Below are 55,975 nucleotides of genomic sequence, written 5' to 3' on the forward strand. Positions count from 1 at the left end.
CTTCATCATCGGTGGGGAAGCCCTTTTCCACTTTGACCGGCTTCTGCTTGCTCATGATGGCGACCCCATAGTGGGCCTTCTGGCCGTGGAATTCGACGTGATAACCCATGGCTTCCACATCGGCCAGCGGGAAGGCTTCGTCGTGCACCTTGATCTCCTGCAGGCCGATGACATCGGGCTGGTGCTTGTCGATAATGGCTTGCAACTGGTGAAGACGGGCACGCAGGCCGTTGATATTGAAAGAGATGATCTTCATGTCCGGGACGCTCATGTCATTTTTATTAGTCGCTATTGGACTAGGAATCGGCAGTGGATGCAAGCATCGGGGCGCTACCCGGGGCAGCCTCTGAGGCAGGGCTCGGGTGATGGGCAACCGGTTCACGACCTCGCCGTAAGGCCGTGAACCGGTAGTTAGCGGGTCATCTTTTTGACAAACACCACCACGAACAGCGCCAGCGTGAAGCTGCCGGTGAAGGCCTCGAAGGCGGCGAAGATCCTCGACAGACCGACCGGGGTGAAGTCGCCATAACCCAGGGTGGTGAAGGTGACCACGCTGTAATAGAGGCACTCGAGCAGGAAGATGGCGTTCTCATCGAAGCTTGCCTCTGGTCGGTAGATAAGGTGCTCCCCCTGAAAGCTCAGGCCAAAGAAGAAGTAGAAAATGCTGCAGATAAAGATGAGCAACATGGAGAAGAGCACCACCCGCATCGGCGCCTCGCCATAACCACAGAAGAGATCGACCACCCACGAGGTGAAACGCTGGCTCGACCAGAACGGCAGTTGCAGGCGGCGCATGGTGAGCTCCTGCTGGATATAGTTACCTGACATGGTGAAGATCCCCTGCGCCTCGGAGGCTTTACGCAGATCCCGGTAGGTCTCTTCCGCCTCCTTGAACCAGATACGCGCCTGTTTGGGATCCCGTTCACGGCGTCCCTTGCGATCCTGCATCACCCGTTTGCCGGTCTTCATGTTATCGAGCCGGGTGTGGTGCCAGCGAACACCGAGCAGGTTGACGTCATCGAGGGTGGCGCACTGGAGGTTGGCATCACAGAGATCGGCCTTCATCAGGCTACCCCCCTTCATGCGCAGGCCGTAGAGGTGGCCACCGCGCAGGTTGGCGCGATAGAGGTTGCACTGCTCCAGTAAAAATCCTTGATCGGACTCCTTTTTGACCAGATTGAGTCCCGCCAGATTGGCGCGTGACAACTGCAGACCGTGGCAGAGGCCGCCGTCACGGACATACTGTTCGAGCGCCTGCGCGGTGTGGGCCTCCTGATGACTGGCATGGGGATCATGCCAGTGGCAGAGATCGTGTTCGCCCGCCTCTTCACTGCAGTGGCGGCCATCGGCCACCAGATAACGACACATCGCCATCTTCGTTTCCCTCGTATTGCCGAACTGGTTTCAGCATAGGCTGGGAAAAGGCGGCGCGGCGGCGTCTTAGCTGAACTGGTTGAACTCCTGACGCAGCTTGCGAAAACGCTCCTGCTGGGCCGGGTTGAGGGGGATGCCGTCGAGCACCTCCAGGGTGTCTTTGCACTCGGCACCAAATTCCGGGCTCTTGCGGTTTTTCTGCATCAGTTGCAGCAGCACCTGGATCTTGTTGAGGGCGGCACCGGTATTGGCGGGGGCGCGGCGCAGGGCCTCACGAAAGTGGCCGAGTGCCTGCTCCAACTGCCCAGCTTGATAGGCTTTGATCCCCAGGTCATTGAGCTGCTGGTAGCGTTGGCGCCGCTCCAGCACCGTCCTGTCATCCCGGGTTGCCTGAATGCAGGTGGTGAGTAGTCGGTCTTCGTCCTCCGCCAGTAGGCTCTGCAGGCTTTCGGCGTATTCGAACTCGCCGAGCTGATAGAGGGCGAGGATGGTTTCGCCAAGCAGGGCGGGGGGCATGGTGGCCGGTTCATCGAGCCAGTTCTGATTGGCGCGATAGAGCATCTTCTTGCCCTTGAGCAGCTCGCCCAGCGCAATCTGCACCCGGGCCTGACAGATCTGTTCGAACACCGGGTAGTTGAACTCCGACATCATCAGCGAATCACGGATGCGCGACAGGGCCGTATTGACCTGCTTTTGCAGGTTGGCGATGTGGTAGCTGTCGTTGCTGTTGAGGGCGTAGAGGGTCAGGGTCTGGATATAGGCCCCCAGATAATGGGGCGTGCGGTGGATGGAGTTGCGTGACAGGTCGATCAGCGACATCAGCACATCCTTGGCTTGGGCGTAGTCGTGACGCTGCAGGCACACCTCCGCCAGCCGACGGGAGAGTTGCACCGACTGGGGGGAGATATCCACTGCCCGTCTCAGCTCCTGCTGCGCCTGCTCGTCATTGCCAAGGGCTAACAGGGATTCCGCCAGCCAGAGGTGAGCCTCCACCATCAGCGGGGTATTTTTGAGGGTCGCCTGCAGATGGCTGACCGCCTCTTCGTGGAGCCCCAGGGTGTTGCACGCCTTGCCCAGGGTCAGGCGGGCCCAGCTGTTCTCCTGCCCGGCCAGCAGTTGGCGCATCAGGGAGCGTGCCTCTTGCGCCTGACCCACTTTGAGATGGGTATCGGCCTGCAGGCAGCGGCAGTAGTTGGCAAAACGGGGCACCGCATCGGCCCGCTCGGCACAGGCGGTAATGAGGGCTGCCAGATTGTCATCGGCCAGCGCGGTAAAGACGCTGGCCAGCGCGTTGCGCCGTGCGAGGGCACGCTTCAAGCGAAACGAGAACTGCTCCTGGGAGAAAGGTTTCATCAGGTATTCGTCCGGTTCGGCCTCGAGCGCGCTCAGCACCATGGCGCGGGAGCTGTCGCCACTCACCATGATCACCACGCTCCGGGGCGGGATCAGGTGCTGGTCGCGCAGGCTCTCCAGCAACTGGCGGCCATTTTCGCCGACCCCCAGATCGTAATCGATGAGATAGATATCGAAGCTGCCCTTCTGGCAGCGGCGCCGCGCATCCTCGGCGGTATTGGAGTAGGTGATGTTGTTGATGCCCAGATTGATCAGCATCGCCTTCATCATCACCTGAAACGCGCGCTGCTCATTGACCATCAGAATGCGTTGCGGCTTGGCTGGGCTCTTTTTTTCTGGCTCTTGTTCAGGTGTCTGCATCTGTCTGGGTCGAGGCGCTACGGGCTGATGGGAGAAAGTGTGCCACCAAAGCGCCCGAAGAGGCAATTGGCCAAGTTGTCGATTGCGAACCATCTCCGTTTGTCCGCCTCTTGCCCGCGATGAGTGAAAGAAAAAGGCCCTGTTGCCAGGGCCTTGAACTCACCGTTTTTTCTCTGCCAGATAGGGAGCAAATTGCGGCGTGTACTCGGCCTTGAACCCCTGTTCGGTCTTGATGATGAGATAGACCGCCAGCTTGTGCTGTTTGGCAAAGGCCATACCTGCTTCGGGCCCCATCACCATCAGCGCGGTATCGAGGGCATCGGCCTCCAGCGCGGTCGGGGTGATGACGCTGGCGGAGACCAGCTTGTGGGTAACCGGCTGGCCGGTGGCGGGGTCGATGATATGGGAGTAACGCTGGCCATCCATCTCGTAGTAGTTGCGATAGCTGCCCGCGGTGCTGAGCGCCATGCCGTTGGGGATGACGATATCGGAGAAGGCCCCCGGCTGATCGGAGGGTTCGACGATGGCCACTTTCCATGGCGAGCCCTTGCTGTTGTTGCCCTTGCTGCGCACCGCACTGGCCACTTCGATCAGATAGTTGTGTACCCCCTTGCCCTCGAGCAGGGTGGCGATTTCATCCGATGCCGCCCCCTCGCCGAGGGTGGAGAGGTCGAGATAGAGATCCGGGATCGTTTTTTCGAGCAGGAAGTGATCCCCTTGCGGGGTCAGGGTTAGCTTGTCGATCCCCACCTTGTGGCGGGCGGCGGCGATGGCCGCCTCATCGGGCCGCTTGACCGGGTGTTTGTCGGGGCCAAAGCCCCACAGATTAACCAGTGGTCCCACGGTTACATCCAGCTTGCCCCGGGTCAAGTGACCAGCATCAATCCCCTGCTGGACTATGATGGCCATGGCGGGTGGGATGGCAAACGGGGTGTTGGCGGGTCCCTGATTGAAACGGGAGATGAGCGAACCCGGATCGTAGGTGGAGATCTGCTTGTTCATCCGGGCCAGCAGGCTCTCTACGTCGCTTTTGAGGGCGGGCTCCCCACCGGGGTAGCTATCGCTCAGGGTCACCACATAGTAGGTGCCCATGGTCTTGCCCTGAATACGGGTCTGGGCAGGCGGGGTGGGCTGGCAGCCGGCCAGCGCCAGCAGCAGGATCAGCAGCAGGCCGCGCAGGGCCGCCACGGGGGTCATCGCAATCATCCGGTGCTCTCATCTGGAGAAGGTTCATATCGGGGCGCTAGCCTAGCCAAGGGGCGCCCACCGAGCGAGCGATGATGAGGCCAATCGGGGGGAAAAGGGCAGAAAAAATTAAACAGTTTTGAATCAGTGACAGCCGCGCGCCGTACCGTCCATCCGTGAGGGGAGAGAGTGGCGAGTACAGCACCGTCTGGTGACCTGGCCCGCAGCTTTGGCCAAAACCCATCGCCGATTGAAAACAATTGGGTACAATGAAGGTCGATTTAGACGGCATCTTTGCGAAGCGTTCACCGCATCCGCCAAGTCGTTGCCATCCATTGCCAATCAAAGGAGAAGATGATGAAAAAGGCGATTACCCTGCTGTTTCTGAGTACTCTGGCTGCCCCGGCTCTGGCCGATGAGTGCGCATTGATCATCGAAGGCAATGATGCCATGCAGTACAACCTCAAAGAGATGAGCGTGCCGGCCACCTGCAAAGAGGTGACGGTTACCCTGAACCACACCGGCAAGCTGCCTGCTACCGCCATGGGCCATAACTGGGTGCTGACCAGCACCGCCGACTATCAGACTGTGGCGACTGCCGGGATGAGCGCCGGGGCCGAAAACGGCTATCTGCCCAAGGATGATCCCCGGGTGTTGGCCCACACCAAGATGATCGGCGGCGGTGAGAGCAGCAGCGTCACCTTCAAGACCGATGGGCTGGCGGGCAAGGATCTCACCTTCTTCTGCTCCTTCCCCGGCCACTTCGCCATGATGAAGGGCGCCTTCAAGATCAACTAAGGCGATGACCGGCATCGAGCTGGTTACCTGACTAGAGAAAGCCGGGATTGCCCGGCTTTTTCATCTCTGTTGCTTGTGTGTGGTGGCTGCGTGCAGCCGACTTCCGCGCTATTTGGCCTGCAGGGTAAAGAAGGCGATGGCACTCTTCTTCTGACACTCGAAGTGAATGCTCTCTTCCCCGGTCACCACCAGCGTCTCGTTGAGGGCCACCTCTTTGCCCTGCACGGTCAACTGGCCACTCAGCAGGTGGCAGAGGTAGGTCTTCTCTGGCTCAAGGGTCAGGGTCAGGGGGAAGGGGAGGTTTAAAACCCGCACGTTGGCGGCAATCCGATCCGGATGGTAGATAAGCCCCAGATCGGTCACCTCTTTTTTCAGCAACTCGCAGTGGATCTCCTCATCGCCGCTAAAGTGCGCCGCCTCGAAGGTGGCGTAGGGGTGGCCGTTGAGCACAAAGCCTGCCCCGCTCACCGGCAGTAAAATGCGCTGATAACCGGGAAAGGGGGAGAAGGGACCCGCGCTCTTGATGGGGGCCGAGCTTAGTCGGTAGTCAAAGTCGAGGTTGGCAAGGCTCGCCCCCTTGGGGGAGATGAGGAGCTGGCTGGTGGTACCCTGCTGGTTTTTCCAGGGCATCTTCTGGTGGTCAGACTCTTGAATCAGGGAGATCACGGGCACGTCCTCACGATGAAAAAATGCAGGGAGCCGGGGACATCAGCCCCGGCTCCCTGATAGAGATTGGTGATGGTAAAGGCGATCAGCCCTGACCATCCAGCGCAGCCAGCCGCGCTTCCATGGCGGCGAGACGGCTCTTGAGCTCGTTTACCTCCTGCTCCAGCTCGCTCAGACGGTCGACGGCGGGGGAGGCGTAAGCTGCCGCAGGGGCGGCATCTATCATCGCCTGAATATCCACTTCGCCGCTAAAGAGGTGGGCGTAGCGGGATTCGCGCTTGCCCGGCTCGCGCGGCAGTTTGACCACGTAGGGGCCACGCTCGATAAGGGTGCCGAGCACCGCATCGACTTCGGTCACGTCATCAAAACTGCAGAGGCGGTTGGTGCGCGAACGCAGTTCACCCGGGGTTTGCGGGCCGCGCAGCAGCAACTCGCAGATGATACCGAGCTCGCGGGTATCGAATTTCAGCTCGCCAAACTCGGTGTTGCAGAATCTGTGCTGGTAGCGGGGCACCCGGGCGTTGAAACCGGCGGTGTTGACCACCAGCCGCTTGCGGATCAGCTCGTCCACCACGGCGCGGATATCGAGTTCTGAGAGCTCCAGCACCGGCTCGCGGTTACTCTTCTGATTGCAGGCGTTGACCAGTGCATTGAGGGAGAGGGGATATTGATCCGGGGTGCAGATCTCTTTTTCAATCAGACAGCCGATGACACGGGCCTCCAGCGGGCCAAGTATTAACTCCATTTCCTACTCCCTTTCAAATCGCGATATCAAGTGACCCTATCTTAATCATGGTCCATGCCGCGTCTAGCGCGGAGCGCGATTTTTGCGAGCTAATCAGGAGGTTGGCGAAAGGCTCGCCAACCATTGTGCAAGCAGGACTCATGGATGGCTGTGATAAAAACGCGATTTGTCGGCATACATGGCATCGTCCGCTACCCGGCTGAGTTCTGCCAGCGGAGTCTTATCGCTGCTGCTCCAGCCGATGGCAAAGCGCAGCGGGAAGCTGTGTTCCCCATGTTGCACCGTTGCGATCTGTTGGCTGTCCTCCAGCCTGGCGGCCAGTCGCTGGCAGGCGAGGTGATCGGCCTCCGCCAGCAGAACGAACTCGTCGCCGCCGATACGGAAGATCTGTTCATTTTGGCGGCAGAGGGTGCGCAGCTGGCGAGCCATCTGGATCAGCAGGGCGTCGCCCGCCTCGTGCCCATACTGGTCGTTGGTGCGCTTTAGGCCGTTGAGATCGAGCATAAAGAGGGCGAGATGGCGTTCGGGATGGCGCGCAAGAACCGCCTGATAATGATGGAAGGCCTCTTCAAATGCCTGCCGGTTGGGCAGGCCGGTGAGGTTGTCGGTACGGGCAACCCGCGCCAGCTCATCGGTAAAGAGTTGCCCCTCGATGCCCACTGCCAGCTGTTTGGCAAATAGCCGCAAGATGGCCCTGTCTTCTGGCTCCAGCCCTTCGGCGCTGACCATCAGATAGCCAAACAGTACGCCACTCTGGCTACCGGGCAGGGTCATGATCTTCCAGAGTGCGTTATCCCACTGGCATTCGGATTGTTTGACCTCCTCATCCATCAGTTGGGCCAGTTTTTGCTGCAGGGCATCCCGCAAGGGGGCATCCACCCCCTGGGTCAGTGAATAGTAGAGCTGCCCGTCGCGGAGGATCACCAGCCCCCAGCGGTGGCCCGGATAGAGCAGGGAGAGTTGCAGCAGGGCAGAGCTGGCCAGCTCTGCAATATCGATATCCGGCTGTTGGTGTAGACCGAACTGCAGCCAGGATTGCAGGATATGGCGGCTGCGCTCCTCCCGGCTCAAGGCCGAGCGCAGGGCGGTCGTTTGTAAGACAACCTCTTGTTCCAGCTCATCGTTGAAGCCGAGCAGCCGCTGGTTGAAGGCCTCCTTCTCGCCATTGGCCTGCTGCAGCTGTTCATTCTGCTGATAGAGCGCCCGTACCTGGGCCGAGATGGTGTAGGCCATCTCCTGCAGCAGCTGGCGCACCTCGTCGTACTCCACAAAGCGCAGCGGCGCCTGCCGTTGCTGGTAGTTGCCCTTGCCATAGCTGCGCACGAGCGCGGCCAGCGAGCGCAGCGGTCGGGTGAACCAGCGGGTTAGCCAGACGCAGCCGATGGCCACCAGCAGCAACATGACGGCGATGCTGACGGTCAGCAGCTGCTGGGATTTGTTGAGTTCGCTGACCCTGTCATCGCTGTAGCTGTAGAGGGTGATGGTGGGGGACATCGTCTCTTCCAATTGCGGCCAACTGATGGTCAAGCGCTGCGCCATCTGGCTGGGCACCCGGTCGTCCATGTCTCTGGTGCTGTCGTGTGAGCCTTCGTAGAGAGGGGTATCTCCTTGTGAAATAACCAGATACTCGCTTCCCTTCAGATAGGGTTCCAGTAGTTGGGCCATCTGCCGCCAGGGGAGGAGCGCCATCACGAAGCCGGAAGGGGTCTGCATCACGCCTGCGCGCTGGTGGTTGCGATAGATGGGGGCCACCAGCGCCAGTCCGCTGCTGCGGTTCTGCGCCCTATCGCCAAACAGCACGGGATCATCGACGGGCAGCAGCAGATGCTTGCCCTGTTTCGCCTCATGGGTCTTGCTCCAGGCCATCAGTTGCGGCATCAGGTTGCTCGACTCGAGGTGGGAGGCCTGGCCATTGATGTACTCCACTACCCGTCCCTTGCCATCGATGAGGTAGGCCGAGGTCAGCAGGCTGTTGGACTTGATGAAGGTAGCCAGCGCCAGCCGGGCATGACTGGAGAAGAGAAAATTCTCGAGTGCCTGATTGAGCACCCGGTCGTTGCTGAGTTGCTGAAGCTGGGTGCCGATCAGGTTGCTGCGAAAGAGTGCGTCACGGGTCATGCTGGTGAGGGCCCGCTCCAGCTGGGATTGTTCGCTTTGGGCAATGATCTGGTGCTGACGAGCCAGCAATATGCCGCTCACCAGCAGCGCAGGCAGCAGGGCAACGGTGAACAGGATGACGACGAGCGTGGGACCGAGACGAAAGGTACGGTGGCTCATTTTGACTTGACCTGCCGGTATTGCTGATCGGCCAGTTGCTGCATGTAACGGGCCGCATCAGCTGCACTGCTTCCCTCTATGAAACGCTCGAACCCTTTCTCCATCGCTTGCCAGGCGATGGACATGGCGCTGGCGGAGGGCATGGGGGTACTGAGGGTAAACTGTTCCAGCATGACCTTTTCGTGCGGTGCTGGCTGTTGGTTGATGGTGGCAAAAGCCTGCTCATTGATTGGCAACAGCGCACCCTGCCGATACATCAATTGCTGAATATCCTCCCGCTGGATAAAGGCCATCAGGGCTTTGATGACGGGCTGCCGCTCTTCATCTGCCATTGCCCAACGAGAAACACTCAGGACGTAGGCTCCGCTCATTGAGTGCATCTGGCGGTCTTCCCAGTGAGGCAGCAGGGCCACGCCAAGCCGTTCTCCCATGTTTTTAACCAAGTCATTGAAGGCCCAGTCCCCGTTGACGAGATAGGCACTCTTGCCCTCGTTAAAACGGGTGAGGGCGGTATCATAGTCGCAGTCGGGATCGCCCCACAGCTCTCTGGCGACAGTGCGGTAGGCTTCCAGTGCCTGAACCATGGCCGGTGTGTCGAGAGTGATGCGGCCTTCGGTCACCGGCGAGCCACCAAAGGTGAGCAAAAACGCCGCAAAGTAGTACATCTCGTGATAGGGCCAACTGACGGGGGAGATCCCTTGTGCAAGCAGGTGTGGGGTAATGGCGTTCAGCTCTTGCCAGCGGGTGATGGGGGTGGAGACCAGTTCCTTGTTGTAAAACAGCATCAGATGGTTGCCCTGCATCATGGGCATGCCCCAGCGTTGCTGATCCAGGGTGACATATTGCAGAGCACTGCTCATCAGCGCAGATGAGAACCATCTGGTTGGCAGGGGGGCGAGGGACATCTGCCGGTAGAGACCGATAAAGTCGGACGGGATCAGCATCAGGTCAGGTAATCCCCTGGCTTGCGCAGCCAGCAGGATATCCGCCTTGATCTTGCCTGACTCGAACTGGGTGACATGCACCCTGTGATTGCCTTCCTGATTGAAGCGGGTGATCACGTCGTCGATCACATATCCGGCCTGCTGGGAGTGCCACAACTCCAGCGTTGGCTCATGGGCCCGCAGTGGCTGGATGCCAGAGAAGATGCACAGCAGCAAAAGATGATAAAAAAACCGATCTGTGGTCATGTTGCCTTCACATCTCTCCATTTAATCAGAAATGAAAAGAGTAACAAACAACCGCTACCGTCGGTAGTGTGGCGGATCAACTAATTGACTGATGCGACATAAAGCCCGACGCTTGGGTCGGGCTAGGGGATAAATTGCTTATCCGCATATTCTTTGAGGCATTTATTGTGGATGTTGTTTGAGGATGTCGTATATCTCCTCTTTCAGTTTGAGTTTCTGTTTTTTCAGATCTCTCACCTCGGCGCTATAGTCGCTGGCGTGATGCTTTTCCAACTTTCTAATCTCCGCATCCAGGTCGTTGTGCAAGTCAAACTTCTTCTGGAAATGGACATCACTGCTCTTCAGTTTAGAGATGAGTTCTCTGTACTCTGGGAACATGTAATGGAGCCTCCTTGGTTTCGTTTGATTGTGCCTTGGAGACCAAGCTACCCCTTCCCCCCCCAGATAAATGTGATCCGGATCCAATTTGGGAACAAAGGTTTGCTGCATCAGGGATATAGCTTTTAACTCTTTGAATCACAAGAAGATAAGACATTCATGAGTCAGCTGGATGGGGGGCTGGAATTCTGATCACAGTTGTGACGGCTGGATGATGGCCGCAAGCTGGCAAACGGGCAGCAAAAAGGGGCACAGAGCCCCTTGCTGTAACCGGTATAGCGTTTACTCTTTTTTCTTTTTCTTCTCGGGCAGTGGCTTGCCGTCGCGGTGGATCACCTTGCCCGCCTCAAAGCTAATCTGGGCGGCCAGCTCCTCCAGATCCGCCGACTTGGCCTGATCCCCGATGGCGTAGCGATAGTTGGTGATGGTCAGCTTGTCGGCCACCGGCGTGTCCGGGACGATAGGCTCGCGCCAGCCCTGGCCGATGTGGGCCACCAGGGTGCCATCCATCAGCAGCTCGCCGACGATCTCCTGAGTCGGCGTACCCTTGCCGTAGGTCAGGCCCTGAGCATGCTTCTTGCCGACCAGCGGCTCGTTGCTGGCGGGCATCAGCTTGGTGCGGATCAGCCACTTGGGTGACGGGTTTTTGCCCACCGCCTTGCCGGTCTGGTACTCGTTGATCTTGATGGTCTTGATCATCTGAGCCATGAAGTCCTTGGTCAGCGCCTTCTGGGCCTCATTGGTTGCATCGATGGCGATGGGAGCCACATACCAGGTCTGGGTGGCTTGCGTCTTGGGAGCGGCAGGGGCAGTTTGCGCCATGGCCAGGGGGCTGAGCAGGATGGCAGCCAGCAAGAGTCCTATCTTCTTCATTGTGATTCCGCTTTTGTTTCAACAAGAATTTTGTTTTGCCAGCGACGACTGCGCCAGCGCCAGAACATGGCCAGACCGCGCACCCACTCGTCGCAGGCCAGCGCCAGCCAGATACCGACCAGTCCATAACCCTGCATGATACCGAGGAAATAGGAGAGTGGCACGGCAATTCCCCACATGGAGAGCAACGCCATATAGAGGGGGAAGCGGGCATCCCCGGTGGCCCGCAAGGCATTGATCACCACCAGATTGAAGGTGCGGCCGGGTTCGAGGATGAGGCTGATAAGAAACAGTTGCGCCACCTGGGTGATGATGTCGGCGTCATCGGTAAAGAGGCTGATGATGGTGCGGCCATTGAGGGCCGCCGCCACGGCGATGACGCAGGTGACCGCTAGCCCGAGCTTGAGGCTCTTGAGCAGTTGCTGATAGGCGCGATCGAACTGTCTTGCGCCCGCCAGATGGCCGATGATGATCTCGTTGCCAAGGCCGATGGAGAGACCAAACAGCAAAATAAACAGGCAAATCTGGAAGAAGTAGGACTGGGTGGCCAGCGCCTTGTCCCCCAGCAGGCCAACAAAGGCGGTCACCACCATGAACTGCAGCATCCAGGAGAGGTTCTCCCCCGCCGCAGGCAGGCCGATATGGAGCACCTTGCCCAGCATCTCCCGGCTGGGGTGGACAATATCGCGCACCACCAGCCGAATGCCGGTCTTGCGGGTCACCAGCCATACCAGCAACACCACCCCGACCAGACGTCCCGCCACGGTACTGATGGCCACGCCCGCAACCCCCATCTCAGGCAGGCCGAACCAGCCGTAGAGCAGCAGCAGGTTGCCGACGAAGGTGATGAGGTTGACGATCAGGGTCACATACATCGCCTGACGGGTGTGGCCGTGGGCGCGCAAGGTCGCCGCCAGACAGAGGGCCGCGGCCTCAGGCAACAGGCAGAGACCGATGATCTGCAGATAGAGGGTGGCATCGCCCATCAGATGGGCTGGCAGGTTCATCAGCGCCAGCATGGTGCTGGCCCCCGCCATCACGCCGATGGCGGCCACCAGACCGATCAGCAGGTTGAAGCCGATCGCGGTGTGGATCACCACCCGGCTCTTCTCCCGATCGCCCGCCCCCAGATACTGGGTGATCACCACGCTGGTACCGATGCTGACAAAGCTGAACAGGGTGATGGCGAGATCGAACACCTGATTGCCGACTGCCAGTGCCGCCACCCCCTGATAGGAGACGTGACCCACCATGAAGGTGTTGAGGGCGCCGGTCAGAAAGTGCAAGGCGAGGTCGATAAAGAGCGGCCAGGTCAGCGCGAAGAGCGAGCCCGGGCCTGCGTGGGATTGAGATTGCATGGCATGTCCAACAGCTGGGAAGGCACGGGGGAGTGCCTTCTGGGGGCGCATTTAACACCAAGGCCAAGGCCGGTGCAATCCTTGTGCAGGATTGCACCGGCCATGGGATCGGGCCAAGGGATCAGGCAGGCGTGGCGCCCGCCTCCTGTTCACTGGGCAGGGTGAGGCGTGCCGAGTCGGGCAGGGCATCATCCTGTGGCCAGTGAGAACGGATGGCATCCGTGGTGCTCTCCACCACCGCATCATCCTTGAATACCGGCTCGCGGTAGCAGCGGGTCATACGCAGGGCCTGATACATGTCGGGGCAGAGAATGATCCCCTCGTCACCCACTCGCACCCCGGCCTGCTTGAGCCAGTGGGTCATCTGGCCGTGGCGGCCCGCCATCACCATATGGATGCCACGCCGTTTCAGCTCTTTGTGCAGCTCCCCCACCATGCTCATCACGCTGATGTCCTGATGGGTGAAACAGGCAACGGCATCGATCACCAGGCACTTGGGGGCTCGGGGATCCTGCAACAGCAGGGCCATGACCCGCCGCTTGAAGTAGGGGGCGTTGAAGTAGGTCAGCGGCGAATTGAAGCGATAGACCAGAATGCCCGGGATCGCCTTGGCCTGTTCGTTGTCCCCCAGGGTGCGCACCACCCCGTCGTCATCCATGCCGAGCAGCTGGTCGGTGGGGCGCATCACATTGCGCAGGAACTGGAACAAGCCGAGCAAGACCGCGAGGGTGATCCCCGGGATCACCCCCATGGTGAGCACGCTGATAAAGGTGATCAGCGCCAGCCAGAAGGCGGAGCGATCCGAATTGCGCAGGGCCCAGAGGCCGCGAAAGTCGGTGAGCGACAGGGAGGCCATCACCAGCACCACCCCGAGGGCCGCGGTGGGGATGTACTGCAGCGGCGCTGTCAGGTAGAAGGTGATCAGGGCAATCACGGCGGCGGCGATGATGGAGACCAGCTGGCTCTTGCCGCCGTTGGCGTCGTTGACCGCGGTGCGAGAATCCGCCCCGCTGATGGCAAAGCCCTGAGAGACCGCGGAGGCGAGGTTCGCCATACCGAGGGCGCGAAACTCTTTGTCCGCGTCGATCTCGTAACCATTTTTGGCGGCAAAGCTGCGGGCGGTCAGCATCATGGAGACGAAGCTCACCATGGCGAGGTTAAGGGCGGGCAGCACCAGCTCCCGCATCAGTCCAGGCGGGAATTGTGGCATCTGGAACGCGGGCAGGCCGGCACCCACTGTGCCCAGGGTGGCGATATCAAACTGGCCCAGATTGAAGCCCCAGACCAGCGCGGCGGTCATCACCATGGCCACCATGGAGGAGGGCCAGGCCGGTTTGTAGCGCTTGGCCAGCAGCAGGGTGAGCAGGGCCACCAGGCTCATGGCCAGGGTCGGCAGATGGGTCTGGTTGATATAGGTGGTGCCGTTGACGATCCGCTCGATGAGGTAACGTTCGCTAAAGGTGAAGCCGAAGATCTTGGAGAGCTGGCCCACCATGATGGTGATGGCCACCCCATTGAGCAGCCCCATCAGGATTGGGCGGGAGAGAAAGTCTGCCAGCACCCCCAGCTTGAAGCGGCTGGCAATCAGGCACCAGAAGCCGGTCATGGCGGTCATGGTCATCACCAGCTGCCAGTGGCGGGTCGGGTCACCGGCGGCCAGCGGGGTCACCACGGCGGCGATCACCGCACAGGTGGCCGCATCCGGACCAACAATCAGCTGGCGGGAGGTGCCAAACAGGGCATAGACCATCATGGGCAGGATGCAGGAGTAGAGGCCGACGATGGCGCCAACTCCGGTGAGTTCGGCATAAGCGATGGCCACGGGCAGCGCCACTGCGGCCACCGAGAGTCCGGCGCGAAGGTCTGGCATCAGCCAGGCGCGCTGGTATTGCAGCAGGGCGGCGAGGCCCGGTAGCCAGCGTTCGAGAGAGAAGAAGTCGCGCATAATTTAACCCATTGAGTTATAACCAGCTTCTCCCCTAGTGTGCCCAAGGTTATCGAAACATTGCAATCAGGTTATGGCCAGTTTACCTGAAGGTCAGGCCAGATAGCCTGCCAGCGTTTCTCCTTGATGCGCTGGGTAAAAATCTGTTTGTCCTGGTGACATCTGGGGTTGGCACTTACTTGTAGCGACCAGTTGATGGCAAAGCCGTAGGGGGCGAGCCACTCGAACTCGCCATCTTGGTGGAGGCGCACACCGATACAGGTGGGAATTTCGACCCAGTGGCTGAGCGCCTCCAGAGTGCTGGTAAAGGGGGCCACGAGTTGCCGCTTATGCATGCGGGCCTGATTGCGCACTTCCCACTGCTGACCCGGCAGCCGCCCGGCCAGCCAGGCTTCATGCTCCGCCTCGGCCAATCCTTGCGGATCGTTTTTATCGAGATAGATAAGGTCGATATCGTTGAGCGGGGTGGGCACCGCCTTGTGATGAAGGTGATCCCAGATGAGGTTGCGGATAAAACCGGCCCCCAGCGCCCAGTCGGGCAGATTGAGTTCAGCTGCGGCTTGCAGGCAGGCCATTCGCTGCGGATCGGCCCGCAGCAGGGCTTCGGTGTTGGCTTGGCATTGCTGTTCGAGGGTTGTGTTCAACGGTTCAGTTGTTGGCATTGCGGCGTAACCAGACATCAATGTAACGGCAGCTCGGCACGATAGTGAGCCCCTGTGCCTGAGTCCAGTTGAAGAGGGCGCGGGCCAGCTGATCGGCAATCCCCTGCACCCGCAGTTCGGGGGGGACGAAGGTGCTGTAGGCGTCGATGGTCTTGGCATCGAGCCGCCGGTAGCGCAATCTGGACTCTTTCCCCTCCACCATGCAGATAAACTGCTGCTGGTTGGCCTGATGGATGATGTCGCTCATGGTGGGCACCTCTGGTATCAAGATGGTGTTGTTGGCACAAGATAACGGTTAGCCAAGGTATAGAACAGATAGTGGGAGCCCGTGGTCAATATCATCCCCCCTTTGCCAGAGAGCGTATCGATATCGCGAGGGAGATCAAGGTGCCCGATGGTGAGTCGGGCATCCCGTTAGCGTCAGCACAAGCGTGCTGGCAAGGGGGATCAGACCCAGGCTCGCTCCAGCAGGGTCAGTAACTGCTCACGGTCGGCGTCCTTGCGATTGAACAGCAGGGCGCCGTCGTTGATCGCCAGATCGCGTATCTCCCCGAGCAGTGAACGATCGCTTACCCCTGCTTCGCTCAGGGTGCGCGGCAGCTTGACCGCTTGCCACAGGGTATCGCGCAGGGTGCGGATGGCGGTGATGGTCGCCTCGGCCCGCTGATGGGCCGGGGTGGCGGCAAATTGCTCCGCCCCCACCAGCGGCAACAACAGTCGGGCCAGCTCGCTATCCACCTCGGGACGGTTGTAGTCGAGCACGGTGGGTAAAAAGAGGTTCATGCACAGCCCATGGGGCAGATGGCAGCGGGCTCCGAGGCTGTGGCCGAGGGCGTGCACCAGCCCCACCATGGAGTTGGAAAAAGCCATGCCAGCCAGCGTGGAGCCTTCCGCCAGTTGCAGCCGCAGCTGTTTGTTTTGCGGGTCGTGGATGATTTGCGGCAGGGCGCTGGCGATCTTCTCCACTGCCATCAGGGCCAGCGCATCGCTCACCGGGTTCTTGGCGGTGCCGATAAAGGCCTCGATGGCGTGGGTCATGGCGTCCATGGCGGTGGCGGCGGTGATATTGAGGGGCAGCCCCTGGGTCAGGCGCGGGTCTAACACCGCCAGCTGGGGCAGCAGGAAGGGGGAGGTGAAGGGCACCTTGCGTCCGCTCGCCTCATCCTTGATCACTGCAACCAAGGTCACTTCTGATCCTGTGCCCGCCGTGGTGGGCACCACCGCTAGCGGCTTGAGGGGACGGGTCAGACAGCCGGCGCCCGAGTAGTCGAGCAGATGCTCCCCTCCCATGGAAGTGAGAATGTTAACTGCCTTGGCGGTGTCGATGACCGAGCCCCCCCCCAGCGCCACCAGACTGTCGCAGTCGAGCTCACGATAGCGTTTGGCGATCCGCTCCACCACGGCAGTGGAAGAGTCGGCCGGGATCTCGTCCCAGATGGCGGCGACCGGCAGCTCCCCGTCGGCCAGCACATTGGCCAGCAGGGTGGCAAGGCCGGTGGCATTGACCCCCTTGTCGGTCAGCAGCAGCGGGCGGCGTGCCCCGAGGCTGGCCAGCTCGCTGGCCAGTTGCTCCAGCGCCTGTTCACCGGCCAGCAGTTTGACCGGGCAGAAGAAATCGTAGTAGCGGCTCATTTCAAGGCTCCTTGCACGTTAGCCGGTCACCAGACCCAGATAGATGTTGCAGGCCCGACCGATCTTGTGGGTCGGGGCAGGATAGTGGCGCAGCAGGGGCCGCGCGATAAAGGCGGGCAAGATCAGGGACTGCAACTGCTCAAGCCCCCGCACCAGATGCATGGCGACGGTGAGATCGCCCTCCACCAGCAGCCGGTTTTCGCCAAATGCCTGATTGACCCCGAGCCGAAAGCTCAGGGCGCGAAACGCGATATTGGGGTGTTTGAAGCGCACACGCAGCGGATGGATGGTGGCATGAGGGGCGGCTGGCGCACCGGGATACCAGCGCCCCCCGTGTTTGTGCATGTTCATGGCGTAACCGATGCCGCCGACCTCAAGGCGGATCGCCAGCCCGTCCGGCAGCGGGGCCAGCTCCCGGCGCACCGCTTCGTCGGTACGGGCGGCGCGGCAGAGGGTACGACCCACCACCCACAGCAGGGTGATGATCCAGAGGCGGCGGCCAAGGGCGGCCGCAGATTCAAGCATCCGTATTGACATGAGGATTGGCTCCTGAGATGGCTGACCAGAAGAGGGCGAAGGCACTGGCTTGCCAGTAGTCGTCCTGTCCCAGCTCCGGTTGATCGACAAACAGTGATGCGCAGGCGAGGAACTGGCCCTGACACACCTCCAGCAACAGGGGGGCGGGAGCCTGCATCAGCTCGCCGCTGGCCTGCCCCTTTGCCAGCAGGGCAGGCAAAAAGCGCAGGGCATCGTTGAGGATCTGGCTGCGGGCCGGGCGGGCCAGCAGCGGGGAGTGAAAGAAGCCCAGCACAAATTTGAGCTCATTGGGGTTAGCCTGCATCCACTCCATCGCCAGCTGCCAGTAGTGGCGGGTCTGGTCGTACAGCGGCAGGGCGGGGTCTGCTTCATGGATGGCGCCCCCCATCCGGGTCTTTACATCCTGATAGAGTGCGAGGATCAGCGCCTCCTTGCTCGGAAAGTGGTGGAACAGAGTGCCGTTGGCCACCCCGGCCGCCTTGGCGATTCTAGCGGTGGCGGCCCCCTGCAGGCCATCCTCGGCGCAGAGCGCGAGGGCGGCATCCAGGATCTGGCGGCGCTTGTCGGTCATGGTTTGTGGCTGCGGGATAGCCTGGTTCATGGTCATCTCCATCAGCGCAGGAAGAAGGTCATCATCAGCTTCTGGATCCAGCTGTGGTAGGGGGGATGGATCAGGGAGCCGGTGGTGAACTTGCCGCGGGTCAGCACGGTTTTCGCCTTGGAGAAGGTGAGGAACCCCTCGTGGCCGTGGTAGTGGCCCATGCCGGAGGCGCCGATGCCGCCAAACGGCACATCGTCAGCCGCCACCTGGAACAGACTCTCGTTGATCGCCATGCCGCCGGAGTGGGTCTCCTTGGTCACCCGTGCCTGCAACTCGGGGTCGAAGCTCATCAGATAGAGGGCCAGCGGGCGGGGCCGCTCAGCCACATAGGCGAGCGCCTCCTCCAGGGTGTCGTAGGGGATGAGCGGCAGCAGCGGCCCGAAGATCTCCTGCTGCATCACCTGACAGTGACCCGGTACCCCGGTCAGCAGGTGGGGCACCAGCAGGCGACGCTGATCGTCGCGGGCAGGGCTGCCACAGGGGTGGAGCTGGGCTCCCGCCTGCTCGGCTTCATCCAGCCAGCTGACGAGACGTTGATACTGGCGGTCATTGATGATGGCGCCGTAGTCGGCACTATTGAGCCCCTGCGGGTAGAGCTTGCTGAAGTGGCAGCGATAGGCGGCGATAAAGTTATCCACCTCGCTACGGGGCAGCAGCACATAGTCGGGGGCGACGCAGATCTGTCCGGCGTTGAGGCTCTTGCCGAAGATCATCCGCTCGACCGCGGTGGCGACCGGCATGTCGGGGGCGATGAGGCAGGGGCTCTTGCCCCCCAGCTCAAGGGTGAGGGGGGTGAGCTGGGGGGCGGCGGCGGCCATCACCAGCTTGCCCACCATGGTGGAGCCGGTAAAAAGCAGGTGATCGAACGGCAGTGAGCTGAACGCCGCCGCCATTTGGGCATCTCCCTCGATGATGGCGATCTCGTGCTCGTCAAACACACTGGTGAGCATGGTGCCCAGCACGGCATTGGTATGAGGGGTGAACTCGGAGAGTTTCAGCATGGCCCGGTTGCCCGCCGCGATGGCGGTGATGAGGGGGCCGAGGCTCAGCATCACCGGAAAGTTCCACGGCACGATAATGCCGACCACTCCGAGCGGCTGGAAGTGCACCTCTACTTTGGCGGGGGCCAGCAGCAGGCCGGTGTGACGGCGGTGGGGCTGCATCCAGCGCTTGAGCCGCTTCTGGGTGTAGTTGATCTGCATGATGCAGGGCAGCACATCGGCGATCAGGCTGTCGTAGTGACTGCGCTGGCCATAATCCGCGGCCAGCGCTTTGCACAGTTGCCCCTTGTGGGCGAGCAGCGCCTGTTTGAGTTTGGTCAACTGCGCCCGGCGCTCGGCCAGGGTCGGCATAGGGTGAGTCAGACAGGCCTGTTTAAGCCTGGCCAGCTGATCCGGCAGGGACAATTTGATGGCGAGGATATCCTCGGGAGTGTGTTGAAGCTGCGCCGCACCCATGTTGTTCTTCCCCTGTAAAAAATGACCGACTGATTAGTCGGTCCAAACCTAGCTGTTTGTTGCGTTTTTGTAAAGCGTGCATCATGCCCTGTGATCACCTGCGGGCGCAGAGAGGGGAGAACTGTGTCTCCTTCCACACTTTTGTGGTTTACTCGTTGGTGACTTATCCAATAAGGGGTAATTTTTGGCTATCAACCTGCACGGAGAGAGCGTTATGACCAGGGAACTAAACAGCTTGTTGGCCCGCATTGAAGATGTGGTAGAACGGATGCCCGATTGCTTCAACACCTATGAGTTTGCCCAGAAGCTGGCGCTGCAATATCAGCCGGAGTTTTTTGCCGCCGGTCACTCTCTGGCCGAGCACGAGGGCAAGGTGCTGCGGGTGTTACACCAGAAGATCGCTGAGGCGCTGGCGGGCTGCGAGGCTGTGATTGAAGGGGCCTTGCTGCCTTGCGTTACCCCCTGGGGGGAGAAGGCGACCTCACCGCGCTGGCATCGCAAGCACTGAGGGGGAGTAGTCAGGCAGATCTGCGCCCGATAGCAGATAACGAACAACGATAAATGGCGCGGCGCTGGCAACAGGGCCGCGCTTTTTTATGCAGATTGTCGCCAGCAGCGTGTCGTTGCCGGGAGCAAAGGCCCGGTCTGTGATCCCGTGCCGGGATACGAGGCAGTCAGCCGGGTAGACTCTCTCTTTTGTCGCAGGGTTTGTCACCGCAGGAATTTCTCATGACCCATAAAATCATTCTGGATACCGATCCGGGTATCGACGATGCCATGGCCATCCTGTTTGCCGAGGCCCACCCCGCCATCGAGCTGCTCGCCATCACCACCGTTTTTGGTAACGCCACCATCGATAATGGCACCCGCAACGCCCTCTGGCTCAAGCAGAAGTACGGCATGAAGGCGGATGTGGCCAAAGGCGCTGCCGCCCCGCTGCTGCGCGAGCCGGTCGGCCCCACCACCATAGTCCACGGTCCGAGCGGCTTTGGCGACACGGAGGCGGGGGAGGTGACCATCGCCCCGGATCCCCGCCCCGCCTGGCAATATATTGTCGAGGCGGTCAAAGCCGCGCCGGGGGAGATCACCATCGTTACTATCGGCCCGCTCACCAATCTGGCGCTGGCGCTACAACAGGCCCCCGAGATTGTCTCGTTGGTGAAACAGGTGGTGGTGATGGGCGGCGCCTTTGGCGTCAACGGCCATCGCGGCAATGTGACCCCCTATGCCGAGGCCAATATCCACGATGACCCGGATGCCGCCGACCGGGTCTTTACCGCCGACTGGCCTGTGGTGATCATCGGGCTGGATGTGACCCAGCAGAGCTTTTTCAGCAGCGCCTATCTGGATGAGCTCAGGGATAAGGCGGGGGAGCCGGGCCGCTTCCTGTGGGATGTGAGCCGCTTCTATCTGCGCTTCTACTCCGAGAAGCTGGGACTCTCCGGTTGTCACGTCCACGATCCGTCCGCCATCGCCTATGTCATCGACCCGACCCTCTTTACCCTGCGGGAAGGGCCGGTGCGGGTGATCACCAGCGGTCCGGCCATCGGTCACACCCTGCAAAAGTTTGACGGTCGCGCTCATCCGCACGACGATTGGGCCGGGTTCCGCCCGAAGCGAGTCGGGGTGGCGGTGCGCGATGAAGCCTTGCTGGCACTCTATCGTGAGGCGTTGGTGGGCTGGGGCAAGGATTGCTGAGCCAAGAGGCGCTATTTGCTGACGCGGCGGTGTGATCGGCGCCAAACAGTCGGAGCGCACAGCCGCTTATACTGCCTGATATCAAGACCTTGGGAGGGATGAAGATGGCCTGGATTTCCTTGATCGTAGCGATTGCGCTAATCGGGTGGTTGATGAAGCTGGGGCGTGGCGCCCTGTTCGAGATCCGCCTTGCTCCCGGCAAGGTGGTGGTCAAGCAGGGCAAGGTGTCGCCTGCTTTTATTGAGCATGCCAAGCAGATCCTGCGCCACGACACGGTGCGCGGTCGCATTGTGGGACAACGCGATGGCGATGGCGTGAAGCTGATCTTCTCCCGCTCCATCCCCGAGCCGGTGGCCCAGCGTTTTCGCAACATCTTCCCCTATGGTGATTACCGCCAGCCAACGGCACCGCTGCCGGGTCCCAAATCCCACAAGGGCTGAACCCCTGTCATCGGTTCGCCAATCGCAAAAGGGGCCTCCAGTGGAGGCCCGTTTTTATGGCACTTGGCCAAGAGAGCAGACAGCCCTTACTCCTTGCCGTGCAGCTCGCGCTGGGCCTTGACCGCAGCTGCTTTAACGGCGGTGCCATCATTGCCCCGGAAGGCGCGCAGGGTGTTGAGCAGGCAGGCCGCTCTGCAGCGCTTCTTTATCGGTTTCAATGTGATAGAGGCGTTGCAGTCATCCCTCATCAGCAAGGCGTCGCCACCGGATGACAAGGGGACTGCCATGGGGGTCTGCTCCACCAGCCCGTTCATCAGGGTGGCTATCGGGGCCAGCCTGCGCATCCTGTTGTCGGAAGGGGCGAGCCCGGCCCTGAAGCAGAAACTCCGTGCCGGTGACGGAGTGAACGGTGTACTGCTGGCACTGATCACGCTAAGCTCGGTTTGGATCTGCAACTACTTGTTTTTGAAAACAGTCTGGAGGCGCAATGAACTGGTATATCTCGGTCCTCAAGCAATATGCGGTATTCAGCGGACGGGCTCGCCGCACCGAATACTGGATGTTTGTGCTGTGCAACGTCGTCGTCATGCTGCTGCTCGGCATGGTGGACAAGCTGATTAGCGGCGACAAGGAGTTCATCAGCGGCATCTACTCGCTGGCCGTGTTGTTGCCCTCGCTGGCAGTGGCGGCCCGTCGCCTGCACGACACCGACCGCAGTGGCTGGTGGTTGCTGCTCGGGCTCATCCCCATTATCGGCACCCTGGTGCTCATCTACTTTATGGTCTGCAACGGCCAGCAGGGGCCCAACCGTTTCGGTGACGATCCCAAAGCGGCGAGCGCCCAGGGCTTTATCGTCAGCTAACGAGCGAGGCTTGGCCAATAATCGGCCAATCAAAAGAGAGGGAGGCATCATGCCTCCCTCTCTCTTTTTTGTTTTGATGGCCGATCAACGCTCGATCAGCGGGGCGGAGCGGTAGCTCCACATGCCGTAGGTGCGCAGGGCGTCGCGGTAGATGCCGAGCAGCTCGCTCTCGCTCGGGGTGGCCAGCTCTTCGAGGGGCTTGTCGGGGTAGCTGACGCTCGCCACCTTGATGTTGGCCGGGCCAATCTGGTCGCAGGCGATTTCCAGCACCGTCTGGCCGCGGCGCACATGGCTGGCGGAGCTCACCAGCACCGCATAGTCAATCTGGTGGCGGGCGAGGGCATAGGCGCTGTAGAGGGCGTTATCCACCGTGCTGGTGGCGTAGTTCTCTTCAATCAGGCGACTGCGGTCGATGCCGTTGTTGGCCAGCCAGTCGGCCATCAGCTTGCCCTCGGTCTGGCGGTTCTGGGGCACGCCGCCGGTCAGGATGATCAGCGCCTCCGGGTCGGCCTTGGCCAGCTCAAGGGTGGTTTGCAGGCGGCCCAGCAGGATCTTGTCCATGCTGCCGTCGGGATTGAGGGCGTAGCCCAGAGTGACGATGGCGCGCTTGCCCTCCTGGGTAGCCTTGACCTGATCCCCGGTCAGTTCGGTTTGCAGCGGGGCGGCGGTGATCCGCTGCACCCGGGCGATGATCTCCTCCAGATCGGCGGCGCGGCCGCTGTTGCGATCCGCCACTTTCGCCAGATAGCTGCGGGAGGCCTCCTTGTTGCCCTTCACCAGCTGCCAGATGGCGAGATAGCTGTTGATGTCGAGATCATCGGGGGCGACGGCCTGCGCCTGCTCCAGCAAGGTGATGGCGCGGCTCAGGTTGCCGTTGTAGATCTGGGCGTTGGCCGCCGAGATGAGCAGGTCGGTGCGGTAGGGTTCAAGCTGGTAGGCGGCCAGTAGCCGCTCGGTCACCAGCTCCATATTGCTCGGCATCTTGGCGGTAAAACCGGCGTGGGAGATCTTGGCTGGCGACTTGTAGATCTGCAGCGCTTCGCCGAGCAGCATGTCCACCGCCTGGCGTTTGCTGACCAGGGTATTGAGGTCGTGCTCCATCTGCATCGAACTCTCGGCCGCCTGCAGGGCGAGGGGTGAGAGCGCCAGCAGGCCGCCGAGGGTGATTGCAAGAAGGGTCTGTTTCATCAAAAGGTCCTCTGTCGGGCTGAATCGCGCCGTGGCGAACCGGCTTGTGGGCCGATGGGATAAGGCAAAAGCGTGTCAATTCAGTCTATTAGTGCCAAAGAGGGGGCAATATACCAGCTAACGGCGCGGCAAACTGTGAGTCGGGGCGGGTCGTCGGGTCATGTCACGCCAGTGGCCGCAAAAGTAGCCGCAACGGGTCAGCCGCTATTTGAAAAGGGCAGGGGGAGCTGCGTCCATCACGCTCTTGTAGTAGGCACTCTGGATTGCCACATCCTGACCGCTGGACTCTTCAGAGCCGGTAAAAAACAAGGGCCATCATTGATGGCCCTTGTGCATGTTCGGATGGAGGGCGCCCCAGGATGTGCCCGTTAGCAGCGGTTGCCCGCGCGAGCGACCCGTCCTTCGGCCAGCAGTTGATAACTGCCGGTCGCCGCAGGAATAAAGGCAGATTGCCCCTTTTCCAGCCGCAGTGACTGTTCCCCTTGTTTGAGGAGCACTGTGCCATCGATGGCAAACAGGATCTCGGCGCTGGCAGTGGTGAGCGGATGCTCGCCAGCCGGATAGACGCTGAAGGTGAAGTCCGGTACCGGCACCTCGAAGTGCTGTATCGCACCGTCACAGCGGGGGGCCAGCAGGATCTGGTCGTCCGGTTTGGCCAGGCAGCGGGTGCAGTTCAAGAGCTCGGCCACGTCGATATATTTGGGGGTGAGACCGGCGCGCAGCACGTTGTCGGAGTTGGCCATGATCTCAAGACCCGTGCCGCGCACATAGGCGTGCGGGGTGCAGGCATCGAGGAACATCGCCTGACCGGGCTGGAGGGTCACCACGTTCAGCAGCAGCGGTGAGAAGAGGCCGACGTCTCCCGGATACTGGGTCGCCAGACTGGTGATGAGCGCAAAGGTCTCTTCATCCTGATGATTGGTGGCATAGGCCAGTAGCCCCGCCAGCGCCTCATCCTTGCGCGTCCCTTCCAGTTCCAGCAGCTGCTGGAAGAAGTGCTGCAGGCCCGCTTCATCCTGTGACTGGCGCAGCGCCACGGTCAGATCGGCCAGCGCTGGCAGCGCCATGCGATCGAACAGCGCCAGGATGGCCGGGATGGCGCGAAAGCCGTTCATCGCCTGATAGGGGGTGAGGGCAAACACCAGCTCCGGCTTGTGGTTCGGGTCCTTGTAGTTGCGATTGTTCGCCTTGATATCGATGCCTGCGGCCTCCTCTTTGGCAAAGCCCGCTTCGGCCTGAGCCTTGCTCGGGTGCACCTGAATGGAGAGGGCCTTCTCGGCACACAGCACCTTGAACAGGAACGGCAGGCTGCCAAAACGGGCGAAGGTGGCCTCACCCAGTGCGGTGGCCGGAGCCCTGTCGATCACCGTAGAGAGCGTTTGCACACTGCCCGCCAGCGTCACCTCGGAGCAGCCGTTGGGATGGGCGCCCATCCAGACCTCGGCCTGGGGTTTGCCTTGCGGGTTGGGAATGTCAAACAGGGTGGTGAGGGAGTCATGACTGCCCCAGTCATAGCCTTGAATCGGGTTTTGCATCAACAGAAAGGAGGGCAGATCGCTACTGCTCATAAGGGACGCCTCGTCTAGTTTGAAGAAAATCGGGTGCAGAAAAGGGTGGCATTACTGTTGTGGACCGGACTATAACATGGGCGGTCGCGCGCGCCGCAACCGCTCGCCTCTCTCTTGATCAGGATCACCATGAGTATCATCTTCAACCAACTACTCGACGGCGCACTCGGCGAACAGGTTCCATTTGACCAAATTTGGTTTGCCAGTGAACAGGGGGTGCCACCCAGTTTCAGTTATCAGGTCAACTTCCCCCGCCTCGAACTGGTCTTTAGCGGTGAGTATCTCAATCACATTTGGGACCGGGAGGGCGGCTGCAAGGAGGTCAGCGTATTGCCGGGACAGGCGCTCTATATCCCCCCCAACGGCTGGAACAAGCCGCTCTGGACCACCGATTGTTCGGTACTGAGCCTGCTGTTTGGCAAACGCCAGCTGGGGTTCAGTCTGGTGAGCAAGCGCCGTGAAGACCCCGATTTCTTCGATGTGCAAAAGCACAGCATCATGGCGCGGGCAGGCCATGTGATCGAACACATTCTGGCGGCGCTCAACGTGCTGACTGAGGATCCCGGTCGCTCCCCCACCGATGATCACCTGCTGCAGGCTCTGCTGGAGAGTGCCCGTCAGCTGTTGCTGGAGTCCGCCGCGGATCGGCCACGGGGGGCCGAGCTCTTTCACGGGATCTGCATCTATATCCAGGAGAACTTTCACCGCCCCATCACCCGCGACGCCATCGCCCAGCGCTTCAACGTCTCGGCCAGCCATCTCTCCCATCTGTTTCGTGAACAGGGCCATATGCGCCTGGCCGATTACATCAGCTGGGTGCGGCTGGAGCGGGCCAAGTTCATGCTGACAAAGTATCGCTTCCGTCTCGAAGAGGTCGCCAATCGCTGCGGGTTTACCGACGTGAACTACTTCTGCCGGGTGTTCAAACAGAAGACCGGCTTGACCCCTTCCCAGTATCGTTCCCTGAGTCAGCCGCAGGTAGCGTCCAGCGAGCAGGAGGGATAAGAGGGCGGGGCCGGGAAGGCGTGGTGACCGTGCACTGGCGGGTGGCTACCTCTTTGGTCTGACATGCTTGCTTGTCGTTTTATTATGAAAATGAATGGGCTAAGATGGCCGCGCGCAACAAACAAGTTGATAACAAACGGAAGTTAGGAGATGCCGATGGAAAGCAAAGTAGTAATCCCGACCCAGGGTCAGAAAATCACAGTCGATGCCAACGGCAAGCTGCAGGTTCCCAACCATCCGATCATTCCGTTTATCGAAGGGGATGGCATCGGTGTTGATGTAACCCCGGCCATGTTGAATGTGGTGAATGCTGCGGTCGAGAAAGCCTACAAGGGCGAGCGTGCGATCGCCTGGATGGAGATCTATACCGGCGAGAAATCGACTCATGTTTATGGCGAAGGTGCCTGGCTACCGGCCGAAACCCTGGATTTCATTCGCGAATATTGCGTGGCCATCAAGGGCCCGCTGACCACGCCGGTCGGTGGCGGTATTCGCTCCCTCAACGTGGCTCTGCGTCAGGAGCTGGATCTCTACATCTGCCTGCGCCCGGTTCGTTACTACGAAGGGACCCCGAGCCCGGTCAAACGCCCTGATCTGACTGACATGGTGATCTTCCGCGAAAACGCCGAAGACATCTACGCCGGTATCGAGTGGAAGGCTGACAGCGTCGAAGCGAACAAGGTGATCGCCTTCCTGCAAAACGAGATGGGCGTGAAGAAGATTCGCTTCCCCGAGTCCTGCGGGATCGGCATCAAGCCGATGTCCAAGGCCGGTACCGAGCGTCTGGTACGTGCCGCCATCGAGTATGCCATCGACAACGATCGCGACTCCGTGACCCTGGTGCACAAGGGCAACATCATGAAGTTCACCGAAGGTGCCTTCAAGGATTGGGGTTATGCTCTGGCCCAGAACGAGTACGGTGCCCAGCTGATTGACGGCGGCCCCTGGTGCACCTTCAAGAACCCGAAAACCGGCAAGACCATCGTCATCAAGGATGTCATCGCCGACGCCTTCCTGCAGCAGATCCTGCTGCGTCCGGCCGAGTATGACGTCATCGCCTGTATGAACCTCAACGGCGACTACATCTCCGACGCGCTGGCCGCTCAGGTAGGCGGTATCGGCATCGCACCGGGTGCCAACATCGGTGACGGCGTGGCTCTGTTCGAGGCGACCCACGGTACTGCACCGAAATACGCCGGTCAGGACAAGGTCAACCCGGGCTCCCTCATCCTCTCCGCCGAGATGATGCTGCGCCACATGGGCTGGGTCGAAGCGGCCGACCTCATCATCAAGGGGATGGAAGCGGCGATCCGCAACAAGACCGTCACCTATGACTTCGAGCGTCTGATGGAAGGGGCCACCCTGCGCTCCTGTTCCCAGTTTGCCCAAGACATGATCGACCAGATGTAATGATTGGTTGAGGGTGAGAAACGCAAAACCGGCGCCATGTGCGCCGGTTTTTTATGGGTGAGGAGCGAACCGGTCTATTGCGCCTGCTCTACGTGTTGCTGATAGCGTTGCTGCCATTTGCTGGTTTCTGCTTCATCACCCTGGGCCTTCCAGAAGGCGCAGATGGTGTTGGCAAGTTCCGAAGCCATCGCGTGATCTCCGTCACGGCGGCTCATCAGATAATCTCCCAGCCAGCTTTGATATTGTTTCATTACCCGATCTCCTTATCTCATGTGCCCTTGAGGGTGCCCACCTTGACCGGAGCCTGTCGGCTCATCCTGGGGGGAACATCATCAGGCATAATGGTGCAAAGTCACGACCCGGGCAGAGAGCCCGATGGGCAATCTGGCGGCGAACGTGACGCGAGATGTCAAAAAATGAGCGCCATTTTAGCACAAACTGACCAACTTGGGGAAATTGTCGCCGCGCATGGTCAGGGATCCGCCCCATCCTCTTGTTGCCAATAGAGAAAATCGGCAGCGATGGTGAGCCACCTTGCCGTCAAATGCGCCAAACTGCCATGTAATCTGGTAGCTGATTGCCATCAATCTGATGATCTTCAGGGAGGAGAGATGACGCGATAACTGATGAGATGGGCGGCGAAAGGGGCGGCGTTGCAAGCGTCGGGATTACGTCGGGGAGGGATGAGCGGATAGTCGGAGGGGGCAAGTGGGTGATGGGGGGACAGCCTTGCTGCTAACACCAGATGGCTGGCAGCAAGGCTATGGTCAGGATCAGGTGGTTTTTTCCAGATGGTTTTGGTAAATCTGCTGCCACTTGTCCAGCTCGTTTTCATCACCCTGTTGCTGCCAGAATTCGCAGATGGAACTGGCCATCTCGCATGCCATGGCGTGGTCACCGTCGCGGCGACTCATCAGGTATTGCCCCAGCCAGCTTTGATACTGTTTCATTGCACGATCTCCTTATCTATTCAACTCTGGATACTGCTGCTGTGGGCCACCCCTCCGGAGTGCTGCACCACAACCCACTTTCGCCACGCACTGAAAAACCGGGAAGGCGCAGTGGTCGCTATCGCCGTGTCTATTGTCAATCAGGACAGATAGCGCATGAAAAAAGTGCGAAAGTGTTGAAAATTGGCCACCACCTTATCACAAAATGGTGCGAAATGCAGCTTTTGGTGTCAATTGGGTTATAAGTAGCAGCGGTGGCCTTCTACACTGCGACAGCAGTTGACGGAGGCTGTCGTAGCGCAACTTGTGCAACCCGTCGCCGTATGCGTCGTTACTGGGTCACTCTACGGGCTTGCCAGTAGCGGCTGTTCCAGTAGACGTTGTCGAGGCTGGAGCGAATAACCCCCTTGCTGGTGGAGGCGTGGATAAACTCCCCGGCACCGGTATAGACCCCCACATGGTACTGCCGCCAGCCAGTCTTGAAGAAGACCAGATCCCCGTGTTGCAGCCGGTAGCGATCCACCGGTTTGCCGATGCTGGCCTGGGATTCGGTGGTTCTGGGCAGGTTGAAGCCCAGCACCTGGTTGTAGGCGAGCTGGGTGAAGGCGGAGCAGTCGAGCCCTGCGCGGTTGGTGCCGCCCATCCGGTAGGGGACGCCACGCCACTGCTGGTAGAAACCGTCAAACGCACTGCTCTGCTGGCGGGGCGGCGGTGGCTCCGGCGTGCTGGAGCAGGCGGCCAGCAGCAGGGTCAGCAGGGATAGCAGCAGCTTGCGATACATCGGGGCTCTCTCCACGGACGGTGTCTACTACCAAGCGAGACATTCATCGAGCGCCACATCCTGCCAAACTGTTCAGGCTGCAGGCGTTGGCGCGACAACTTTTCCATCATAAACAGGGATCTGGCTTCATACCTAGTCCCGAAAGAGAAAAATGCGGCAAGCGCTTGAAAAACGCCAGCCTGAGGCTGGCGTGCGGGTTTACCGGGCGGGATTGATCAGTGGGCTCAGCAATTCGGCCAGCTTGTAAAAGGTCTGCACCCGGGTGGTACTGGGACGCCAAACCATGCCGATCTCACGATAGGGTTTTTCCCCCGGCAGGGGAATGGCGACCAGATCCGAATTGGCAAGAATTCCGGCATCGATGGCCATCTGGGGCAGGAAGGTGGTGCCAAGACCCGCTTCCACCATCTGTACCAGGGTGTGCAGGCTGGTGGCGGCGAACGGGTTGATCTTGCTCTTGTCCCGCAGGCGGCAGGCGCTGACCGCGTGTTCGGTGAGGCAGTGCTCCCGCTCCAGCAGGAAGATGCTCTGGTTGGGCAGCTCCTTGTAGTCGAACGGGGTATGCAGACCGGCCGCCATGCTGGCGGGCATCACCATGTGGAACGGATCCTGGCCGACGGTCTTGCAGTGAAATCCGCCGATCTCGATGGGCAGGGCGAGGATCAACAAGTCGAGTTGACCCTGTTCCAGCTGCTTGAGCAGATTGCTGGTGGTGTCTTCACGCAGCAACAATTCGAGGTCAGGATAGGTTTTGCTGCACTCTTTCAGCAGCTTGCTGAGCAGGAAGGGGGCAATGGTGGGAATGCAGCCCAGACGTACCGTCCCCTGCATTACACCGCCCTGATGTTGACCGAGCTCCATCAGATCCCGCGCATCGGAGAGCAAATTGCGAGCGCGCTCGACGATTTCCATGCCGACCGGGGTCATAATGAAGCTCTTGTGATCCCGTTCCACCAGTTGCAGGTTCATCATGTCCTCCAGGGTCTGGATCCCGGTACTCAGGGTCGACTGGCTGACATGACAAGCCTTGGCGGCGCGGTTGAAGTTCTTGTGCTCTTCGAGAGCGACCAGATATTGCAGCTGTTTGAGGCTGGGCCAACGTTGCATAGAAAAACCCGATTAATGCTATCTATTTAATTTGATTTAACTAATCTACCACCGGGTCTATAGTTTGTCGCTTGAATTAGATGGACTTGGCTCTAGGTAGCCCAATCCTGACCGGATTGTTCACTTCACATAAAGAGGAATTGAATATGGTATTGGTAGGCCGTCCCGCACCCGATTTTACTGCCGCAGCCGTTTTGGGTAATGGCGAGATCGTTGATTCATTCAACCTGTCATCCCACATCAAAGGCAAAGCTGCCGTTGTCTTCTTCTATCCGCTCGATTTCACTTTCGTCTGCCCATCCGAGCTGATTGCCTTCGATCACCGCTATGAAGAGTTCCAGAAGCGTGGCGTGGAAGTAATCGGTGTCTCCATCGATTCCCAGTTTTCCCACAACGCATGGCGCAACACCAAAGTGGAAGATGGTGGTATCGGTCAGGTCAAGTACCCGCTGATCGCCGACGTTAAACACGAGATCTGCAAAGCTTATGACGTTGAGCATCCCGAAGCGGGTGTGGCGTTCCGTGGCTCCTTCCTGATCGACAAAAACGGTGTCGTTCGTCACCAGGTGGTGAACGATCTGCCACTGGGCCGCAACATTGACGAGATGCTGCGCATGGTCGATGCCCTGCAGTTCCACGAAGAGCACGGCGAAGTGTGCCCGGCTCAATGGGAAAAGGGCAAGAAAGGCATGCAAGCCTCTCCGGACGGCGTTGCCAAGTACCTCTCCGAGAATGCTGATTCCCTGTAATCGGGTTGCACTCTGTTTGAAGAACCGGCGTCTTGACGCCGGTTTTTTTATACCTGCGATTTTCTATTCAGAGTGACCCTTCTAGCTCGTCCTCTCTCGCTTTTCTGCCACCCCGCTGGGGCATTTTGATCACCCTGGTGCCCGCGGATTTGCACTGCCTGGCATAGTCATGGAGCTTGTTATGGTGCATCGCTGATGCTGCTGCTTTGCATCGAGCACACCACGAAGCGCTGGCACAGGTATTCATTGATATCCGTTTGCCTGTCTCAAAGCGAGATGATGTTGGCTAGGGGTCAAGCCGGGTGGCGAGCGTTTTGGCCGTTTGCCAGCGCCCAAAGTGCCGGTGGAGTAAAGGGGATATTAGAACGTGGGTGGCGGATGATGAAAAGTGCTGATCACCGAATGGGAGAGAAGTTCAAAAACATCCCCAAGCGATGCTTGGGGATGTTTGTATAAGAGACAGGCCATCTGGCTGCCATCGGGAGAGCATGACTCAGCGATCAGAGGGTCGCCGCGACTTCATCGGAAATGGAGCCGTTGTGATACACCTCTTGCACGTCGTCAAGATCTTCCAGCATGTCGATGAGGCGCATCAGCTTGGGCGCGGTTTCGGCATCCAGCTCGGCTTCGGTGGAGGGAATCATGGTCACCTCGGCGCTCTGGGCTTTGAAGCCAGCCGCTTCCAGACCATCCAGCACGGTACCGAAATCGTTCGGGGTGGTATACACCTCGATGGAGCCATCCTCTTCGGTGACCACGTCATCGGCACCCGCTTCCAGTGCGGCATCCATCAGGGCATCTTCGTCTACGCCCACGAAAGTCAGCAGACCCTTCTTGCTGAACAGATAGGCAACGGAGCCATCAGTACCCAGGTTGCCACCGCACTTGCTGAAGGCGTGACGCACTTCGGCAACGGTACGGTTACGGTTGTCAGTCAGGCATTCCACCATCACGGCAGAGCCAGCCGGGCCGTAACCTTCGTAGACGATGGTTTCGAGCTGTTCGCCATCGCCACCACCGGCACCACGCTGGATAGCGCGGTTGATGGTGTCACGGGTCATGTTGTTGGTCAGGGCGGCAGTCACCGCGGCACGCAGGCGCGGGTTGTTGGCCGGATCCGGATCACCGAGACGCGCGGACGTAGTGATTTCGCGGATCAGCTTGGTGAAGATCTTGCCACGCTTGGCGTCCTGAGCGGCCTTGCGGTGTTTGATGTTGGCCCATTTACTGTGACCTGCCATAGAGACTCTCCGTTATTTTTTAAATGTCAGTAACACTGATCATGACTAACCCAAGGGAGACGCAGAGGCCGCACGGCGGCGGCCTCTGGTGCCGGTGTCGGCTTACTCGTCGCCCTTGACGGTGGTTGCAATCGCCAGCTCACCCAGTTGGGCGGCATTGGCAAGGCTGGGGGCGTCTGTCATCAGACAGGCGGCCGCGGTCGTTTTCGGGAAGGCAATCACGTCCCGAATGTTTTCAGTGCCGGTCAGCAGCATGCTGAGACGGTCCAGACCAAAGGCCAGGCCGGCGTGCGGCGGCGTACCGTACTTCAGGGCATCGAGCAGGAAGCCGAACTTCAGGCGCTGCTCGGCCGGGGAGATCCCCAGGATGTCGAACACGCTGGACTGCATCTCGCTGTTGTGGATACGGACAGAACCGCCGCCCACTTCGTAGCCGTTGATCACCATGTCGTAGGCGTTGGCATAGGCCCCCAGCGGGTTTGCCTTCAGCTCGGCCGGGCTCATGTTGCTCGGGGCAGTGAACGGGTGGTGCATGGCAGCCAAACCGCCTTCACTGTCTTCTTCGAACATCGGGAAGTCGATGACCCACAACGGCTTCCAGCTGTTCTCCAGCAGACCCAGATCGCGACCCACTTTCAGACGCAGGGCGCCCATGGCATCGCAGACCACTTTCTTGCTGTCTGCACCGAAGAAGATGATGTCGCCGTCAGCGGCGCCGGTACGAGCCAGGATCTCGCGCACGATCTCGTCGGAGAGGAACTTGGCCACCGGGGACTGCACACCTTCGAGTCCGTTGGCAGCGGCGTTGACCTTCATCCAGGCCAGACCCTTGGCACCGTAGATGCCGACGAACTTGGTGTACTCGTCGATCTGCTTGCGGGACAGCTCGGCGCCGCCAGGTACTTTCAGGGCTGCCACGCGCCCTTTCGGATCGTTGGCGGGACCGGCGAACACCGCAAACTCGACGGCGGTCAGCAGATCTGCCACATCGACCAGCTCCATCGGCAGACGCAGGTCAGGCTTGTCGGAGCCGAAGCGACGCATGGCCTCGTCGAAGCTCATGATCGGGAAGTCGCCCAGATCCACATTCAGGATGTGCATCCACAGTTTGCGGATCATCTCTTCCATGATTTCACGCACTTGCGGCGCGGTCATGAAGGAGGTCTCCACGTCGATCTGGGTGAATTCCGGCTGGCGGTCGGCACGCAGGTCTTCGTCACGGAAGCACTTGACGATCTGGTAGTAACGGTCGAAGCCGGACATCATCAGCAACTGCTTGAACAGCTGGGGAGATTGCGGCAGGGCGTAGAACTTTCCCTTGTGCACACGGCTCGGTACCAGATAGTCACGGGCACCTTCCGGAGTGGCCTTGGTCAGCATCGGGGTCTCGATATCGAGGAAGCCGTGCTCGTCCATGAAGCGACGAACGAAGGCGCTGGCCTTGGCACGGGTCTTCAGGTATTTGGCCATCTCGGGGCGACGCAGATCAAGGTAGCGATACTTGAGGCTGATTTCTTCGCTGTTGACCTGGTTGAAGTCCAGCGGGAGCGGCTCGGCACGGTTGATGATGTTGAGCTCGTGAGCGAACACTTCGATGGCACCGGTGGCCATGTCGCTGTTACGCTGAGACTCGGGACGGGTGCGCACCACACCGGTCACCTGGATGCAGAACTCGCCGCGCAGCTCGGAGGCCAGGGCGAACGCGTCCGGTTTGTCCGGATCGAAGAACACCTGCACGATCCCTTCGCGATCGCGCATGTCGATAAAGATCAGACCGCCGAGATCACGACGACGATGGACCCAACCGCACAATGTAATGGTCTGCCCGGCATGGGCCTCATTGACCTGTCCGCAATAGATAGAGCGCATGGACTTCTTCCTTCGAAATTGTAGAGAGACGGTTAACCTTGGGCCGCCGGGCACGACTGGCAAGCACCGTCTGTCTCACAGCTGGCCAGATTCTTTTTCTTACCCGGTTTGAAATCAGTCTCGTACCATCCGGTTCCCTTGAGCCGGAAGCCTGCCGCCGATATCAGCTTGACCAGATTCGGCTTGCTACAGGCCGGGCAGTCGGTCAGAGGGGCATCGGAAAGCTTTTGCAGTTTTGCCAATTCATGGCCACAGACGTCGCAACGATATTCGTAGATAGGCATGGGTCACAAGAAATTGAAAAACAAAAGGGCTGGCATTATAGAGGAAAACCCCCTTTTGGGTAAAATGGCCAGCAGCCTCCTTTCGCCAGTTTTTTGCACTCGGTGACAAAAAGCGGGCAAAAAATCGGCATGAATGCGCTAGGAGTAAAGAGAATAACCCCCATGAGTCTCTATTTGGGCCTGCCACAGTGGTCCCACCCCGCTTGGCCCGGCCAGTTACTAGGTCTGGGTGCCAAGCCAGCCGAGCACCTCGCCCACTATGCGACCGTGTTCAATTCGGTGGAGGGCAACACCACCTTCTACGCCCTGCCGATGCCGGAAACGGTACAGCGCTGGGCTGCTGCGGTGCCCAGCCACTTTCGGTTCAACTTCAAGTTTCCGCAAACCATCAGCCACCAGAGCGATCTGGTGAGTGCAGGCAAATCGGTAGCCGACTTTATCCGCCTGCTCGCGCCGCTGCACGACAAGCTGGGCCTGCTCACCCTGCAACTGCCCGCCCGGTTTGGCCCACAGGGGCTGCCCCGGCTTGCGGCCTTTATCGAGCGGCTGCCCGCGCAGTTCAGCTATGCCCTTGAGGTACGTCACCCCGATTTCTTCGCCAAGGGGGATGCCGAGCGGGCTTTGAACCGGCTGCTGATGGAGCAAGGGGTCAACCGGGTGATGCTCGACAGCCGGCCGCTCTTCTCGGTAACGGCGACAACGGCGGCACTGATCGATGCCCGGGGCAAGAAGCCGCAGCTGCCGGTGCATCTGCTGGCCACCGCCAGCGCCCCCATGGTGCGCTTTATCGGTCTGCCGGATCCGGCTGCCAACAACCCCTTTCTGCCGAGTTGGATACCCCATTGGCGTCAGTGGCTTTCCGAGGGGAAGGATCTCTACCTCTATATACATACTGCCGACAATGCCCAGGCACCGGAACTGGCCCGCCAGATCACCCGCTTGCTGGAGCTGGAGATGGCCCCTTGGCCGGGGGAAAACGATCGCGCACGGCAGGGAGTGCTGCGCTTTTAGCCAACCTATTCTGCGGCCATCGTTTCACTGCAAAAAAAGTGCTTTTTTGTGGCGTGGCAAGCCCTGGCGTCAAGACAAACGGCCCTCAATCCTCTACACTACCGCCCCAAGTAAGGGTCCGTAACATGGCCCGTACGAACAGGAACGGTCCAAAGGATTTCATGACCAGCCACCCCGTTCGTAAACAGGTGATAAATCTACTCTGATGGGTGTCACCCAACGACTCAATTGAACAATACAGCCGGGTGATGTCCCGACTGTCAGGTTGCGCCAGCATGCACGATCAAATTTTTGCCGCCCCGATCGCCCGATTGGGTGACTTCTGTTTTGACGAACAGGTCGTCGACGTATTCCCCGATATGATCCAGCGCTCGGTGCCGGGTTACAGCAACATCATCTCTGCCATCGGCATGATGGCCGCCCGCTACGCCCAACCCGAGAGCCGACTCTATGATCTCGGCTGCTCACTGGGCGCCGCGACCCAGGCGATGCGTCGCCATATCAGCCAGCCCGGCTGCAGCATCACCGCGGTGGATCTCTCCCACCCGATGATTGAGCGCGCCCGCGCCCACCTCTCCGGTTTCAAATCTGAGGTGCCGGTGGAGCTGGTAGAGGCGGATATCTGCGACATAGAGATCAAAAACGCCTCCGTGGTGGTGCTCAACTTCACCCTGCAATTTGTCGAGCCAGAGAAACGGGCCGCCCTGATCCAGCGTATTCACGATGGGCTGCGCCCGGGCGGGATCCTGATCCTGAGCGAGAAGTTCCGCTTCGAAGATGAACCGGTCAACGAGCTGCTTATCGATCTGCATCTCGACTTCAAGCGGGCCAATGGCTACAGCGAGCTGGAGATCAGCCAGAAGCGTACCGCTCTTGAGAACGTAATGCGCACCGACAGCCTGCAGGTGCATCAGACCCGTCTGCGGGACGCCGGTTTCGCCCATCAGGACCTCTGGTTCCAGTGCTTCAACTTCGGCTCCATGATTGCCATCAAATCCAGCGACGCCCAGCCATGATCGACTTTGCCAACTTCTATCAACTAATTGCCAAGAACCGGCTGAGCCACTGGCTGCATACCTTGCCCGCCCAGTTGCACGCCTGGCAGCATGACAACCAGCACGGCGATCTGCCGCGCTGGAATCGCGCCCTCAACAAGCTGCCGGTGGTTGCCCCCGGCGAAATCGAGCTGAAATCCGGTGTCGAGATAGGCAGCGCCGAGAGCCTTGGCGAAGGGGAGCGCAAGAAGGTGGAGAGCCTGCTGCGCCACTTCATGCCCTGGCGCAAGGGGCCGTTCACCGTGCACGGCATCCATATCGACACCGAATGGCGCTCCGACTGGAAGTGGGATCGGGTACTGCCCCATATCAGCCCGCTCGCAGGGCGTTACGTGCTGGATGTGGGTTGCGGCAGCGGCTACCACCTCTGGCGCATGGTGGGTGAAGGGGCCAAGCTGGCAGTCGGCATCGACCCGAGTCCGCTGTTTCTCTGCCAGTTCGAGGCCATTCGCCACTTCGCGGGCAATGATCAGCACGCCCATCTGTTGCCGCTCGGTATTCAGGAGCTGCCATGCTTGCGCGCCTTTGATACCGTCTTCTCCATGGGGGTGCTCTATCACCGTAAATCCCCCATCGAGCACATCGAGCAGCTGCGCAATCAGCTCAAAGATGACGGCGAGCTGGTGCTGGAGACCCTGGTGGTCGATGGCGGGGTCAATGAGGTGCTGGTGCCCACCGACCGTTACGGCAAAATGCGCAACGTCTGGTTCATTCCCTCAAGTAGCGCCCTCAAGCTGTGGGTCGAGCGCTGTGGCTTCACCGATGTGCGGATAGTAGACGAGAATATGACCAGCACCGACGAACAACGTCGTACCGACTGGATGATTAATGAATCCCTGAGTGACTATCTGGACCCAGACAATCCGGCACTCACGGTAGAAGGACACCCGGCGCCGAAACGTGCCGTTCTGATTGCTCGCAAGGCCAAAGACTAGCCGCTGGCGCTTGCGGAAGTTACACTGACCCAATTCCAGGAAGCACAGTTAAATGAATGACATGAAAAGCAAATTAAAAGGAATGACCCTGCTCTCCCTGCTTAGTCTCGGCGGGTGTGTCAATATGGAGAAAGCGCCTCAGGTTCCTGCCCTGACGCTGGCCGAGCTTCGTAGCGAGCTGAGTCAGAGCGAGCAGCTCCTGCAAACATCCATGGAACAGCAACAGAAGCAGTATGTGCAGCAACAGCACCTGCTGGTTCAGCTCAACACCGATGTCACCAATATGAAAGAATCCGTCAAGCAAGTAGACCACAAGCTCGCCACCCTCCCCACCGAGCCGCCCAAACCGATGGTGATCCCCACCGAGAAGTGCCCGGCGCCCACTCAGGGTCACACCATCGATGGCAAGCTGATGGTCGGCGAAGCGGAGTGGATCTGGGTTGACGCGGCCAACGACGCCTTCCAGGCGCGGGTCGATACCGGTGCGACCACCTCCTCCATCAGTGCGCAGGAGATCACCATTTTCGAGCGCAACGGCAAGAACTGGGTACGCTTCTTCCTGAGCCATCAGGAAGTGGACGATAAGATCCAGATCGAGGCGCCACTGGTGCGCCATGTGCGAGTCCGTCAGGCTTCCGCCGACGATCTCGATCGCCGTCCGGTGGTCCGTCTGACTGTGCGCATTGGCGACATGACCGAGAAGGCCGAATTTACCCTGAAGGACCGTAGCGACATGACCTTCCCGGTGCTGCTGGGTCGAGAATTTTTGAAAGACATCGCCGTGGTCGATGTGGCCCGCGAATATATCCAACCCAAACCCAAGCTCAAGGATGTGAAATAATCCATGGTTTCCCGTAAGCCGTTCTATTTGCTGGTAGCCCTGCTGTACATTGTCGGCCTGGGGATGACGATCTATCACCATATCGCGTTGGATGTACCGCTGACGCCCGGTGAAAAGCGCCAGATCTGGTCCATCGAAGCCAAGCTGGAGTTTGAAGCCACCGGTGAGCCGGTGATCGCCTCCCTGGCCATTCCGGGCACCCAGCCCGGTTTCACCCTGATGAACGAGAATGCCGCGAGCCCCGGCTACGGCCTCTCCTTTGTCGAGAAGGATGGCGATGCCCGCGCCGAGTGGTCGATCCGCAGTGCGACTGGCCGTCAGGAGCTCTACTACCGCGTGGACATGATGGCGGATGCCCATGCCAAGCCGGCCGCCAATCCGCAGCCGCCCGCCATCGAAAAGCAGATCGAAAGTGAGCCCTACGCCACTGCGATGAAGCAGATCCTCGAGCGGGCTCAGGAGCGCTCTGCCGACGGCTACACCCTGACCCGCGAGATCATCAAGGAGATCGAGAAGCAGGAGCAGAACGCCGAGCTGCTGAAAAAGCACAAGAGCCGCGCCAACCTGATCGCCGAGTTGCTCAACAATGCCGATGTGCCCACCCGGGTGGTGCATGCCCTGAATCTGGAAGATGGCCGCCGTCGTCAGGAGCTTGTGGATTACCTGCAGGTGTTCAACAGCCCGACCGACTACAAGCTGTTCAACCCGCAAACCGGTGAACAGGGTCGCCCCGCCAACCTGCTGCTGTGGGAGTACAACTCAGGTGCCCTGCTGGACGTGACCGGGGGTCACAACTCCCGCGTCAGTTTCTCGATGATCGAGCAGGAGCAGCCAGTCAGCGTGGCACTGGCCCAGAAGTTCGAAAAATCAGAGATGATGAACTTCTCCATCCACAGCTTGCCGCTGGAAGAGCAGACCCTGTTCAAAGGCTTGCTGCTGATCCCGATCGGCGTGCTGATGGTAGTGTTCCTGCGGGTACTGGTGGGGATCAAGACTTCGGGCACCTTCATGCCGGTGCTGATCGCGGTCGCCTTTATCCAGACCCAGCTCATCACCGGTCTGGTTGGCTTCCTGCTGATCGTCGGCACCGGTCTGGTGATCCGCTCCTACCTGTCGCGGCTCAACCTGCTACTGGTCGCACGGATATCCGCCATCATCATCATGGTGATCTCGATGATTGGCATCTTCTCCGCCTTAGCCTTCAAACTGGGGCTGACCGACGGCATGAAGATTACCTTCTTCCCGATGATCATCCTCTCCTGGACCATCGAACGGATGTCCATCCTGTGGGAAGAAGAGGGCCCGAAAGAGGTATTCCGTCAGGGCGGCGGCTCTCTGCTGGTGGCCATCATCGCCTATCTGGCCATGGACAACGAACTGATCCGTCACCTCACTTTCAACTTCCTCGGTCTGCAGCTGGTGCTGATGGCGACCGTGCTGTTGATGGGTAACTACACCGGCTACAAGCTGAGCGAGCTCAAGCGCTTCAAGCCGCTGGTGGACGAGATGAAATCTGGCGTCACCCCGGGTAAGGACAAGTAACCGATGTGGTTCTGGGAAAAATACACCACCCCGTGGAGCCTGTCCCAATCAGGCATCCTCGGCATGAACAAGCGCAACCACTCCTACATCAGCCGCTACAATCCGCGCAGCCTCTATCCGCTGGTGGATGACAAGTTGCAGACCAAGCAAATTGCGCTGGATGCAGGCGTTACCGTGCCCGAGCTGATCGGTACCATCCGTGCCCAGCACGATGTGGGTCGTATCACCGATCTGGTAAAGGATTGGCCGGGCTTCTGCATCAAGCCGGCCCGTGGCTCGGGCGGTAAGGGGATCCTGGTGATCCTGCGTCAGGAAGATGGTCTCTTCTACAAGCCCAACGGCAGCGCCTGCAACGGCCAGGATCTGGAACGCCATGTCTCCAACATTCTGGCGGGGCTCTACTCGCTGGGGGGCAAGCCCGATGTGGCGCTGGTCGAAGGCCTCATCAACTTTGATGATGTGTTCGACGGTTACTCCTTTGAAGGGGTACCCGATGCCCGGGTGATCATCTTCAAGGGGTTCCCGGTGATGGCGATGATGCGCCTCTCCACCGCCGCCTCGGACGGCAAGGCGAACCTGCACCAAGGCGCCGTGGGGGTAGGCCTGTGCCTGCGTACCGGACGCGCGCTGCGGGCGGTGCAGTTTGGCAATCCGCTGCGCCACCATCCGGATACCGGCCTCGACCTCTATGAGCTCAAGGTTCCCCACTGGGATACGCTGCTCACCCTGGCCGCCTCCTGCTACGAGATGTCGGGTCTGGGCTATATCGGTACTGACATGGTGCTCGACAAGTTCCGCGGCCCCATGCTGCTGGAGCTCAACGCTCGTCCTGGTCTTGCCATCCAGATCGCCAACGGTCGCGGTCTGGTGCCCAATCTCAAGACCATCGAAAAATTGGGTCAGGTGAAGATGAACGTGGCACAGCGGGTCAACTTCGCCAAGGATCACTTCGGGATCTTTGAGGAATAAGCCCTCCGATTGTGAACTGAGCGCGCCTATGGCGCGCTTTTTTGTATCTATGGATGGGATATCGCGGGAAGGTCGGTTGAACCACGGGGAACACTCCGTTCAAGGCTTTTGCTGCTTCCTCTGCCCATTGTTATGTCACGGAGCTCTTCGGTCGATGAAACCAGTTAGACAGATCAGGGCCTGCGTGTCGTGACGCACTGTTGTGACGTGATGCTGCTCCTCTCTCTTTACCATGTGCTGCTTCTGGGTAGCGTAGGTGGCTTGTGCCTGCCGATGTAGCAAATGGCCCTATGGATAGGGTGCCTTGGGGGTAATGGCGTGATCTGGCAGCCTCGTTGTGGTCGGCAAGCAAGCCCCGACTTGGGGTGCAGATACCGGATTGCGGTGCAAGGGGGCTGGTTGCTTGGCAGAGATGGGGAAGAGATCTATGTACTATCGCAATATGCAGGGAGAGAGGAGGGCGGTGGCAGATAAAAAAAGCCCGCGCAGTGCGCGGGCTTGTTATTACAAGGCCGATTATCAGGCCTTGGATTTCTTCTTGCCTTCAACCTTGGCTTCAACCGGGGCAGCAGTAGGAGCGGCAGCGCCTTCGGTGAACGGACGACCGTAGTAGGTGTCCATCAGGATGGCTTTCAGTTCGGTGATCAGCGGGTAGCGCGGGTTGGCGCCGGTGCACTGGTCATCGAAAGCTTCCAGTGCCAGCTGGTCAACCTTGGCCAGGAAGTCGGCTTCATTGACGCCAGCTTCACGGATGGAGGCCGGGATCCCCAGGGTCGCTTTCAGCTCGTCCAGCCATGCCAGCAGCTTCTCGATCTTGGCAGCGGTGCGGTCACCGGCAGTGGTCAGACCCAGGTGGTCAGCGACTTCGGCGTAACGACGGCGAGCTTGCGGACGGTCGTACTGAGAGAACGCAGTCTGCTTGGTCGGGTTGTCGTTGGCGTTGTAGCGGATCACGTTGCTGATCAGCAGGGCGTTGGCCAAGCCGTGCGGAATGTGGAATTCAGCACCCAGCTTGTGAGCCATGGAGTGGCACACACCCAGGAAGGCGTTGGCAAACGCGATACCGGCGATGGTGGCAGCATTGTGTACTTTCTCGCGAGCTACCGGGTCGTTGGCACCATTCAGGTAGCTGGACGGCAGGTACTCTTTCAGCAGTTTCAGTGCTTGCAGTGCCTGGCCATCGGAGTACTCGTTGGCCAGTACGGAAACATAGGCTTCCATGGCGTGAGTCACGGCATCGATACCACCGAAGGCGCACAGGGACTTGGGCATGTTCATGACCAGGTTGGCATCTACGATGGCCATGTTCGGGGTCAGCTCGTAGTCAGCCAGCGGGTACTTCATGCCGGTGGTGTCATCGGTGACGACCGCAAACGGGGTGACTTCAGAACCGGTACCGGAAGTGGTGGTGATACAGACCAGTTCGGCCTTCACGCCCATTTTCGGGAATTTATAGATACGCTTGCGGATGTCCATAAAGCGCATGGCCAGATCTTCGAACGCGGTATCCGGGTGCTCGTACATGACCCACATGATCTTGGCCGCATCCATCGGTGAACCACCACCCAGTGCCAGGATAACATCCGGCTTGAAGGAGTTGGCCATCTCGGCGCCCTTGCGAACGATGGACAGGGTCGGGTCAGCTTCTACTTCGTAGAATACTTCCACTTCCATGTTCATCTTCTTGAGCAGACGAACCACGTCGTCGGCATAGCCGTTGTTGAACAGGAAGCGGTCGGTTACGACCATTGCACGCTTCTTGCCTTCCAGGTCGCCCAGGGCGATCGGCAGGGAACCACGACGGAAATAGATGGATTTCGGAAGTTTGTGCCACAGCATATTTTCTGCCCGTTTTGCGACTGTCTTCTTGTTGATCAGGTGCTTGGGTCCGACGTTCTCGGAGATGGAGTTACCACTCCAGGAGCCGCAACCCAGGGTCAGGGAAGGAGCAAGAGCGAAGTTGTACAGGTCACCGATACCACCCTGGGTGGAAGGGGTGTTGATCAGGATACGGGCGGTCTTCATCTTGTCGCCGAAGTACTTGATGCGGTCGGCGTTGCGATCCTGGTCGGTATAGAGACCGGAGGTGTGGCCGATACCACCGATGTTGACCATGTCACAGGCCATGTCGACAGCAACTTCGAAGTTCTTGGCGCGGAACATACCCAGGGTCGGGGAGAGCTTCTCATGAGCGAACTCATCTTCAGCGCACAACTCCAAGCCTTCACCGATGAGGATCTTGGTGGTGGCAGGTACAGTGACGCCTGCCATGGCGGCGATCTTGGTGGCCGGCTGGCCGACGATATCTGCGTTCAGCGCACCGTTAATCAGCAGCACCTTACGTACCTTGTCCGCTTCATCTTTGGACAGGATGTAGCCATCGTGGCTGGAGAAACGCTCTTTCACCTGGTTGTAGATGGAGTCAACCACGATAACGGCTTGCTCGGAGGCACAGACCACACCGTTGTCGAAGGTCTTGGACATCAGGATAGAGGCAACGGCACGCTTCACATCGGCAGTTTCGTCGATAACGATGGGCACGTTACCGGCACCTACACCGATAGCAGGCTTACCGGAAGAGTAAGCGGCTTTCACCATGCCCGGGCCGCCGGTGGCCAGGATCAGGTTGATGTCGTTGTGTCTCATCAGCGCGTTGGACAGCTCAACAGACGGTTGATCGATCCAGCCGATGATGTCTTTCGGTGCACCGGCAGCAATAGCCGCATCCAGTACCAGCTTGGCAGCGGTATTGGTGGAGTTCTTGGCACGGGGGTGCGGGGAGAAGATGATGGCGTTGCGGGTCTTCAGGGAGATCAACGATTTGAAGATCGCGGTTGCAGTCGGGTTGGTGGTCGGCACGATACCGCAAATGATACCTACCGGCTCGGCGATGATCATTGTGCCCATTTCGTCATCCTGGCTCAGGATGCCGCAGGTCTTCTCATCTTTGTATGCGTTATAGATGTATTCGGAGGCGAAGTGGTTCTTGATAACCTTGTCTTCGATGATACCCATGCCGGATTCAGCCACGGCCATTTGGGCCAGGGGAATACGAGCATTGCTGGCGGCCAGGGCGGCGGCACGGAAGATCTTGTCTACCTGCTCTTGCGAGAAGCTGGCGAATTCACGCTGGGCTTCCTTAACGCGGGCGACCATTGCATCCAGTTCAGCCAAGTTGGTTACTGCCATGTTTATCTCCTGATGATTTGAAAACTGTTTAGTAAGACGTTGGCAATGCCCGGCAATTATAGTTGGCTTGTCAAGCCAGCAATTACTGCAACAGGGGTATTTACATGCCTTGCTAAATTGTTTTCCGAGGCGATTATAGAGCGGGGTAGCCCCAGAAAAACTTGATCTCGATCAAATGTTGTAAAAGAACAAAAGAAATTTTATTTCACAATTTTTTTCTGGTCCGATGTTATCGGTATGTAATCTTGACAAATCCTTTACAAATCCGGGACGGATTATTTTAGTCCAGATTTTTCATCTGGTTAAGGCTTGATAAACAATTTGGAGGAAACCACTGCGTGATGGCTATCACGCAGTCATTGTGATCAAATTTAACCTTTTACACGCGATTGGTGACAGATTTTCCACTGTCTGTTATCGATTTTTATATTTTTACTGTTTGTTTTGCCGTTTTTCCCACCTTTTTTGGCGCTTTTTTACACGAAGCTTCGCATTGCCATTACCTTGGGCAGGGGGGATTACCGGACGTCGTATCAGTAAAGTGCAGGAACAGAAAGTGCAGTAACAGGAGCCGGGAAAACAGTCGCAGCGATAGAGCCTGTTCCTGAGCCACAGATGGGATGGGTAGTGACTTGCGCCGCGTAGATCGTTTCGCACTTGCTTATCTGTTGGGAAGAGTGGGAATCATTAGCGGAACTAACTAAAAAACCCCGATATTGGTGAGATTATTTAATTGGTGCCGATTCTGACTATGGTGTAAATTTACGCGCGTATTGAGGAGTAGCCTGCGGGCTTGCACACTATTGGAAGGGTTTTATGGCGGCAGTTGACGTCTCTTTATATCTGAAGTTTTTTGTCGGTTTGTTTGCGATCATCAACCCGCTTGGTCTGTTGCCGGTGTTTGTCAGTCTGACCAGTCACCATACTCCGGCCGAAAGAATGAAGACCAACACGACCGCCAATATCGCGGTGATGGTGATCCTGCTGGTCTCCATGTATATGGGGCAGCTGATCCTGGATGGCTTTGGTATCTCGCTGGCCTCCTTCCGGATCGCCGGCGGGTCGCTTATCACTTTGATCGCCTGGTCGATGCTGCAGGGCAAGCTGGGTGAAGTGAAGCACAATCAGCAGGAGAAGGGTGAACTGGCGGTGCGCGAGTCTATCGCCGTGGTGCCGCTGGCGCTGCCATTGATGGCGGGCCCCGGTGCCATCTCCTCGGTCATCGTCTACGCCAGTCAGAGCCAATGGCACCAAATGATCGGCATGTCACTGGTCGTAATGGTCTTTGCATTTTGCTCCTGGCTGATTTTCCGCGCCGCGCCACTGTTGTTCAAGATCATGGGCAACACCGGCATCAACGTGGTGACCCGTATCATGGGTCTTATCATGATGTCGCTGGGTATCGAGATCATGGTGGCCGGCATCAAGGGGGTTTTCCCCAGCCTGATGTGAGCCAAGTCTGTTTTATGAAAGCCGGTCCTCGTGACCGGCTTTTTATTGGTTGCTTTTTGCCCGGCCTTTTCTAGAATCGGTCGTTTGTGTAAAAAACGAGCACAAAGCTGACGTTTTAATACTGAGAAAATGCGTCAGAGCTGTTTTTTTGACCAGAGAATGACTATTACCCTGACAATATCTATTGCATTATCGGAATTGGCAGGGAATTATGCTGGGAGCGGGTTTCATCCCCGTCACTTTAAAAAACGCATGGAATGTTCTTGTTGGAGTAGGGAAATGACTCATAAAAAAACAATGATTAACACATTGCTGATGGCTGCACTGTTTGGTGGCGCCCATGTGGCTCAGGCGGCCGATGTGCCGACGGGAACCAAGCTGGCTGAAGTCCAGCAGCTGGTAAAAGGCAACGGCTCCGAGCCCGCGACCCTTGACCCGCACAAGACCGAAGGAACGGTCGAATCCAATATTCTGCGTGACCTGTTCGAAGGTCTCGTTGCTTCCGGCCCGAAAGGTGAAATTCTCCCGGCAATGGCCGAATCCTGGGAAACCAAGGATAACAAGCACTACGTCTTCCACCTGCGCAAAGACGCCAAGTGGTCCAACGGGGACCCGGTCACTGCCCACGACTTTGAGTTCGCCTTCAAACGCGCCGTTGATCCGAAAACCGCCTCTCCCTACTCCTGGTATCTGGAGATCCCGACCATCGTCAATGCCAGCGACATTATCGCTGGCAAGAAGTCCGCCGATACTCTTGGCGTGAAAGCGACCGACGACTACACCTTCGAAGTGCAGCTTGAGAAAGCGATCCCTTACTTCGTCAGCATGCTCTCTCACACCACGACCTACCCGGTGCCGAAGAAGGTGATCGAGCAGTTTGGTGACAAGTGGACCCAGCCGGAAAACATGGTATCCAACGGTGCCTATGCCCTGAAGAGCTGGGTGGTGAACGAGCGCGTTGAAGTGGAACGCAACAAGCACTACTGGAACGATGGCAAGACCGTTATCAACAAGGTCGTCTATCTGCCGATCCAGTCTACCAACGCCGACCTGAGTCGCTATCTGGCGGGCGAAGTGGACATCACCTATCAGATGCCCATCGAACGCTTCAAGCAGATGAAGAAAGAGAAGCCGGACGAACTGAAAGTGACCGGTTATGTGGGTACTTACTACTACCAGTACAACGTCAAGAAGAAGCCATTTGACGATGTGCGTGTCCGTACCGCGCTCTCCTATGCCATCGATCGTAATGTGATTGCCAACAAGGTGATGGGTCAGGGTCAAACGCCGGGTTACACCTTGGTGCCGGACTTCGTCGATGGCTTCAAGCCGGTGGCCCCCGAGTGGTCGAAGATGACCCAAGCCGAGCGTGATGCCAAGGCCAAGGCGTTGCTGGAAGAGGCCGGTTTCGATGCCAGCAAGCCGCTGAAGTTCGAGCTGCTCTACAACACCGACGACAACCACAAGAAAGTGGCAGTGGCCGTTGCCTCCATGTGGAAGAAGCTGGGCGTGCAGGTGAGCCTGGTCAACCAGGAGTGGAAAACTTACCTGGAAACCAAGAAACAGGGTCAGTTTGACGTAGGTCGTGCCGGCTGGATCGCCGACTACAACGAAGCCTCGTCCATGCTGGATCTGATGCAGACTACCCACGGCAACAATGACGGCAAGTACTCCAATCCGGCGTTCGACAAGCTGATGGATTCGTCCCGTGATCAAGTTGATGTGGCGGCGCGCAACCAGCTCTATGTTCAGGCCGAAGATATCCTGGCCAAAGACATGCCGATCGCGCCCATCTACCAGTACGTGACTGCCCGTATGGTCAAGCCCTATGTCGGCGGCTACCCGGCCAACCCGCTGGATAACCTCTACAGCAAAGATATGTACATCATTGCTCACTGATTTAAAGCAACAAGTCGCATATTAAAGCAACAAGTCGCATAACAAGCAGGGCCCGCCAGTCGGCGGGCCTTTATTACAACCGCGACCATTTGGAAGCAGTACAGGACAGGTAATGTCTATGTTGAAATTTATTTTTAAACGGCTATTGGAAGCGATCCCGACTCTGCTGGTCTTGATCACCGTCTCTTTCTTCATGATGCGTTTCGCCCCCGGTAACCCCTTTACCAGCGAGCGTTCACTGCCCCCCGAAGTCATCGCCAATATCGAGGCCAAATACGGGCTCGACAAACCCATTGGCATGCAATATCTCACCTACCTGGGCAACCTGGTGCAGGGTGATTTGGGCCCCTCTTTCAAATACAAGGATTTCACCGTCAATGATCTGGTGAGTCAGGCGCTGCCTGTTTCCGCCAAGATCGGGACCACGGCCTTCTTCTTCGCCGTGCTGCTGGGGGTCACCTTCGGCACCATAGCGGCCCTGAAACAGAACACCATCATCGACTATCTGCTGATGTCGTCGGCCATGGCCGGGGTGGTGATCCCGGGCTTTGTGCTGGCGCCCTTGCTGGTGCTGTTTTTCAGTATTCATCTGGGTTGGTTCCCTGCCGGTGGCTGGCAGGGCGGTGGCATCCAGTTTATGGTGCTGCCGGTGTTCGGCATGATGATGTACTACATCTCCGCCATTTCGCGGATCATGCGGGGCAGCATGATCGAGACCATGAACTCCAACTTCATCCGTACCGCCCGAGCCAAGGGTTTGCCGCTGCGCCACATCATCCTCAAGCATGCACTGCGTCCGGCCATGCTGCCGGTAGTCTCCTATCTGGGCCCGGCCTTTGTCGGCATCATCACGGGTTCCGTGGTGATCGAGACCATCTTCGGCCTGCCGGGGATCGGTCAGCTGTTCGTCAACGGTGCCCTTAACCGTGATTACTCCATGGTGCTCGGTCTGACCATTCTGGTCGGCGCCCTCACCATCACCTTTAACGCTGTGGTCGATATTCTCTACGCCTTTATCGATCCCAAGATCCGTTACTAATTCGGGAGTTCATCATGGTTGTTTCAACTGAAAAACGCGATGCCGTCGAGGCGTTCGCGCAAAAAGTGGAAGTGGTGGAGGGGCGCTCCCTGTGGAAGGATGCCCGTCGCCGTTTCCTGCGCAACAAGGCGGCCCTGACCAGCCTGATCATTCTGACCATCATCGGTCTGGCGGTCATCTTTGGCCCCCATCTGTCCCAATACACCTTTGACGATCCGGACTGGGGCGCCATGCAGTCGCCGCCGGATATGGAAACGGGCCACTACTTCGGGACCGACAGTCTGGGCCGCGATCTGTTCGTGCGTACCCTGCTCGGTGGCCGTATCTCCCTGATGGTTGGCATCATGGGTGCCATGGTGGCGGTCATCATCGGTACTCTGTATGGCGCGGCCTCCGGCTTTATCGGCGGGCGGGTCGACAGCCTGATGATGCGGGTACTGGAGATCCTCAACGCCTTCCCCTTCATGTTCTTCGTCATCATGCTGGTCACCTTCTTTGGCCGCAATCTGGCGCTCATCTTTATCGCCATCGGGGCGGTGAGCTGGCTCGACATGGCGCGGATCGTGCGTGGCCAGACCCTCAGCCTCAAGAGCAAGGAGTTTATCGAGGCGGCCCATGTCTGCGGCGTCTCCAAGTGGAAGATCATCACCCGTCATATCGTTCCGAACGTACTCGGTATCGTGGCCGTCTACGCCACCTTGCTGGTGCCGGGCATGATCATGTTTGAATCCTTCCTCAGTTTCCTGGGCCTTGGGGTTCAGGAACCGATGACCAGCTGGGGTGCCCTGCTGGATGAAGGCTCCAAGTCGATGGAAGTGGCCATCTGGCAACTGCTGTTCCCCGCCTGCTTTATGGTGGTGACCCTGTTTTGCTTCAACTTCCTCGGGGATGGTCTGCGTGACGCCCTCGATCCGAAAGATCGTTAATCGAGCATCGGATCGACAGGAAAGCATCACGAAAGATCGATAAGGAGTTTTTATATGAAGTTACTGGATGTGAAAGATCTGCGGGTCGAGTTCAAGACCCCGGACGGCAATGTGGTGGCGGTCAACGACCTCAACTTTTCTCTCTCTGCGGGTGAAACCCTGGGGATCGTCGGCGAGTCCGGCTCCGGCAAATCCCAGACGGCCTTTGCCATCATGGGGCTGCTGGCCAAAAACGGCATTATTACCGGTTCCGCCAAGTTTCAGGGCGAAGAGATCCTCAACCTGCCGGAGTCCAAGCTCAACAAGATCCGCTCCGAGAAGATCGCCATGATCTTCCAGGACCCCATGACCTCGCTGAACCCTTATATGAAGGTGAAAGATCAGCTGATGGAAGTACTGATGCTGCACAAAGGGGTGAGCAAGGCGGAAGCGTTTGAAGAGTCGGTGCGGATGCTCGACGCGGTGAAGATCCCCGAAGCGCGCAAGCGGATGGGCATGTATCCCCACGAGTTCTCCGGTGGCATGCGTCAGCGGGTGATGATTGCCATGGCGCTGCTCTGCCGGCCGCAACTGCTGATCGCCGATGAGCCGACCACCGCGCTCGACGTGACCGTACAGGCCCAGATCATGACCCTGATGAATGAACTCAAGCGCGAGTTCAACACCGCCATCATCATGATCACCCACGACTTGGGGGTGGTCGCCGGTATCTGCAACAAGGTGCTGGTGATGTATGCCGGTCGTACCATGGAGTACGGCAAGGTAGACGATATCTTCTATCGCCCGAGCCACCCCTACACCGAAGGCTTGCTGCGCGCCATTCCCCGCCTCGATACCGAAGGGGAAGTGCTGCCCACCATCCCGGGCAATCCGCCCAACCTGCTGCGTCTGCCCACCGGTTGCCCCTTCCAGGAGCGTTGCCACCGGGTGAGCGAGATTTGCGGCCAGCAGTCGCCAATCCTGACCCCGTTCAACGACGGCCGCGAGCGTGCTTGTCACTGGATATCTGATGCCATCAACGCCAAGGAGGTAAGCGTATGAATGCTGTGAAATGTGGCCAGCAATCATCCATGCCTCTGACGCCGTTCAACGACGGTCGGGAGCGTGCCTGTCACTGGGTTTCGGATGCCATCAACAAGGGGGCCAACTAAATGGGTGCCGACAAAAAATTGCTGTTGGAAGTGTCTGACCTCAAGGTCCACTTCAGTATCAAGAGTGGCAAGGCGTGGCCCTGGGCCAAGCCGTCTGATCTGAAAGCAGTCGATGGTGTGACCTTGCGTCTCTATGAGGGTGAAACCCTCGGTGTGGTGGGGGAGTCCGGCTGCGGCAAATCGACCTTTGCCCGCGCCATCATCGGTCTGGTACCGGCCACCGATGGCAAGGTGGTGTGGCTGGGTGACGATCTCACCAAGCTTGACCAGAATGCCCTGCGCGAGAAGCGCAAAGAGATCCAGATGATCTTCCAGGACCCGCTGGCTTCTCTGAACCCGCGCATGACCATAGGCGACATCATCGCCGAGCCGCTCATCACCTTCTATCCGGCCCTGTCGAAGGACGAGGTGAAGGAGAAGGTGCGCACCATGATGACCAAGGTTGGGCTGCTGCCCAACCTGGTCAACCGTTATCCCCACGAGTTCTCCGGCGGTCAGTGCCAGCGGATCGGGATTGCCCGGGCGCTGATCCTCGAGCCCAAGATGATCATCTGCGACGAGCCGGTCTCGGCGCTCGATGTCTCCATTCAGGCGCAAGTGGTCAACCTGCTCAAATCCCTGCAAAAGGAGATGGGGCTGTCGCTCATCTTCATCGCCCACGACCTGTCGGTAGTCAAACACATCTCCGATCGGGTGTTGGTGATGTATCTGGGCAACGCCGTCGAGCTTGGGACTCGCAAGGAGATCTTCGCCAACCCGCTGCATCCTTACACCAAGGCGCTGATGTCAGCGGTACCAATCCCGGACCCGGAGCTGGAGCGCAACAAGGTGATCCAGATCCTGGAGGGGGATTTGCCCTCACCGATGAACCCGCCGTCCGGTTGCGTGTTCCGCACCCGTTGCCCGGTGGCAGGGCCCGAGTGTGCCAAGACCCGCCCTGTGCTGGAGGGGAACTTCGATCACGCGGTCTCCTGCCTCAAGGTCGATCCGCTCTGATGGGGATGTATTGAACCTGTTTGCGGGGCTCCTTGATGGGGCCCCGATTTATTTTTGACGGCCGTGAAGATGCCTCTTGGCGTTATCTTTTACCGCTGCTACTATCCGCGCAACAAGGGGAGTAACTTCTCGCCGGTTTGTCGTCATTACGGTGCACCCATATCCTGCAGTGCACCCGGCAGCCGGGCAGTCGATGCAAATCAGCTGTAAGTGAGACCTTGCCGAGAGGCAAGGTGTATCTGCTCCAAACGCAAACCCACGCCTCTCGGTCGTGGGTTTTGTCGTTTTTGGGAGAAGTGAACATGGGTGAATGGTGGATGTGGACCGGTTTCTTCAGCATAGTGCTGGTCCTGTTATGGATAGACATACGCTTTGTTGGTGGCGGCAAGTCACACAAGGTGTCTCTCAAAGAGGCGGGTGTCTGGTCCCTCATCTGGGTCAGCGTGGCGCTGCTCTTCAACCTGGCCATCTGGCTTTGGCTGGATCACAGCGCGGGCCGTGAAATTGCCAACCAGAAGGGACTGGAGTTCCTCACCGGCTACCTCATCGAGAAAGCGCTGGCAGTAGACAACGTCTTCGTCTGGCTGATGCTGTTCGGTTACTTTGCCATTCCGGCCGAGCTGCAGCGCCGGGTGCTGCTCTACGGGGTACTGGGTGCCATCGTGATGCGGGCCGGCATGGTGTTTGCGGGCAGCTGGCTCATCGAGCAGTTCCACTGGATCCTCTACCTGTTTGGCGCTTTCCTGCTGCTGACCGGTGCCAAGATGCTGTGGGCGGCCGACAAGGAGCCTGACTTGGCCAACAACCCGTTGCTGGGCTGGATGCGCCGTCGCTTCAAGGTGACCGAGACCCTGGAAGGGGAGAAGTTCTTCGTCTGGCGCGATGGTGTGCGCTATGCTACCCCGCTCTTCTTGATCCTGGTGCTGGTGGAGGTGAGCGATCTCATCTTCGCGGTGGACAGTATCCCGGCCATCTTCGCGGTGACCACGGATCCCTTCATCGTGCTGACCTCCAACATCTTCGCCATCATGGGTCTGCGTGCCATGTACTTCCTGCTGGCCGGTGTGGCTGATCGCTTCGCCCTGCTCAAATACGGTCTGGCGCTGATCTTGATGTTTATCGGGGTCAAGATGCTGCTGCTGGATATCTTCAAGATCCCGACCGGCCTCGCACTGGGTGTAGTCGCCCTGATCTTGCTGGCCTCTATGGGACTCAGCCTATTTGTGACCCGAAAAAAGACCGCTTGAGCGCGGCTGATAATGAAGCAATAACAACAAGGGCTCCCGCGGGCTGTCTCTTATACAAAAGTCCCCAAGCATCGCTTGGGGACTTTTTTTTGAACTTAAGTCCCATTGCGTGATCTGAACCTTTCATCGTCCCTCATCAAGGTTATAACGTGGTACTTACTCAACCGGCACTCTGGGCTCAAGCCCAGTTTGGTCACGCTAACCTCAACGACCCAAGACGTACCAGAAGGCTGGTTGCCCTCGCTTCCGCCCTTGCTCAACAACCAGGAGAGACAGTGTCACACCTCCCCCTCTCACCTGCGGATATGGAAGGTGCAGATCAACGTGGCCAGTAGTGTTTTCTTGAGCATGGTGATTCCTTGTTGTTGTTGTTGGCGTTGGATAGGTAGGATGGAGTCGGCCACATTAGTGGTGGTTTAACCACAACGTATTGTTATTATTATGATCTTTGCCACTCTCAATAGGCGTTGACCGGTTGGGAGTTTACCGTAATAAGGGTTCATTTGACATCTTGCAGGGGGAAGAAAATGGTCAATCTTGAGTTACGTTTGCCACCACCGCTGATCTTCCTGTTCTGTGCCGGGGCCATGTGGTGGCTGAGAGGGGAGAGCCAGCCCGGTATCTGGGCATTGGCGCTAATGGCTGTGCTGGTCGTGGCGGGGGGGGTCATGGGATTTGGTGCCCTGCAACGGTTTCGTCACCACCAAACTACGGTCAGCCCCACCAAACCTCAGCACACCAGCCGTCTGGTGACCTGTGGCGTCTATCGCTTCAGTCGCAATCCCATGTATCTGGGGTTGCTCTGTTGGCTGGCCGCCTTGGGCTGTTATCTGGGTGGAAGTTGGGTCTGGGTTGGGCCAATCGTGCTGGTGGTTTGGCTGACTCGCTTTCAGATCATGCCGGAGGAGCGGCTGCTACGCGCCCGTTTCGGCGACGAGTATGTGGCGTATTGCCAGCGCGTTCGCCGTTGGTGCTGACTGGCAGTGACCTGCGTGAGCTGAGCGGATAAGTCGGTTCAGCCGTGCGGGATAAAGAGAACCCCGGGCGGGCCCGGGGTTCTCGAGGGACAGGTTAGAAAAAATCGCCCTTCTCGTCCTTGGTGGGTTCGAGGCTCCAGCCGGTGGCATCGCTGCTGCTGGCGATCTGCCCCTTCTCCTTCCACAGCTTGATCTTGAGGCGCAGGTTGTTGGCTGAGTCGGCGTTTTTCACCGCCTCCTCTTCGTCGATTACCCCTTCAACCACCAGATTGAACAGGGCGCTGTCGAAGGTGACCATGCCGAGGGCCTTGGATTTCTCCATCACCTCCTTGAGGCCGCCAAATTCACCGCGCTTGATCATGTCGCGGATGGTGTGGGTGCCTAGCATGATCTCCACCGCCGCCCGGCGGCCGCCATCGGTGGTTTTCACCAGTCGTTGGGAGACAAAGGCCTTGAGGTTGTTGCCCAGATCGTTGAGCAGCTGCGGGCGGCGCTCCTCGGGGAAGAAGTTGATGATGCGATCCAGCGCCTGGTTGGCGTTGTTGGCGTGCAGGGTGGAGATGGCAAGGTGGCCGGTTTCGGAGAAGGCCAGCGCATGCTCCATGGTCTCGCGATCGCGAATTTCCCCGATAAGGATGACGTCCGGCGCCTGACGCAGGGTGTTTTTCAGGGCGGCGTGGAAGCTGCGGGTATCGACTCCCACTTCCCGCTGATTGATGATGCTCTTGCGGTGACGATGAACGAACTCCACCGGATCCTCGATGGTGATGATATGGCCGCCGCTGTTGCGGTTGCGGTGGTCGATAAGGGCCGCCAGCGAGGTGGATTTGCCCGAGCCGGTGCCGCCGACAAACAGCACCAGGCCTCGTTTCTCCATGATGGTGTCGAGCAGCACAGGCGGGAGTTTGAGATCTTCAAAGCGGGGGATTTCCGTCTTGATGTTGCGGGCCACCAGGGAGACTTCGTTGCGCTGCTTGAAAATATTGACCCGAAAGCGGCCGATCTGTGGCAGGGAGATGGCGAGGTTCATCTCCAGCTCCTTCTCGAACTGCTGCTTCTGCTCGCCATCCATGATCTCGGCGGCGATCCGCGCCACTTCCCCCGGCTCCAGCGGTGTTTCGTTGAGGGGGCGCAGGCCGCCGTTAAACTTGGCGCAGGGGGGGGCGCCGGTCGACAGATAGAGGTCTGAGCCATCCTGCTTGGCCAGGATCTGTAACATGTCTCGCAATTCCATTTTTTTGCCTCGTCGATCAATGAGATGCCATGAGCGGGATGATATTGAGTGTACAGCCTTAGGCGCCGGTCAGTTTCTCGCGAAAGACAAAAAAGACCGCCCCCAGGATGCAGAGCCCTGCCCAGAGATAGTCCCATTTCAGATCTTCCTTGAGATAGAAGATAGAGAAGGGGACGAATACGGTGAGTGTGATCACTTCTTGCAGGATTTTCAGTTGGCCCACGCTCATCACCGTATGGCCGATGCGGTTGGCGGGCACTTGCAGCAGGTATTCGAACAGGGCGATACCCCAGCTCACCAGCGCCGCAATGATCCAGGGTTTGTGATTCATACTCTTGAGGTGAGCGTACCAGGCAAAGGTCATAAAGACGTTGCTGCACAGCAACAGACCGATACTGGTAAAGATTGGGTTCATTAGGTTCTCCTTTAAAATCAATTGCATTTTATCTCTGAACTATGGGTTTTCATAAGTGGGCGGTCAGGGTATTTTTAACCGATCATGGATAGCGCAGCATAAGGATCCAACCGAATGGGCAAGACAAGCTGGTGTTTGCTTGGTCTGCTGTTTGCCAGCCTAGCTCAAGGTGCTCCGACCCTGACTGTCGCCACCGATCTCTGGCCCCCTTTTCGCATCCTGCAAGCGGATGGCCGGTTGCAGGGGCTTGACATGGATATCTTGCACCGCTTGCAACAGACAAGCGGCATTGAGTTGCAGGTGCGGCGGATGCCATGGGGCAGGGCGCTCAAGCAGATGCAGACCGGTCAGGTCGATCTGATGATTGGGCTCGCCTATACCACCGAGCGGGCGCAGTTCATCGACTATCTGCAGCCTGCCTACTATCAGTGCTGGCCCGCGTTTTATGGTCAGCCGGTCAATGTGGCCCGGATCCACCAATACCGCGATCTGCAGGGGGTGAAGGTGGGCTATGTGCTCAACTCCGCCTACTTTGAGCCCTTCAACAGTGACAG

55 protein-coding genes and 1 pseudogene (2 of these 56 only partly in view) are annotated in these 55,975 nt (G+C 58.8%); 25 read left to right on the forward strand and 31 right to left on the reverse strand.

Annotation, left to right across the window (positions count from 1 at the left end; translation table 11 throughout):
* The 4 genes from xthA to BN1125_RS05200 form a co-directional block, all read right to left on the reverse strand.
* Positions 1-256 carry the 5' end (the start) of an exodeoxyribonuclease III gene (xthA, locus tag BN1125_RS05185; RefSeq protein ID WP_042011068.1) on the reverse strand. Its footprint begins 551 nt before the window's first position, so 256 of the gene's 807 nt are visible here — the first part of the coding sequence; the start codon lies at positions 254-256; its stop codon lies beyond the left edge, outside the window.
* Positions 257-411: 155 nt separating this feature from the next.
* Positions 412-1,374 (reverse strand): ion channel, encoded by a 963-nt coding sequence (locus BN1125_RS05190; RefSeq protein WP_042011069.1) that lies wholly within the window; start codon positions 1,372-1,374, stop codon positions 412-414.
* A gap of 66 nt (positions 1,375-1,440) precedes the next feature.
* The gene (locus tag BN1125_RS05195; protein WP_042011070.1) at positions 1,441-3,087 is read right to left on the reverse strand and encodes a tetratricopeptide repeat protein; all 1,647 of its coding nucleotides are present in this window, start codon (positions 3,085-3,087) and stop codon (positions 1,441-1,443) included.
* A 159-nt stretch (positions 3,088-3,246) separates the two neighbouring features.
* Positions 3,247-4,293, reverse strand: coding sequence for an FAD:protein FMN transferase (locus BN1125_RS05200; RefSeq protein WP_084202259.1), 1,047 nt, complete (start codon positions 4,291-4,293; stop codon positions 3,247-3,249).
* 336 nt (positions 4,294-4,629) lie between these two features.
* Between BN1125_RS05200 and azu the strand changes: the two genes are divergently transcribed.
* On the forward strand, positions 4,630-5,070 hold the full coding sequence (gene azu, locus BN1125_RS05205; protein ID WP_042011071.1) for an azurin: 441 nt from the start codon (positions 4,630-4,632) through the stop codon (positions 5,068-5,070).
* A gap of 108 nt (positions 5,071-5,178) precedes the next feature.
* Here the strand turns inward: azu and BN1125_RS05210 are convergent, their stop codons facing one another.
* From BN1125_RS05210 to BN1125_RS05275, 14 genes are all read right to left on the reverse strand, one after another.
* Entirely contained in the window at positions 5,179-5,736 is a 558-nt protein-coding gene (locus tag BN1125_RS05210) for a HutD family protein (RefSeq protein ID WP_042011072.1), read from the reverse strand.
* A gap of 85 nt (positions 5,737-5,821) precedes the next feature.
* On the reverse strand, positions 5,822-6,481 hold the full coding sequence (locus BN1125_RS05215) for a YceH family protein (RefSeq protein ID WP_042011073.1): 660 nt from the start codon (positions 6,479-6,481) through the stop codon (positions 5,822-5,824).
* A gap of 138 nt (positions 6,482-6,619) precedes the next feature.
* The gene (locus BN1125_RS05220; RefSeq protein ID WP_042011074.1) at positions 6,620-8,758 is read right to left on the reverse strand and encodes a GGDEF domain-containing protein; all 2,139 of its coding nucleotides are present in this window, start codon (positions 8,756-8,758) and stop codon (positions 6,620-6,622) included.
* Positions 8,755-9,948: a sugar ABC transporter substrate-binding protein gene (locus BN1125_RS05225; protein ID WP_042011075.1), complete on the reverse strand. Its 1,194-nt coding sequence runs from the start codon at positions 9,946-9,948 to the stop codon at positions 8,755-8,757. The genes BN1125_RS05220 and BN1125_RS05225 overlap by 4 nt, the downstream gene beginning before the upstream one ends.
* A 162-nt stretch (positions 9,949-10,110) precedes the next feature.
* Positions 10,111-10,326, reverse strand: coding sequence for an HP1242/YdcH family protein (locus BN1125_RS05230; protein ID WP_005337763.1), 216 nt, complete (start codon positions 10,324-10,326; stop codon positions 10,111-10,113).
* Positions 10,327-10,608: 282 nt separating this feature from the next.
* The gene (locus tag BN1125_RS05235; RefSeq protein ID WP_042011076.1) at positions 10,609-11,199 is read right to left on the reverse strand and encodes a hypothetical protein; all 591 of its coding nucleotides are present in this window, start codon (positions 11,197-11,199) and stop codon (positions 10,609-10,611) included.
* Positions 11,196-12,557: an MATE family efflux transporter gene (locus tag BN1125_RS05240; RefSeq protein WP_042011151.1), complete on the reverse strand. Its 1,362-nt coding sequence runs from the start codon at positions 12,555-12,557 to the stop codon at positions 11,196-11,198. Before BN1125_RS05240 ends, BN1125_RS05235 begins: the two co-directional genes overlap by 4 nt.
* Before the next feature lie 121 nt (positions 12,558-12,678).
* The gene (locus tag BN1125_RS05245) at positions 12,679-14,502 is read right to left on the reverse strand and encodes a SulP family inorganic anion transporter (RefSeq protein WP_042011078.1); all 1,824 of its coding nucleotides are present in this window, start codon (positions 14,500-14,502) and stop codon (positions 12,679-12,681) included.
* Between the two features lie 71 nt (positions 14,503-14,573).
* A complete protein-coding gene (locus tag BN1125_RS05250; protein ID WP_042011079.1) occupies positions 14,574-15,164 on the reverse strand; it encodes a nucleotidyltransferase family protein in 591 nt (196 codons plus the stop codon).
* Positions 15,151-15,411, reverse strand: coding sequence for a GNAT family N-acetyltransferase (locus tag BN1125_RS05255; protein WP_042011080.1), 261 nt, complete (start codon positions 15,409-15,411; stop codon positions 15,151-15,153). The genes BN1125_RS05250 and BN1125_RS05255 overlap by 14 nt, the downstream gene beginning before the upstream one ends.
* 200 nt (positions 15,412-15,611) lie before the next feature.
* Positions 15,612-16,796 carry an iron-containing alcohol dehydrogenase gene (locus tag BN1125_RS05260; protein WP_042011081.1) on the reverse strand — a complete coding sequence of 395 codons (1,185 nt, stop codon included), beginning with the start codon at positions 16,794-16,796 and terminating at the stop codon, positions 15,612-15,614.
* A gap of 18 nt (positions 16,797-16,814) precedes the next feature.
* A complete protein-coding gene (locus BN1125_RS05265) occupies positions 16,815-17,333 on the reverse strand; it encodes a hypothetical protein (RefSeq protein WP_042011082.1) in 519 nt (172 codons plus the stop codon).
* The gene (locus BN1125_RS05270; protein WP_042011152.1) at positions 17,314-17,934 is read right to left on the reverse strand and encodes a TetR/AcrR family transcriptional regulator; all 621 of its coding nucleotides are present in this window, start codon (positions 17,932-17,934) and stop codon (positions 17,314-17,316) included. Before BN1125_RS05270 ends, BN1125_RS05265 begins: the two co-directional genes overlap by 20 nt.
* A gap of 11 nt (positions 17,935-17,945) precedes the next feature.
* Positions 17,946-19,391 (reverse strand): coniferyl aldehyde dehydrogenase, encoded by a 1,446-nt coding sequence (locus BN1125_RS05275; protein WP_042011083.1) that lies wholly within the window; start codon positions 19,389-19,391, stop codon positions 17,946-17,948.
* Positions 19,392-19,605: 214 nt separating this feature from the next.
* On the opposite strand from BN1125_RS05275, the gene BN1125_RS05280 reads away from it, so the two are divergent.
* The 3 genes from BN1125_RS05280 to BN1125_RS05290 all read left to right on the forward strand — a co-directional run bounded on the left by BN1125_RS05280 (position 19,606) and on the right by BN1125_RS05290 (position 21,529).
* Entirely contained in the window at positions 19,606-19,899 is a 294-nt protein-coding gene (locus tag BN1125_RS05280) for a hypothetical protein (protein WP_042011084.1), read from the forward strand.
* A 221-nt stretch (positions 19,900-20,120) separates the two neighbouring features.
* The gene (locus BN1125_RS05285; protein ID WP_042011085.1) at positions 20,121-21,089 is read left to right on the forward strand and encodes a nucleoside hydrolase; all 969 of its coding nucleotides are present in this window, start codon (positions 20,121-20,123) and stop codon (positions 21,087-21,089) included.
* 104 nt (positions 21,090-21,193) lie between these two features.
* A complete protein-coding gene (locus tag BN1125_RS05290; RefSeq protein ID WP_042011153.1) occupies positions 21,194-21,529 on the forward strand; it encodes a DUF3634 family protein in 336 nt (111 codons plus the stop codon).
* Between the two features lie 86 nt (positions 21,530-21,615).
* Here the strand turns inward: BN1125_RS05290 and BN1125_RS19840 are convergent, their stop codons facing one another.
* Positions 21,616-21,984 carry a hypothetical protein gene (locus BN1125_RS19840; RefSeq protein ID WP_156993105.1) on the reverse strand — a complete coding sequence of 123 codons (369 nt, stop codon included), beginning with the start codon at positions 21,982-21,984 and terminating at the stop codon, positions 21,616-21,618.
* Positions 21,985-22,016: 32 nt separating this feature from the next.
* Between BN1125_RS19840 and BN1125_RS05300 the strand changes: the two genes are divergently transcribed.
* Positions 22,017-22,391: a DUF805 domain-containing protein gene (locus BN1125_RS05300; RefSeq protein WP_042011087.1), complete on the forward strand. Its 375-nt coding sequence runs from the start codon at positions 22,017-22,019 to the stop codon at positions 22,389-22,391.
* Positions 22,392-22,475: 84 nt separating this feature from the next.
* Here the strand turns inward: BN1125_RS05300 and BN1125_RS05305 are convergent, their stop codons facing one another.
* Positions 22,476-23,579 (reverse strand): YdcF family protein, encoded by a 1,104-nt coding sequence (locus BN1125_RS05305; protein WP_042011088.1) that lies wholly within the window; start codon positions 23,577-23,579, stop codon positions 22,476-22,478.
* A gap of 368 nt (positions 23,580-23,947) precedes the next feature.
* Positions 23,948-25,147, reverse strand: a complete 1,200-nt coding sequence (manA, locus tag BN1125_RS05310; protein ID WP_042011089.1) for a mannose-6-phosphate isomerase, class I — start codon at positions 25,145-25,147, stop codon at positions 23,948-23,950.
* A 129-nt stretch (positions 25,148-25,276) separates the two neighbouring features.
* Between manA and BN1125_RS05315 the strand changes: the two genes are divergently transcribed.
* Entirely contained in the window at positions 25,277-26,152 is an 876-nt protein-coding gene (locus tag BN1125_RS05315) for a helix-turn-helix transcriptional regulator (protein WP_042011090.1), read from the forward strand.
* Between the two features lie 156 nt (positions 26,153-26,308).
* The gene (icd, locus tag BN1125_RS05320) at positions 26,309-27,562 is read left to right on the forward strand and encodes an NADP-dependent isocitrate dehydrogenase (protein WP_042011091.1); all 1,254 of its coding nucleotides are present in this window, start codon (positions 26,309-26,311) and stop codon (positions 27,560-27,562) included.
* 74 nt (positions 27,563-27,636) lie between these two features.
* Here icd and BN1125_RS18955 read toward each other — a convergent pair whose 3' ends face one another.
* From BN1125_RS18955 to BN1125_RS05330, 4 genes are all read right to left on the reverse strand, one after another.
* Positions 27,637-27,813 (reverse strand): hypothetical protein, encoded by a 177-nt coding sequence (locus tag BN1125_RS18955; RefSeq protein ID WP_005337712.1) that lies wholly within the window; start codon positions 27,811-27,813, stop codon positions 27,637-27,639.
* A 522-nt stretch (positions 27,814-28,335) separates the two neighbouring features.
* Positions 28,336-28,512 (reverse strand): hypothetical protein, encoded by a 177-nt coding sequence (locus tag BN1125_RS18960; RefSeq protein ID WP_005337704.1) that lies wholly within the window; start codon positions 28,510-28,512, stop codon positions 28,336-28,338.
* 331 nt (positions 28,513-28,843) lie between these two features.
* On the reverse strand, positions 28,844-29,293 hold the full coding sequence (locus BN1125_RS05325) for a C40 family peptidase (RefSeq protein WP_042011092.1): 450 nt from the start codon (positions 29,291-29,293) through the stop codon (positions 28,844-28,846).
* Between the two features lie 198 nt (positions 29,294-29,491).
* Positions 29,492-30,400: a hydrogen peroxide-inducible genes activator gene (locus BN1125_RS05330; RefSeq protein ID WP_042011093.1), complete on the reverse strand. Its 909-nt coding sequence runs from the start codon at positions 30,398-30,400 to the stop codon at positions 29,492-29,494.
* A gap of 146 nt (positions 30,401-30,546) precedes the next feature.
* Here BN1125_RS05330 and BN1125_RS05335 point away from each other — a divergent pair, with 146 nt between their 5' ends.
* The gene (locus tag BN1125_RS05335; protein WP_005337701.1) at positions 30,547-31,149 is read left to right on the forward strand and encodes a peroxiredoxin C; all 603 of its coding nucleotides are present in this window, start codon (positions 30,547-30,549) and stop codon (positions 31,147-31,149) included.
* Between the two features lie 500 nt (positions 31,150-31,649).
* Here BN1125_RS05335 and BN1125_RS05345 read toward each other — a convergent pair whose 3' ends face one another.
* The 3 genes from BN1125_RS05345 to BN1125_RS18425 all read right to left on the reverse strand — a co-directional run bounded on the left by BN1125_RS05345 (position 31,650) and on the right by BN1125_RS18425 (position 34,543).
* Entirely contained in the window at positions 31,650-32,390 is a 741-nt protein-coding gene (locus tag BN1125_RS05345) for a YebC/PmpR family DNA-binding transcriptional regulator (RefSeq protein WP_042011096.1), read from the reverse strand.
* Between the two features lie 102 nt (positions 32,391-32,492).
* Positions 32,493-34,259, reverse strand: a complete 1,767-nt coding sequence (gene aspS / locus BN1125_RS05350) for an aspartate--tRNA ligase (RefSeq protein WP_042011097.1) — start codon at positions 34,257-34,259, stop codon at positions 32,493-32,495.
* Between the two features lie 32 nt (positions 34,260-34,291).
* Entirely contained in the window at positions 34,292-34,543 is a 252-nt protein-coding gene (locus BN1125_RS18425; protein WP_005337686.1) for an FmdB family zinc ribbon protein, read from the reverse strand.
* A 162-nt stretch (positions 34,544-34,705) separates the two neighbouring features.
* On the opposite strand from BN1125_RS18425, the gene BN1125_RS05360 reads away from it, so the two are divergent.
* From BN1125_RS05360 to BN1125_RS05385, 6 genes are all read left to right on the forward strand, one after another.
* Positions 34,706-35,554, forward strand: coding sequence for a DUF72 domain-containing protein (locus BN1125_RS05360; RefSeq protein ID WP_042011098.1), 849 nt, complete (start codon positions 34,706-34,708; stop codon positions 35,552-35,554).
* 275 nt (positions 35,555-35,829) lie between these two features.
* Positions 35,830-36,570, forward strand: coding sequence for a carboxy-S-adenosyl-L-methionine synthase CmoA (cmoA, locus tag BN1125_RS05365; protein WP_042011099.1), 741 nt, complete (start codon positions 35,830-35,832; stop codon positions 36,568-36,570).
* Positions 36,567-37,544, forward strand: a complete 978-nt coding sequence (cmoB, locus tag BN1125_RS05370) for a tRNA 5-methoxyuridine(34)/uridine 5-oxyacetic acid(34) synthase CmoB (protein WP_042011100.1) — start codon at positions 36,567-36,569, stop codon at positions 37,542-37,544. The genes cmoA and cmoB overlap by 4 nt, the downstream gene beginning before the upstream one ends.
* 52 nt (positions 37,545-37,596) lie before the next feature.
* Positions 37,597-38,385 (forward strand): ATP-dependent zinc protease family protein, encoded by a 789-nt coding sequence (locus BN1125_RS05375; protein WP_042011101.1) that lies wholly within the window; start codon positions 37,597-37,599, stop codon positions 38,383-38,385.
* Positions 38,386-38,388: 3 nt separating this feature from the next.
* Positions 38,389-39,927, forward strand: coding sequence for an inactive transglutaminase family protein (locus tag BN1125_RS05380; protein WP_042011102.1), 1,539 nt, complete (start codon positions 38,389-38,391; stop codon positions 39,925-39,927).
* A 3-nt stretch (positions 39,928-39,930) separates the two neighbouring features.
* Positions 39,931-40,896, forward strand: coding sequence for an alpha-L-glutamate ligase-like protein (locus BN1125_RS05385; protein ID WP_042011103.1), 966 nt, complete (start codon positions 39,931-39,933; stop codon positions 40,894-40,896).
* A 519-nt stretch (positions 40,897-41,415) separates the two neighbouring features.
* On the opposite strand, the gene adhE is transcribed toward BN1125_RS05385, so the two are convergent.
* Positions 41,416-44,085: a bifunctional acetaldehyde-CoA/alcohol dehydrogenase gene (gene adhE / locus BN1125_RS05390; protein WP_042011104.1), complete on the reverse strand. Its 2,670-nt coding sequence runs from the start codon at positions 44,083-44,085 to the stop codon at positions 41,416-41,418.
* Between the two features lie 816 nt (positions 44,086-44,901).
* Between adhE and BN1125_RS05395 the strand changes: the two genes are divergently transcribed.
* From BN1125_RS05395 to BN1125_RS05435, 10 genes and pseudogenes are all read left to right on the forward strand, one after another.
* A complete protein-coding gene (locus BN1125_RS05395) occupies positions 44,902-45,537 on the forward strand; it encodes a YchE family NAAT transporter (protein ID WP_042011105.1) in 636 nt (211 codons plus the stop codon).
* A 279-nt stretch (positions 45,538-45,816) separates the two neighbouring features.
* Positions 45,817-47,436 (forward strand): ABC transporter substrate-binding protein, encoded by a 1,620-nt coding sequence (locus BN1125_RS05400; protein ID WP_042011106.1) that lies wholly within the window; start codon positions 45,817-45,819, stop codon positions 47,434-47,436.
* A 118-nt stretch (positions 47,437-47,554) separates the two neighbouring features.
* A complete protein-coding gene (oppB, locus tag BN1125_RS05405) occupies positions 47,555-48,475 on the forward strand; it encodes an oligopeptide ABC transporter permease OppB (RefSeq protein WP_005337672.1) in 921 nt (306 codons plus the stop codon).
* Between the two features lie 14 nt (positions 48,476-48,489).
* Positions 48,490-49,401, forward strand: coding sequence for an oligopeptide ABC transporter permease OppC (oppC, locus tag BN1125_RS05410; RefSeq protein ID WP_042011108.1), 912 nt, complete (start codon positions 48,490-48,492; stop codon positions 49,399-49,401).
* A gap of 54 nt (positions 49,402-49,455) precedes the next feature.
* The gene (oppD, locus tag BN1125_RS05415) at positions 49,456-50,442 is read left to right on the forward strand and encodes an ABC transporter ATP-binding protein (protein WP_042011109.1); all 987 of its coding nucleotides are present in this window, start codon (positions 49,456-49,458) and stop codon (positions 50,440-50,442) included.
* Entirely contained in the window at positions 50,439-50,552 is a 114-nt protein-coding gene (locus BN1125_RS05420) for a hypothetical protein (RefSeq protein ID WP_042011110.1), read from the forward strand. Before oppD ends, BN1125_RS05420 begins: the two co-directional genes overlap by 4 nt.
* Entirely contained in the window at positions 50,553-51,548 is a 996-nt protein-coding gene (gene oppF / locus BN1125_RS05425) for a murein tripeptide/oligopeptide ABC transporter ATP binding protein OppF (RefSeq protein ID WP_042011111.1), read from the forward strand.
* A 302-nt stretch (positions 51,549-51,850) separates the two neighbouring features.
* Positions 51,851-52,795, forward strand: coding sequence for a TerC family protein (locus BN1125_RS05430; protein ID WP_042011112.1), 945 nt, complete (start codon positions 51,851-51,853; stop codon positions 52,793-52,795).
* 149 nt (positions 52,796-52,944) lie between these two features.
* Positions 52,945-53,112, forward strand: a pseudogene (locus tag BN1125_RS18430) (IS4/Tn5 family transposase DNA-binding protein); the annotation flags it as partial.
* A gap of 210 nt (positions 53,113-53,322) precedes the next feature.
* Positions 53,323-53,772, forward strand: a complete 450-nt coding sequence (locus BN1125_RS05435) for a methyltransferase family protein (RefSeq protein WP_042011113.1) — start codon at positions 53,323-53,325, stop codon at positions 53,770-53,772.
* Between the two features lie 94 nt (positions 53,773-53,866).
* Here BN1125_RS05435 and tapW read toward each other — a convergent pair whose 3' ends face one another.
* Positions 53,867-55,006: a type IVa pilus ATPase TapW gene (tapW, locus tag BN1125_RS05440; protein WP_042011114.1), complete on the reverse strand. Its 1,140-nt coding sequence runs from the start codon at positions 55,004-55,006 to the stop codon at positions 53,867-53,869.
* 58 nt (positions 55,007-55,064) lie between these two features.
* Positions 55,065-55,421 carry a DMT family protein gene (locus tag BN1125_RS05445; RefSeq protein WP_005337656.1) on the reverse strand — a complete coding sequence of 119 codons (357 nt, stop codon included), beginning with the start codon at positions 55,419-55,421 and terminating at the stop codon, positions 55,065-55,067.
* 114 nt (positions 55,422-55,535) lie between these two features.
* Between BN1125_RS05445 and BN1125_RS05450 the strand changes: the two genes are divergently transcribed.
* Positions 55,536-55,975 carry the 5' portion of a substrate-binding periplasmic protein gene (locus BN1125_RS05450; protein WP_042011115.1) on the forward strand. Its footprint extends 292 nt past the window's final position, so only the first 440 of its 732 coding nucleotides appear in the window; the start codon lies at positions 55,536-55,538; its stop codon lies off the right edge, out of view.

Origin of the sequence: Aeromonas fluvialis, assembly GCF_000819885.1 — a bacterium.
In the GTDB taxonomy this organism is placed as follows: Bacteria; Pseudomonadota; Gammaproteobacteria; order Enterobacterales; family Aeromonadaceae; genus Aeromonas; species Aeromonas fluvialis.

Excerpts from the sequence above, each read along its gene's own strand:
- BN1125_RS05235 (WP_042011076.1), bottom strand. The coding sequence starts at position 11,199 with ATGAAGAAGATAGGACTCTTGCTGGCTGCCATCCTGCTCAGCCCCCTG.
- BN1125_RS05220 (WP_042011074.1), bottom strand. The coding sequence starts at position 8,758 with ATGAGCCACCGTACCTTTCGTCTCGGTCCCACGCTCGTCGTCATCCTG.
- BN1125_RS05275 (WP_042011083.1), bottom strand. The coding sequence starts at position 19,391 with ATGGGTGCGGCGCAGCTTCAACACACTCCCGAGGATATCCTCGCCATC.
- BN1125_RS05345 (WP_042011096.1), bottom strand. The coding sequence starts at position 32,390 with ATGGCAGGTCACAGTAAATGGGCCAACATCAAACACCGCAAGGCCGCT.
- manA (WP_042011089.1), bottom strand. The coding sequence starts at position 25,147 with ATGAGCAGTAGCGATCTGCCCTCCTTTCTGTTGATGCAAAACCCGATT.
- BN1125_RS05190 (WP_042011069.1), bottom strand. The coding sequence starts at position 1,374 with ATGGCGATGTGTCGTTATCTGGTGGCCGATGGCCGCCACTGCAGTGAA.
- aspS (WP_042011097.1), bottom strand. The coding sequence starts at position 34,259 with ATGCGCTCTATCTATTGCGGACAGGTCAATGAGGCCCATGCCGGGCAG.
- BN1125_RS05325 (WP_042011092.1), bottom strand. The coding sequence starts at position 29,293 with ATGTATCGCAAGCTGCTGCTATCCCTGCTGACCCTGCTGCTGGCCGCC.
- BN1125_RS18955 (WP_005337712.1), bottom strand. The coding sequence starts at position 27,813 with ATGAAACAATATCAAAGCTGGCTGGGAGATTATCTGATGAGCCGCCGT.
- BN1125_RS05240 (WP_042011151.1), bottom strand. The coding sequence starts at position 12,557 with ATGCAATCTCAATCCCACGCAGGCCCGGGCTCGCTCTTCGCGCTGACC.
- BN1125_RS05430 (WP_042011112.1), top strand. The coding sequence starts at position 51,851 with ATGGGTGAATGGTGGATGTGGACCGGTTTCTTCAGCATAGTGCTGGTC.
- BN1125_RS05270 (WP_042011152.1), bottom strand. The coding sequence starts at position 17,934 with ATGAACCAGGCTATCCCGCAGCCACAAACCATGACCGACAAGCGCCGC.
- BN1125_RS05280 (WP_042011084.1), top strand. The coding sequence starts at position 19,606 with ATGACCAGGGAACTAAACAGCTTGTTGGCCCGCATTGAAGATGTGGTA.
- BN1125_RS05395 (WP_042011105.1), top strand. The coding sequence starts at position 44,902 with ATGGCGGCAGTTGACGTCTCTTTATATCTGAAGTTTTTTGTCGGTTTG.
- BN1125_RS05245 (WP_042011078.1), bottom strand. The coding sequence starts at position 14,502 with ATGCGCGACTTCTTCTCTCTCGAACGCTGGCTACCGGGCCTCGCCGCC.
- BN1125_RS05435 (WP_042011113.1), top strand. The coding sequence starts at position 53,323 with ATGGTCAATCTTGAGTTACGTTTGCCACCACCGCTGATCTTCCTGTTC.
- BN1125_RS18960 (WP_005337704.1), bottom strand. The coding sequence starts at position 28,512 with ATGAAACAGTATCAAAGCTGGCTGGGGCAATACCTGATGAGTCGCCGC.
- BN1125_RS05215 (WP_042011073.1), bottom strand. The coding sequence starts at position 6,481 with ATGGAGTTAATACTTGGCCCGCTGGAGGCCCGTGTCATCGGCTGTCTG.
- BN1125_RS05305 (WP_042011088.1), bottom strand. The coding sequence starts at position 23,579 with ATGAAACAGACCCTTCTTGCAATCACCCTCGGCGGCCTGCTGGCGCTC.
- tapW (WP_042011114.1), bottom strand. The coding sequence starts at position 55,006 with ATGGAATTGCGAGACATGTTACAGATCCTGGCCAAGCAGGATGGCTCA.
- BN1125_RS05255 (WP_042011080.1), bottom strand. The coding sequence starts at position 15,411 with ATGAGCGACATCATCCATCAGGCCAACCAGCAGCAGTTTATCTGCATG.
- BN1125_RS05385 (WP_042011103.1), top strand. The coding sequence starts at position 39,931 with ATGTGGTTCTGGGAAAAATACACCACCCCGTGGAGCCTGTCCCAATCA.
- icd (WP_042011091.1), top strand. The coding sequence starts at position 26,309 with ATGGAAAGCAAAGTAGTAATCCCGACCCAGGGTCAGAAAATCACAGTC.
- BN1125_RS05300 (WP_042011087.1), top strand. The coding sequence starts at position 22,017 with ATGAACTGGTATATCTCGGTCCTCAAGCAATATGCGGTATTCAGCGGA.
- cmoB (WP_042011100.1), top strand. The coding sequence starts at position 36,567 with ATGATCGACTTTGCCAACTTCTATCAACTAATTGCCAAGAACCGGCTG.
- BN1125_RS05315 (WP_042011090.1), top strand. The coding sequence starts at position 25,277 with ATGAGTATCATCTTCAACCAACTACTCGACGGCGCACTCGGCGAACAG.
- BN1125_RS05200 (WP_084202259.1), bottom strand. The coding sequence starts at position 4,293 with ATGATTGCGATGACCCCCGTGGCGGCCCTGCGCGGCCTGCTGCTGATC.
- BN1125_RS05290 (WP_042011153.1), top strand. The coding sequence starts at position 21,194 with ATGGCCTGGATTTCCTTGATCGTAGCGATTGCGCTAATCGGGTGGTTG.
- BN1125_RS05265 (WP_042011082.1), bottom strand. The coding sequence starts at position 17,333 with ATGTCAATACGGATGCTTGAATCTGCGGCCGCCCTTGGCCGCCGCCTC.
- oppC (WP_042011108.1), top strand. The coding sequence starts at position 48,490 with ATGGTTGTTTCAACTGAAAAACGCGATGCCGTCGAGGCGTTCGCGCAA.
- cmoA (WP_042011099.1), top strand. The coding sequence starts at position 35,830 with ATGCACGATCAAATTTTTGCCGCCCCGATCGCCCGATTGGGTGACTTC.
- azu (WP_042011071.1), top strand. The coding sequence starts at position 4,630 with ATGAAAAAGGCGATTACCCTGCTGTTTCTGAGTACTCTGGCTGCCCCG.
- BN1125_RS05420 (WP_042011110.1), top strand. The coding sequence starts at position 50,439 with ATGAATGCTGTGAAATGTGGCCAGCAATCATCCATGCCTCTGACGCCG.
- BN1125_RS05195 (WP_042011070.1), bottom strand. The coding sequence starts at position 3,087 with ATGCAGACACCTGAACAAGAGCCAGAAAAAAAGAGCCCAGCCAAGCCG.
- BN1125_RS05230 (WP_005337763.1), bottom strand. The coding sequence starts at position 10,326 with ATGTTCCCAGAGTACAGAGAACTCATCTCTAAACTGAAGAGCAGTGAT.
- adhE (WP_042011104.1), bottom strand. The coding sequence starts at position 44,085 with ATGGCAGTAACCAACTTGGCTGAACTGGATGCAATGGTCGCCCGCGTT.
- BN1125_RS05375 (WP_042011101.1), top strand. The coding sequence starts at position 37,597 with ATGAATGACATGAAAAGCAAATTAAAAGGAATGACCCTGCTCTCCCTG.
- BN1125_RS18425 (WP_005337686.1), bottom strand. The coding sequence starts at position 34,543 with ATGCCTATCTACGAATATCGTTGCGACGTCTGTGGCCATGAATTGGCA.
- oppF (WP_042011111.1), top strand. The coding sequence starts at position 50,553 with ATGGGTGCCGACAAAAAATTGCTGTTGGAAGTGTCTGACCTCAAGGTC.
- BN1125_RS05225 (WP_042011075.1), bottom strand. The coding sequence starts at position 9,948 with ATGACCACAGATCGGTTTTTTTATCATCTTTTGCTGCTGTGCATCTTC.
- oppB (WP_005337672.1), top strand. The coding sequence starts at position 47,555 with ATGTTGAAATTTATTTTTAAACGGCTATTGGAAGCGATCCCGACTCTG.
- BN1125_RS05380 (WP_042011102.1), top strand. The coding sequence starts at position 38,389 with ATGGTTTCCCGTAAGCCGTTCTATTTGCTGGTAGCCCTGCTGTACATT.
- BN1125_RS05445 (WP_005337656.1), bottom strand. The coding sequence starts at position 55,421 with ATGAACCCAATCTTTACCAGTATCGGTCTGTTGCTGTGCAGCAACGTC.
- BN1125_RS05285 (WP_042011085.1), top strand. The coding sequence starts at position 20,121 with ATGACCCATAAAATCATTCTGGATACCGATCCGGGTATCGACGATGCC.
- BN1125_RS05400 (WP_042011106.1), top strand. The coding sequence starts at position 45,817 with ATGACTCATAAAAAAACAATGATTAACACATTGCTGATGGCTGCACTG.
- oppD (WP_042011109.1), top strand. The coding sequence starts at position 49,456 with ATGAAGTTACTGGATGTGAAAGATCTGCGGGTCGAGTTCAAGACCCCG.
- BN1125_RS05250 (WP_042011079.1), bottom strand. The coding sequence starts at position 15,164 with ATGCCAACAACTGAACCGTTGAACACAACCCTCGAACAGCAATGCCAA.
- BN1125_RS05260 (WP_042011081.1), bottom strand. The coding sequence starts at position 16,796 with ATGAGCCGCTACTACGATTTCTTCTGCCCGGTCAAACTGCTGGCCGGT.
- BN1125_RS05360 (WP_042011098.1), top strand. The coding sequence starts at position 34,706 with ATGAGTCTCTATTTGGGCCTGCCACAGTGGTCCCACCCCGCTTGGCCC.
- BN1125_RS05330 (WP_042011093.1), bottom strand. The coding sequence starts at position 30,400 with ATGCAACGTTGGCCCAGCCTCAAACAGCTGCAATATCTGGTCGCTCTC.
- BN1125_RS05335 (WP_005337701.1), top strand. The coding sequence starts at position 30,547 with ATGGTATTGGTAGGCCGTCCCGCACCCGATTTTACTGCCGCAGCCGTT.